At 40.0% G+C, this 57671-nt stretch carries 52 protein-coding genes and 1 pseudogene (2 of these 53 cut by a window edge); 5 read left to right on the top strand and 48 right to left on the bottom strand.

Going from position 1 to position 57671, the window contains the following annotated elements; all coding sequences use genetic code 11:
• Positions 1-684, top strand: the 3' portion of a protein-coding gene (locus T344_RS0104505) for a pyridoxal phosphate-dependent aminotransferase (protein ID WP_027627716.1). 495 nt of this gene lie to the left of the window's left edge; the window shows 684 of its 1179 coding nt (coding positions 496-1179); the start codon falls outside the window, past its left edge; the stop codon is at positions 682-684.
• A 406-nt stretch (positions 685-1090) separates the two neighbouring features.
• On the opposite strand, the gene T344_RS0104495 is transcribed toward T344_RS0104505, so the two are convergent.
• The 3 genes from T344_RS0104495 to T344_RS0104485 form a co-directional block, all read right to left on the bottom strand.
• Complete coding sequence (locus T344_RS0104495; protein WP_027627715.1) at positions 1091-1492, bottom strand: VOC family protein; 402 nt, start codon at positions 1490-1492, stop codon at positions 1091-1093.
• A gap of 108 nt (positions 1493-1600) precedes the next feature.
• Positions 1601-2500 carry a DUF362 domain-containing protein gene (locus tag T344_RS0104490; protein WP_027627714.1) on the bottom strand — a complete coding sequence of 300 codons (900 nt, stop codon included), beginning with the start codon at positions 2498-2500 and terminating at the stop codon, positions 1601-1603.
• A gap of 295 nt (positions 2501-2795) precedes the next feature.
• Positions 2796-5060 (bottom strand): AAA family ATPase, encoded by a 2265-nt coding sequence (locus tag T344_RS0104485; RefSeq protein WP_084331114.1) that lies wholly within the window; start codon positions 5058-5060, stop codon positions 2796-2798.
• A 237-nt stretch (positions 5061-5297) separates the two neighbouring features.
• Between T344_RS0104485 and T344_RS0104480 the strand changes: the two genes are divergently transcribed.
• Together T344_RS0104480 and T344_RS0104475 are read left to right on the top strand one after the other, a co-directional pair.
• Entirely contained in the window at positions 5298-6137 is an 840-nt protein-coding gene (locus T344_RS0104480) for a helix-turn-helix domain-containing protein (RefSeq protein ID WP_027627712.1), read from the top strand.
• Between the two features lie 62 nt (positions 6138-6199).
• Entirely contained in the window at positions 6200-7156 is a 957-nt protein-coding gene (locus T344_RS0104475; protein WP_027627711.1) for a hypothetical protein, read from the top strand.
• A 110-nt stretch (positions 7157-7266) separates the two neighbouring features.
• Here T344_RS0104475 and T344_RS0104470 read toward each other — a convergent pair whose 3' ends face one another.
• The 9 genes from T344_RS0104470 to T344_RS0104425 form a co-directional block, all read right to left on the bottom strand.
• A complete protein-coding gene (locus T344_RS0104470; protein ID WP_027627710.1) occupies positions 7267-9132 on the bottom strand; it encodes a heavy metal translocating P-type ATPase in 1866 nt (621 codons plus the stop codon).
• Between the two features lie 10 nt (positions 9133-9142).
• A complete protein-coding gene (locus T344_RS0104465) occupies positions 9143-9418 on the bottom strand; it encodes a metal-sensing transcriptional repressor (RefSeq protein ID WP_004623898.1) in 276 nt (91 codons plus the stop codon).
• A gap of 230 nt (positions 9419-9648) precedes the next feature.
• Positions 9649-10182, bottom strand: coding sequence for a rubrerythrin (rbr, locus tag T344_RS0104460; RefSeq protein ID WP_027627709.1), 534 nt, complete (start codon positions 10180-10182; stop codon positions 9649-9651).
• Positions 10183-10304: 122 nt separating this feature from the next.
• Positions 10305-10676 carry a Fur family transcriptional regulator gene (locus T344_RS0104455; protein ID WP_027627708.1) on the bottom strand — a complete coding sequence of 124 codons (372 nt, stop codon included), beginning with the start codon at positions 10674-10676 and terminating at the stop codon, positions 10305-10307.
• A 106-nt stretch (positions 10677-10782) separates the two neighbouring features.
• On the bottom strand, positions 10783-10935 hold the full coding sequence (locus T344_RS31350) for a hypothetical protein (RefSeq protein WP_207641820.1): 153 nt from the start codon (positions 10933-10935) through the stop codon (positions 10783-10785).
• Positions 10936-11119: 184 nt separating this feature from the next.
• The gene (locus tag T344_RS30930; protein WP_154669418.1) at positions 11120-11263 is read right to left on the bottom strand and encodes a hypothetical protein; all 144 of its coding nucleotides are present in this window, start codon (positions 11261-11263) and stop codon (positions 11120-11122) included.
• A gap of 173 nt (positions 11264-11436) precedes the next feature.
• A complete protein-coding gene (locus tag T344_RS0104440; RefSeq protein ID WP_027627707.1) occupies positions 11437-13134 on the bottom strand; it encodes a S8 family serine peptidase in 1698 nt (565 codons plus the stop codon).
• A gap of 475 nt (positions 13135-13609) precedes the next feature.
• Positions 13610-14797 carry an MFS transporter gene (locus T344_RS0104430; protein WP_207641819.1) on the bottom strand — a complete coding sequence of 396 codons (1188 nt, stop codon included), beginning with the start codon at positions 14795-14797 and terminating at the stop codon, positions 13610-13612.
• 49 nt (positions 14798-14846) lie between these two features.
• On the bottom strand, positions 14847-15266 hold the full coding sequence (locus tag T344_RS0104425) for a helix-turn-helix domain-containing protein (protein WP_027627705.1): 420 nt from the start codon (positions 15264-15266) through the stop codon (positions 14847-14849).
• 217 nt (positions 15267-15483) lie between these two features.
• On the opposite strand from T344_RS0104425, the pseudogene T344_RS31490 reads away from it, so the two are divergent.
• Together T344_RS31490 and T344_RS0104415 are read left to right on the top strand one after the other, a co-directional pair.
• Positions 15484-15763 (top strand): annotated as a pseudogene (locus T344_RS31490) (DUF2935 domain-containing protein).
• 82 nt (positions 15764-15845) lie between these two features.
• Complete coding sequence (locus tag T344_RS0104415; RefSeq protein WP_027627703.1) at positions 15846-16412, top strand: spore coat protein; 567 nt, start codon at positions 15846-15848, stop codon at positions 16410-16412.
• A 194-nt stretch (positions 16413-16606) separates the two neighbouring features.
• On the opposite strand, the gene T344_RS0104410 is transcribed toward T344_RS0104415, so the two are convergent.
• From T344_RS0104410 to T344_RS0104235, 36 genes are all read right to left on the bottom strand, one after another.
• On the bottom strand, positions 16607-18406 hold the full coding sequence (locus T344_RS0104410) for an ASKHA domain-containing protein (protein WP_027627702.1): 1800 nt from the start codon (positions 18404-18406) through the stop codon (positions 16607-16609).
• 78 nt (positions 18407-18484) lie between these two features.
• A complete protein-coding gene (locus tag T344_RS0104405; protein WP_027627701.1) occupies positions 18485-19222 on the bottom strand; it encodes a DUF1638 domain-containing protein in 738 nt (245 codons plus the stop codon).
• 185 nt (positions 19223-19407) lie between these two features.
• On the bottom strand, positions 19408-20307 hold the full coding sequence (locus T344_RS0104400) for an SDR family oxidoreductase (protein WP_027627700.1): 900 nt from the start codon (positions 20305-20307) through the stop codon (positions 19408-19410).
• Between the two features lie 240 nt (positions 20308-20547).
• Positions 20548-21711, bottom strand: coding sequence for an ABC transporter permease (locus T344_RS0104395; protein ID WP_027627699.1), 1164 nt, complete (start codon positions 21709-21711; stop codon positions 20548-20550).
• Between the two features lie 5 nt (positions 21712-21716).
• On the bottom strand, positions 21717-22388 hold the full coding sequence (locus tag T344_RS0104390) for an ABC transporter ATP-binding protein (protein WP_027627698.1): 672 nt from the start codon (positions 22386-22388) through the stop codon (positions 21717-21719).
• A gap of 61 nt (positions 22389-22449) precedes the next feature.
• On the bottom strand, positions 22450-23472 hold the full coding sequence (locus T344_RS0104385) for an efflux RND transporter periplasmic adaptor subunit (RefSeq protein ID WP_027627697.1): 1023 nt from the start codon (positions 23470-23472) through the stop codon (positions 22450-22452).
• Between the two features lie 224 nt (positions 23473-23696).
• Positions 23697-24992 carry a sensor histidine kinase gene (locus T344_RS0104380; RefSeq protein WP_027627696.1) on the bottom strand — a complete coding sequence of 432 codons (1296 nt, stop codon included), beginning with the start codon at positions 24990-24992 and terminating at the stop codon, positions 23697-23699.
• Positions 24985-25671, bottom strand: a complete 687-nt coding sequence (locus T344_RS0104375) for a response regulator transcription factor (RefSeq protein ID WP_027627695.1) — start codon at positions 25669-25671, stop codon at positions 24985-24987. The genes T344_RS0104380 and T344_RS0104375 overlap by 8 nt, the downstream gene beginning before the upstream one ends.
• 111 nt (positions 25672-25782) lie before the next feature.
• Positions 25783-26391, bottom strand: a complete 609-nt coding sequence (locus T344_RS0104370) for a KpsF/GutQ family sugar-phosphate isomerase (RefSeq protein WP_027627694.1) — start codon at positions 26389-26391, stop codon at positions 25783-25785.
• Between the two features lie 17 nt (positions 26392-26408).
• A complete protein-coding gene (locus tag T344_RS0104365) occupies positions 26409-27380 on the bottom strand; it encodes a ribokinase (protein ID WP_027627693.1) in 972 nt (323 codons plus the stop codon).
• A gap of 48 nt (positions 27381-27428) precedes the next feature.
• Entirely contained in the window at positions 27429-28556 is a 1128-nt protein-coding gene (locus T344_RS0104360) for a glycoside hydrolase family 172 protein (protein WP_027627692.1), read from the bottom strand.
• A 165-nt stretch (positions 28557-28721) separates the two neighbouring features.
• Positions 28722-29732, bottom strand: coding sequence for a LacI family DNA-binding transcriptional regulator (locus T344_RS0104355; RefSeq protein ID WP_027627691.1), 1011 nt, complete (start codon positions 29730-29732; stop codon positions 28722-28724).
• Between the two features lie 154 nt (positions 29733-29886).
• On the bottom strand, positions 29887-30717 hold the full coding sequence (locus T344_RS0104350) for a carbohydrate ABC transporter permease (protein WP_027627690.1): 831 nt from the start codon (positions 30715-30717) through the stop codon (positions 29887-29889).
• Complete coding sequence (locus T344_RS0104345) at positions 30710-31636, bottom strand: carbohydrate ABC transporter permease (RefSeq protein ID WP_027627689.1); 927 nt, start codon at positions 31634-31636, stop codon at positions 30710-30712. Before T344_RS0104345 ends, T344_RS0104350 begins: the two co-directional genes overlap by 8 nt.
• Positions 31637-31712: 76 nt before the next feature.
• Positions 31713-33059 (bottom strand): ABC transporter substrate-binding protein, encoded by a 1347-nt coding sequence (locus tag T344_RS27585; protein ID WP_051571579.1) that lies wholly within the window; start codon positions 33057-33059, stop codon positions 31713-31715.
• 237 nt (positions 33060-33296) lie between these two features.
• Positions 33297-34586: an ABC transporter substrate-binding protein gene (locus tag T344_RS0104335; protein WP_027627688.1), complete on the bottom strand. Its 1290-nt coding sequence runs from the start codon at positions 34584-34586 to the stop codon at positions 33297-33299.
• Positions 34579-36177 (bottom strand): helix-turn-helix domain-containing protein, encoded by a 1599-nt coding sequence (locus T344_RS0104330; protein WP_027627687.1) that lies wholly within the window; start codon positions 36175-36177, stop codon positions 34579-34581. Before T344_RS0104330 ends, T344_RS0104335 begins: the two co-directional genes overlap by 8 nt.
• A gap of 17 nt (positions 36178-36194) precedes the next feature.
• On the bottom strand, positions 36195-37955 hold the full coding sequence (locus T344_RS0104325) for a sensor histidine kinase (protein WP_027627686.1): 1761 nt from the start codon (positions 37953-37955) through the stop codon (positions 36195-36197).
• A 553-nt stretch (positions 37956-38508) separates the two neighbouring features.
• A complete protein-coding gene (locus tag T344_RS0104320) occupies positions 38509-40086 on the bottom strand; it encodes a hypothetical protein (protein WP_027627685.1) in 1578 nt (525 codons plus the stop codon).
• Positions 40087-40217: 131 nt separating this feature from the next.
• The gene (locus tag T344_RS0104315) at positions 40218-41801 is read right to left on the bottom strand and encodes a hypothetical protein (protein ID WP_027627684.1); all 1584 of its coding nucleotides are present in this window, start codon (positions 41799-41801) and stop codon (positions 40218-40220) included.
• Positions 41802-41890: 89 nt separating this feature from the next.
• Positions 41891-42136, bottom strand: coding sequence for a phosphopantetheine-binding protein (locus T344_RS0104310; RefSeq protein WP_034860608.1), 246 nt, complete (start codon positions 42134-42136; stop codon positions 41891-41893).
• Positions 42137-42232: 96 nt separating this feature from the next.
• On the bottom strand, positions 42233-43237 hold the full coding sequence (locus T344_RS0104305; RefSeq protein ID WP_027627682.1) for an ABC transporter ATP-binding protein: 1005 nt from the start codon (positions 43235-43237) through the stop codon (positions 42233-42235).
• Positions 43238-43260: 23 nt separating this feature from the next.
• Entirely contained in the window at positions 43261-44037 is a 777-nt protein-coding gene (locus T344_RS0104300) for an ABC transporter permease (protein WP_027627681.1), read from the bottom strand.
• 1 nt (position 44038) lies between these two features.
• Positions 44039-44836 (bottom strand): ABC transporter permease, encoded by a 798-nt coding sequence (locus T344_RS0104295; protein ID WP_027627680.1) that lies wholly within the window; start codon positions 44834-44836, stop codon positions 44039-44041.
• 124 nt (positions 44837-44960) lie between these two features.
• Entirely contained in the window at positions 44961-45704 is a 744-nt protein-coding gene (locus T344_RS0104290) for an ACP S-malonyltransferase (protein WP_162178022.1), read from the bottom strand.
• A gap of 202 nt (positions 45705-45906) precedes the next feature.
• On the bottom strand, positions 45907-47232 hold the full coding sequence (locus T344_RS0104285) for a B12-binding domain-containing radical SAM protein (RefSeq protein WP_027627678.1): 1326 nt from the start codon (positions 47230-47232) through the stop codon (positions 45907-45909).
• Positions 47198-47935 (bottom strand): alpha/beta hydrolase, encoded by a 738-nt coding sequence (locus T344_RS27580; protein ID WP_034860607.1) that lies wholly within the window; start codon positions 47933-47935, stop codon positions 47198-47200. The genes T344_RS0104285 and T344_RS27580 overlap by 35 nt, the downstream gene beginning before the upstream one ends.
• A gap of 287 nt (positions 47936-48222) precedes the next feature.
• Positions 48223-49770, bottom strand: coding sequence for an NHL domain-containing protein (locus T344_RS27575; protein ID WP_051571578.1), 1548 nt, complete (start codon positions 49768-49770; stop codon positions 48223-48225).
• Between the two features lie 2 nt (positions 49771-49772).
• Entirely contained in the window at positions 49773-50522 is a 750-nt protein-coding gene (fabG, locus tag T344_RS0104270) for a 3-oxoacyl-ACP reductase FabG (protein ID WP_027627676.1), read from the bottom strand.
• Between the two features lie 26 nt (positions 50523-50548).
• Positions 50549-51295, bottom strand: coding sequence for an enoyl-CoA hydratase/isomerase family protein (locus T344_RS0104265; RefSeq protein ID WP_027627675.1), 747 nt, complete (start codon positions 51293-51295; stop codon positions 50549-50551).
• A 1-nt stretch (position 51296) separates the two neighbouring features.
• Positions 51297-52484 (bottom strand): 2-hydroxyacyl-CoA dehydratase family protein, encoded by a 1188-nt coding sequence (locus T344_RS0104260; protein ID WP_027627674.1) that lies wholly within the window; start codon positions 52482-52484, stop codon positions 51297-51299.
• A gap of 34 nt (positions 52485-52518) precedes the next feature.
• Entirely contained in the window at positions 52519-53055 is a 537-nt protein-coding gene (locus tag T344_RS0104255) for a hypothetical protein (RefSeq protein ID WP_154669417.1), read from the bottom strand.
• 145 nt (positions 53056-53200) lie between these two features.
• Positions 53201-53998: an acyl-CoA dehydratase activase gene (locus T344_RS27570; protein ID WP_034860606.1), complete on the bottom strand. Its 798-nt coding sequence runs from the start codon at positions 53996-53998 to the stop codon at positions 53201-53203.
• The gene (locus tag T344_RS0104245) at positions 53982-56141 is read right to left on the bottom strand and encodes a 2-hydroxyacyl-CoA dehydratase family protein (protein WP_027627672.1); all 2160 of its coding nucleotides are present in this window, start codon (positions 56139-56141) and stop codon (positions 53982-53984) included. Before T344_RS0104245 ends, T344_RS27570 begins: the two co-directional genes overlap by 17 nt.
• Before the next feature lie 2 nt (positions 56142-56143).
• Positions 56144-57448, bottom strand: a complete 1305-nt coding sequence (locus tag T344_RS0104240; protein ID WP_027627671.1) for a B12-binding domain-containing radical SAM protein — start codon at positions 57446-57448, stop codon at positions 56144-56146.
• Between the two features lie 113 nt (positions 57449-57561).
• Positions 57562-57671, bottom strand: the 3' portion of a protein-coding gene (locus T344_RS0104235) for a B12-binding domain-containing radical SAM protein (protein WP_027627670.1). The gene runs 1192 nt beyond the window's last position; only the last 110 of its 1302 coding nucleotides appear in the window; its start codon lies beyond the right edge, outside the window; its stop codon occupies positions 57562-57564.

Here is a 57671-nt window from a genome sequence, read left to right as displayed (position 1 = left end):
ACACCCAATACGAAAGCTATTCTCATCAACACTCCAAACAATCCTACAGGGGTTGTTTACGGTGCTGATATTTTAAAGGCCATTGCAAATGTACTTGAGGAAAAAGGAAGAGAATACGGGCATACTATTTATATAATATCCGACGAACCCTACAGGAAGCTTGCCTATGACGTTGACGTACCAAATATATTGACCATATACAAAAACGCTGTCATGATTGACTGTTTCAGCAAATCACTTTCGCTTCCCGGGGAAAGAATGGGTTATATAGCTGCAAATCCGGAGGCAGAAGATATTGATACCCTTATGGGAGGACTTATATACTGCAACAGGGTTCTGGGATATGTCAATGCCCCCGCTCTTTTCCAGAAAGTCATAGCAAGGACTATTGATTCCACGGTTGACATCAATATATACAAAGAAAGAAGAGATTTGTTGTATAATGGGCTGACAAGCCTGGGCTACGAATGTGTGAAACCTGACGGAGCCTTTTATCTGTTCCCCAAATCATTTATTGCCGATGATGTGGAATTTAAAAACAGAGCAGTCAAGTACAACCTGCTCATAGTTCCGGGCTCAGGGTTCGGCTGTCCGGGCCATTTCAGACTGGCCTACTGTGTAAGTCTTGAAACTATAAAAAACTCCCTGCCTGCTTTTGAAGCCCTGGCCAAAGAGTTTAAATAATTTTTTATGGGTACTCCCTAAAGAACAGAATTCTTTTATAATTTTTGATTAGTCAATCCCCTTCACATGAGGGCCTATTTCGAATTAATGTTCTTTAGGGTCAAACCCAAAAAATTTGCAATAACAGACGAATTTTAAAATGCGCCGGTAATGTCAAGGAACCCGGAGTTTTAAACCGAATATGCAGATTAATTTATTGAAACATTGAAGAATGGATAATCAGCATATGTCCTTCCCAAGTTGTAAATAACCGCTGTATTTGTCCTGATTTGAAAAAGCAAATATCATTGATCTAATATTAGCATTTTTTGCCATGACTTGTAAATCGGCCAACAGCATCCCAGCAAAATTTTACACATTTTAACAATATATTCCACCTGCTGCTCAGGATAACATTTTATGATAATCAGCCCAGCTCAGTATAGTTTAAACCCCAGGTTACCGCATATTTGTCCTTCAGAACTGCGTGATGGGCTCCCCAGAAGGTCTTTTGCAGTTCAAATATAATGATTGCATCCTCTTTGGCCAGCTCAGCATATACTTTTTCTATCTGTTCCCTGGAATCCAACTCCAAAACCAGTTGTACATTCGTATGCTGGGCCCTTTCACCAAACAAATCAGTGAAGTACATTATACAGTTTGGAGCAATATGAAGCTCCGAATGCATTATCTTTCCCTCATGCCCTTTAAACATATCACTGTTATCGGCAGTTTTGACCATTTTTATTTCACCGCCGAATACCGATTTATAAAACTCCAGAGCATCCCTGCAATTTTCTACCGATATATTTGGAATTATACTTTTCATCAATATCCTCCTTTTTATAATCATCAGCAAATTAATATATATTATGGTATATATTTACCTTATATATTTCGTATTTCTTGATCTACATCATATCTTTTCTTTAGCCGTCTATTTCATATCCATAGCCAGTCCATCTCCATACGCAGCCTGACTGAAAATATTTTCGGCTTCCACCAGAGGTATACCCGCTATATTTATATTTTCAATAACGCTTTCTCCTATTTTCTTGTTACTGCACTCAAACAGATATCTCACAGCCTGTGGTTTGAAGCCTAAAAGCCTGGCTCCCACCGTATCTGCCGCAACCGGATCGCAGCCCGCCACAACCAGCCCCGTATGCCGGGCAATCCCCTTTGAAGGCCCAGTTCCTATCATTGCAGGACTTGCGCTGATAATGGACAAATCAATGGGAACCTGTTGGGCCATCGCCGATATGAAACCATGAAGCTCAGTGTGTATTCCAAGATTTTTCTTGGGCTGCCCGTGTTCATCAGCCGGAGGCCACCCCAGTGCAATGTTCTTTATTGCAGCAGACATTGTGGCCTCCTCATGCTGTTTTAACTGTGTAAATGAAATTAAAACAGTCACCTCTTCAAATAGTTTATTTAAATTGGTTGCAGTGACAATCGGGTGATTCAAATTAATTCGTACAAAAGGCCCGTGATTCAGATCGATAAACTCTACGCCCTCGTCTGAAATGACCTTTCCAAATCCGACAGAATCCATGACGTCCTTTGTTTCCCCGTCTGCTGTTCCTGTGGCAACTACTATTCTTTTCGGATTTCTGTCCTTAACTATCCTGATAATCTGTCTTAAACTCTCGGGCCCCACAACGGTTGCAGAATCAGGCTGTTTCTTATTCACCCAGTTGGGCGTTATAACCACTACGTCGCTGCTGTTTATGGATTCGGTTATTTTCAGCAGCTCAATTGCCTGTTTTATAGCTGCAGCCTCATCGCTGTTATGTGTAATGGCTACATTTGAATTATTCCATTTTCTCTGCCTCATACTGATTCCTTTCCATTTGCTTTTAGGCTTATTATTCCCAAAGTAGTCAAATAAATGAGAGGATACTGGAATAAATTAACCTGTTGTGCTAATTGAAATTTTGTTTTGCTTTACAGATTGATTTAATTATAATCAACTGGTACGCGAGTACAACTTCATGAAATAAGACGCACAGTTAAAAACAATTTACCGTAATTGTTTTGGGGGCATCCTTATTTCATGAAGTTACCATTTGATATAAAAAATTACACAGGTATTACACAGGTAAAGATGAATTAGGGATTACTATATAATTTTATAGATACCGTGCTATAATTCTGACCAGTCTTGCAGGAAATTCATTTAAATCTGTTATATCCAGAAATCTTTCTTTCCCATAAATCCGGCAGATAACATCTTTGTCCTGCCCGATTGCAGCAGCCAGAAATTTAACTCCCTTACGTTCATATTCGGCTATTGTCTGCTGCATGTCCATAACTGCATACTCTCCGGTATATTTGTCCATTGCTTTGGGCCGACCGTCACTGATGCTGATCAACAATCTGGTGTGTTGAGTTAACTTATTTAATTTTTCTGCAATTATTCTAAGGGCCATTCCGTCCCTGTTATTACTTCTGGCGCTGATCCCCATGAGCCTGAACCTGTCGGCAGAATCCACCCGGTCAATACCGGCATATGCAAAAACCGACATTTGCTCCAATTTGGATGCATCAGCCGTGTCACCGTAAATCAATATGGGAATACGGCATGCCTGACAAAATTCATATACGGCCAGCACTGCACGTTTTGCCGCTTCAAGTCTCCCAAAAGCCGACATGGATGCGGATTCATCAATTCTGAGTCCTACTGCCAGGGACGGAACTTCGGTGGGAGGACGCTTTTTGGCAAAATACTTTAAATCCCGGTAGGCCAGACTGCCGGCCTGAAATTTGCTGCCATAATAGTGACTTCCCGAAAATTCAGAGGTGATTTCATATTCCAGCAAGGGAAGTGTTTTTCTCACAATCTCCGAAACAACAGGCATAAGCTCCTTGCTCAATTTAAAGTATTCCTGCTGATTCTCCGGGGTATAATCCGGACGGTGGACAATCAATTTTACCCCTTTATGAATGGAATTGGAAACAATCTCCCTTGCATCCTGATTCAATTTTCTGCGTATCTCTTTCTTCTCTTTTTCTTTTGAAATTTTCAGCATTATGTCGGGGTCTGCGGGATGATATCCGGGTAAGCCCTCCTCGCCTAAATCCGTGCTTTCCTCACCGTCCGATTCATTTGGAAAATCATCCGGGGTTTCAAAAGAGCTTTTTTCACTGTCGGCTGACTTCTTTAATAATATCCCGGTTTCATCCTTGTCGCCGTCGCCATGGTCAGCCTGCTTATGGTCTATTTGGTCCCAGGTACGTATCTCAAGTGCTTCAGAATTCAGTTTTTTTTTTATGGATTTATCCGCTTCCTCCAAATCTTCAAACAAGCCATCACTTTTAAGTGCTTCCTCCAAAAGTTTTATTTCTTCCGAATCTGTTGTTATTTTATAAATTACTTTGTAATAAAGTGATTCTCTGGCCGAAGCACCTCCGGCAACCGCATCCACCCAGTAAAAAAATGAACGCATACCGGCAACCCCCTTGATGGCATTGGCACGGGCTGTCCTGTCAAGAAGAATGATCACATCTGCCAGCATGTCCAGTATCTTCTGATTTCTATAATTTGTTTTGGCAGCAGCACGTTCTATCATGACTTCCTTTGCAGGCAAATCCATCTTTTCGGTGTGCTGTACCCTGTCCCGCAGTGCTTCATTCAAGGGCCTGCATCCTGCATAACCGCGGTTGGTCGTAATTACAGCTATGAAATCAGGATGTCTGCGAATTATTTCTGTAGGAAGATTTATACTTCCATCTGGCTCCAGGGCCGAGTTAAGCGCCATTAAAACAGCGGCGTCCCGAATGACGGTAGGCTCTTGTATTTCAAGCAGATAGCCCTTTTGGTAGGCCCTTACAATTTCCGACGGATAAAAACGGTACTCAATAACATCTCCCTCTGAATTTTCAGCAGCCAGTTTCAGTAATTGCTTCATTTTTAAAACAGCCTGCTCCCGGGTAACACCCAGCACATCCATCAATATTTCGGTTGAACTTTTGAAACCGTCATTTTCATATAATGCCTTTAAGGCTGTTTTATCCTGAGACTCCAGTTTTTCCAGCCTTTCAGCTGAAATAACCGGCAGGATGGCTCCAATAATATCGGATTTATCCATATCGGCAAAACATGTGACTTTTGTATAAGGCAAACCAAAATCGGCCGAAAGGGCTTTGGCCAGCTGAGTTTTGCCGGAACCTGCATCACCTTCCAGCAGGATGTTGGCAATTTTCATTTCACCCCGGTCCCAGTTCCGTTTTATCTCCCTGCAAATACGGAGCTCTTCCTCACTGACCTTGTGAGACCGAGGCTTCTTCCAGATCAATTCTTTTTCAACCTGTGTCAATTGCCTTGACGGAGACAAATAATATTCCCGATCAATGTATTCATATTCATATTTACATTCACTTTCTCTTATATTCAAAACACTTCCCCTTTCCAACTGCCCGTACTATAACTTTATTGGCAGCAGTTTAATTGATAATTACTTATTTAGTAAATTAGTAAATTACTAAATAAGTATAATACGTTTAATAAAGATATGTCAATTATTTTGAGAAAATGTTTTTATTGAGGATTTAAAGCTTGACAATTGACTTTTCAAGGCTTAAGAGTGATAATGTCTTTATATTTGGGACAACTTTCAATAAGAGGAATATAAATGTTCAAACTAAATGGCATCTACCGCCCTGTTACAGCCCAGCCCTTCTTAAGTGACAAAACATATATTGAACTGCAGCCCTGCAAAGCATTAAGCCCTTATGTCTGCTGTTTTTGGGGTACGCCGGAGCACTCTCCTGAGACTGCTTCCGCAGGGGAAAGGGATATCCTTGTAATACCTGATACCTGTATGGATATAGTCTTTTATGTAAATATGGATAAAAGTGAGGTCAATGCTCTATTTGCAGGGATAAGTGACAATACCTTCCAGGATAGGACACAGGCCGGCACAGCCTCGATTTCCTGCTTTGCCATAAGGTTTTACTGCTGGGCCGTACCGCTGTTTTCCCATGAGCCCATGAAACATGCCTTTAACTCCTTTGTGGATACCGATGTATACTTTAAAAATTTTAAACGTGATCTGCAGGATATATTAATGGATAATACATTAATTACAGACAGGGCCGCAAAGGTTGAACAATATCTCATTAAAAAACTGGACTCGAACAAACAGAATAATAATGTAATGAACGCTGTTTATAAAATATTGGAAGCCAAGGGCACACCGACTTCTGCTGAAATTTCCGGCTACACTGCTGTGGGCCAGAGACAGCTGGAAAGACTGTTTTTGGAATACGTGGGTGTTTCTCCCCAAAAGCTTTCAAAACTTGTCCGTTTCCAATACCTCTGGCATGATATTTTATTTGACGGAAATTTCAATATGCACGACAGTGTCTGCAAATATACATATTCAGATCAGTCACATTTGCTGAACGATTTCAAAAGATACCACACTCTTTCTCCCGGTGACGCAAGAACATTTGCATATAAAACAAGGTAATGTCGGATTTTTTCAATACAGACTCCCTTATTTTCTGTAAAATATTTATGAGGTGATATTTTATGAAAAAACTTTTATTAAAAGACTATTTGGAAATCAGATCATGGATATACCGCAATGCAAGGCAGATCGATCTGGCTGTATGGCGGTATTACTTTGAAAAAGGCAGCAAGGATGCGGTGCTGTCCGCTTTATCATTTTATCAGAATGAGGATGGAGGATTTGGACATGCTCTTGAAGCAGACAGCTGGAACCCAAATTCCTCTCCGTATACAACATTTTACGCAATCAAAATTTTAAAAGGCATTGGCTTTGACGACCAGCAGCATCCTGTAATGCGTGGAATATTCAAATACCTGGAAAGCAATGCTCACTGCTCTGATGACGGCTGGTACTTCAGTATTCCGTCAAATAATGATTTTGCCCACGCGCCCTGGTGGACCTGGGATACGGAAGCCAATGCCACTGAAAGTATAGGCTTGACCGCTGAAATAGTCAGCTTCATATTAATAAATGCCCATAAAAATTCGGAACTGTTTAATAAGGCACTGACCCTTTCGGAAAAAATTATCAGCAAGCTCGACACAGCAGATCAATATGGTGAAATGGGTCTTGGCGGGTATTGTGCATTGCTTGATGCCATAGAGCGGACAGGGTTAACAAATCGTTTTAACCACAGCCTGCTGTCCGAAAGAATAAAAAAGCTTGTACATAATATCATTGAAAGGGATACGTCAAAATGGGAATATCACACCCGGAGACCCTCGGATTACATACATTCACCCGAGAGCGTCTTTTATAAGGAAAACGAAGACATCGTACAAACAGAGCTTGACTATCTTATTGATACAAGACCGCAGAATGGTGTCTGGGATATTACCTGGAGCTGGTTTGAAAATAATGAAAAATACGCAAGGGAATTTTCAATTAGTGAAAACTGGTGGAAAGCAAGTGTGGCTGTTGAAAAACTAAACCACTTGAGGAATTTCAACAGGCTGTCCCAGGAAATCAATAACTGACTGGAATAAATGAAGCCTTTGCTGCTCAAATCGGCAGGAAACCGGTTTGAGCAGCAACCCGAAACAGGATGTTGAGTGTTTTGAGACATACCTTCATTTTTATATCAGGCTTATATATCTTTTAGTTTCAGGAGAACTGCCGAATTGAGAATAACGGCTACCGAACCGGCATTATGTACCAACGCACCGACAACTGGGTTAAGAATTCCGGTTATTGCAAGTATTACCGCAATAAAATTCAAACCCATGGAAAATGCCACATTCAATTTAATAGTTTTCATAGTCTTTTTCGATAATTTCAGCAGGTAGGGTATTCTCTGTATATCATCGCTTACCAGAGCAACATCGGCTGCCTCGACGGCAATGTCGCTCCCTATCCCTCCCATTGCCACTCCGACATAAGCTGTTTTTAGTGCCGGGGCATCATTTACTCCGTCACCAACCATACACACATATTCATTTCTCTTTTGACAGCTGATGATAGCATTCATTTTATCTTCAGGCAATTGCTGTGATTTTACATCGTGTATTCCGGTAAGCTTTGCCATATGATTTGCAGCATGCGAATTATCTCCGGTAAGCAATAAGGTGTTTACACCCAAGGAATGTATCCGTTCAACCATATTGCGGGCATCAGCTCTTAGTGTATCCGACAATGCGATAAAGCCGGCAGCTTCATTTTCAACACCTATATAGATAATTGTACAGCCATCGTTAACATAATCCTGTGTTGATTTTAGAATTTCACTTGATATGGAAACAGCTTTTTCTTCAAACAACTCCCTGTTGCCGGCAATAACATGCTTATTGTCCACAGTAGCACTTACCCCTCTGCCGGGCAGCAGCACAAAGTTCTGAGGTACAGGCAGTTCAGTCTTGTTTTTTGCATGGTTCAAAACTGCACGTCCCAGAGGATGTTCTGAGTATTGTTCCGATGAGGCGGCAATTTTTAAAAGTTCATCTTCTGTAATATTTTGAGAAAAACTTCTAACTGCCACCACTTCCGGCTTTCCATGTGTTATGGTTCCGGTTTTGTCAAAGGCAATACGTTTTATACCTGAGAGGCGTTCCAGTGCATCGCCTGTCCGGATCAGAATGCCAAACCTGGTGGCATTGCCAATTCCGGCCATGATGGCGGTGGGAGTTGCCAGGACCAGGGCACAGGGACAGAATACTACCAGGATCGTCACTGCCCGTATTATTTCTCCTGTCACAAGCCAGGTAATTATTGCGGAGGTCAGAGCAATTACAACGATCCACGTGGCCCATCTGTCAGTTAATGTTACAATCGGAGCCTTGTTTGCATCCGCCTGCTCAACCAGCCTGATCATACGCTGCAATGAGCTGTCTTCTCCTACCCTGGTGGCTTTCATTTCAAAGGTACCGAATTGATTGATTGTTCCGCTGGAGACATCATCACCGATGCCTTTGTCCACAGGAAGGCTTTCCCCTGTCATAACGGACTGATTGATGGAGGTTTGTCCCGAGGTGATAATTCCATCCACCGCCACGGTTTCCCCTGCAAGCACTCTCAAGGTGTCGCCTGCCTTTACCTGTTCGGACGGAACGACAGTTTCAATTCCGTCCCGTATGACCCGTGCTGTCCGCGGAGTAATTGCAATCAGCTTTTCTATACCTTCACGGGCTTTGCGGACAGTCCTGTCTTCCAATAAAGCTCCTATTGTCATGATAAAGGCAACTTCACCGGCAGCAAAAATTTCACCTATAAAAACTGAAGCAATCAACGCCATGGCAACCAGCACATCGGCTTTAATATCCAGTTCATAAACCAACCCCAAAAAAGCTTCCTTGATAATCGGAAATCCGCAAAGAACAATAGCTATCCAGGCCAAGTCAACCGGAATACTGCTTGATCTCACATTCAGAAAACTTAAAATGAGAGCTATGCCTGAGATTACGATAAAAATACCCGTCCTGTTTTCTTCCTCGGAAAACCACCCTTTTATTTTATTCATAATTTACCCCTTAACTCATCCTTGCGAAGTGCTCAACTGCCTTTGCAAATTCAGCTATGGTTTTGTCGGCATCACCATGTTCAATTCCATCCTTGACACAGTGCTGCAGATGTCCTTCCAGAACTACCTGACCCACCTTGTGCAGCGCACCCTTTGCAGCACCAATTTGAATCAGGATGTCTTCACAGGGAACATCTTTCTCAATCATTTCACTTATTGCATTAAGCTGTCCCTGTATTTTTTTAATCCTTGTCTTAAGATTTGGAATATCCATACATGCACGCATTGAAATACCTCCCAAGAATATATAATATATGATGTATACGTATACCCGTATGGGTATTATTATATTGATTAATGTTCATATAGTCAAGTGTTCATATGAACAAATTTAAAAAAGCAAATATATGCTTGTTTGCATGTTCGGCTGGAAAACAGCAAAATAAAATCCCCAAAGTCATCTTGAAAGACTTCGGGGATTTTATCAGCAAATATTAAAATATTGTTATTGACGGCTTAGTAGTTCTCTTTTCTCACTTCGAAAAAGCTTTGTGGATGTGCGCAAACAGGACAAACCTGGGGTGCTTTTTTGCCCATTACAAGATGACCGCAGTTCCTGCATTCCCACATGGTTTCTTCCGATTTTTCAAACACCTTCTGCATTTCTACATTCTTAAGGAGTGCACGATATCTTTCTTCATGAGCCTTCTCAACTTTTGCAACCATTCTGAACTGAGCTGCAAGTGCGGTAAAGCCTTCTTCCTCAGCATCCTTTGCAAAGCCTTCATACATATCGGTCCATTCGTAGTTTTCTCCTTCTGCGGCATGAAGCAAATTAGCTGCAGTATCTCCAAGCTCACCCAGGGCTTTGAACCATAATTTTGCATGTTCCTTTTCATTGTTGGCAGTTGCTTCAAAAATAGCTGCTATCTGCTCGTAGCCCTCTTTTTTTGCAACCGATGCAAAATATGTATACTTGTTCCTTGCCTGTGATTCGCCCGCAAAAGCTGCAGCCAGATTTTTTTCGGTTTTAGTTCCTTTGATGTTCATAAATATACTCTCCTTATTTTTATTATTTAATTTAAGCTCTTTTTGAGCTGTTTATTAGCTTTAATAAATTTCCGCATATCTGCCAAATCTTAATTCAGCCTACAGACGAGCAATTGCTCCTTTTACTTTAACCTATCCATTTTACATTTATCGCAAATGTATCTCAAATTTAATTCATAACTCAAAATTTCAATACCTGTCTGCTTTTCCATATATTCTTTCAGGTCAGAAACCGTTATGTCGGTTAGCTCCCCGCAATCCTGACAAATAAGATGTTCATGCGGATGCAGTGATTTGTCATATCTGTCGGGCGCATTCAGAATGCTTATGCGTCTTATTTCACCTGCTTCGGTCATAAGGCCCAGATTCCGGTAAACAGTGCCTACCGCTATGGATGGCTGCAGCTGCTTTGCCTTCATATATATCTCTTCGGCCTTCATATGTCCCTCTGAAGATTTGATAATATCTAAAATTAACATTCTATGCTTTTTCAAACTACCACCTACTTTTATTAAGAATAGGAATTATTCTTAATAAAGAATATAATATTTTTATTGTTTTGTCAAGACTTATTTAATAATTTTTTTTATATACAATAAACTAAAAATTACCCGGTTTTATCTTACCGATATTCCGAACAAGCTTTTCAACCGCAAAAGGTTTGCCGTGGGCGGGAAATATCCGGCGTACCTTATGTGAAATCAGCTCCTTGCGGAATAAATCCCAATCATAATCATAGCCGGTATCCACCATGACATAATTCCTTTGGATTTTTTATGAGGAAACAATTTGTTACACTTAGCTTTATCTGTATTATCTCCATAAAATTTCTATCCTTTTCCCACAACTGTTATAAACGCTCTATTGCTTATACTATGCCAATTCTCAAATTTTAAGCCGCATTTGTACATGAGCTTTTTCATTTCCTCAAGAACAGCTAAAGGATGGGGATAATGGTGAAATGAGTCGGTACACTCCAAAAGAACATTGCCTGTTGACCATAATAAGTAGAATCATAATGATCTGCCTGTTTATCAAAGGCAATTTTTGATTTTTCCTTGCTTGTTATTGATTTATTCATATATTAATCCCCCTGACCAGATTATTTAATACCTTCAGCTATCTTTTTCATAAGGCTTAGAAATAACTCGACCTCCTCATCACTTTCCAAGGTGCCCAGTATTTTATTCCACAAGCAGCAAAAAACCCGTCCTTTCAAACGGGCTTTTTGCGTACGGCAATCATATGGAGCTGTTACTGGTTGGTTGTCTGAGTGACAGCGGATGCACCTGAGCTCACATCAATGGAGTAGGAACCGCTTCCTCTGTAGGAAAGTATCCTGATCTTGTATGTTCCTGCCGTAGTCGGAGTATATTTGATAGTTTCCTGTCTGGTTGCTCCTTCGGAACTTGCTACCTGTGTACCGCCGGGATTGTACAGGAATATATCGAAATCCTGGGAAGATGTCCAGTCGGGCTGTATTAATGTAATAGCTACCGGATACTTTGTGTCGGGTATGGCAATTGTAAATTCATCATATTTATTTGTACCTGCAAGAGAATCAGCTTTATACAGGTGTATAGGAACCTCTATTCCGGTACCCGTAAAGCTGCCTGCTGCCTTAATAGCTGCATAGCTGTCCAGTCTGCCATAGCCGTAATCCAAATCCTGTCCTGCCGTTCCCCAGTCCTGTGCCGTGCCTGTTATATAGGCTACAACCTGAGCGGGTGTCAGATCAGGGTTGGCATCAAGAATTAATGCCGCAGTTCCGGAGGTGAATGGTGTGGCCATGCTTGTCCCGCTGTATGCCACATACTGATTTGTTGAATTGGCCTTTGCCGAAGTGATATTGACACCCGGAGCACTTATATCGGGTTTAAGTCTGCCGTCGGCGGTAAGCCCTCTGCTGGAGAAATCAGCCAGGAAAAACCCTTTCTCACCCAAATCTCCGAATGCCGCAACTGTCAATGCCTTTGATGCCGCTCCCGGAGAACCGACGGTAGCCTTTCTCGGTCCGGAATTTCCAGCTGCGACTACAGGTACGATTCCTGCATTAAAGGCATTGTTAATTGCCAGGGATGTGGAATCGGTACCGTCGGAGCTTCCCGATGTCCCGAGACTTAAACTTATAATCCTTATGTTGTATGTAGCTTTATTGGCTACAGCCCAATCGATAGCTGCCGTAACATTGCTCATGGTTCCGTTTCCGCCTGAATCAAGGACCTTCAGCCCAATAAGAGCAGCCCCCGGAGCTACGCCCTTGTAATTGGCATTGCCGTCACCGGCGCCTGCAACTGTGGCCGCAACATGGCTTCCATGGCCGTTGTCGTCATAGGGGGTTGTTTTATTTCCGACCCAGTCCTTCCATGCTATAACCTTACCGCCATCCAGGTCTACATGGTTTCCATCAATACCTGTGTCGATGACTGCAACTACAATGTCATTCTTTGTATACGTTGTCGGAGCACCGTCATGATCTCCGTCTATGCCTGCAAAGTCTGCTCTTGCCTTGCTGACGCCAAACCAGTTGGAGGCTGTATCAATTGTGGCATGTACCTCTTCATCATATTCCACCTGCTTGACCAGGTCGGACTTTTCCAGCTTGCTGATTTGATTTTTGGTCAGGTTTAATGCAGCTCCGGGTATAATTTCAAATTTGTGTTTGATTTCCGGATTTCCAAGCAGCTTTTCTATAGATGCGAATTCATCATCAGTGAGTTTTTTATTGAATACGACTGTAACAGGAACTTCATCACTGTCTTTTGCTTCGTTAATCTTCTTTTCCAGATTTACGAACAGTTTACTGTTTGGACTTTTTGTGATTTCATAGGTTGGTTTCTCAACCTGGAAAACCTCTGTTGAAGGTTTGGCAAATACCAATGATTGTGTCCCTATTAATATAATTGTAAGTGAAAAAACAATAAAGGATTTTAAAATTCTGTTTTTCTTCATAGATATATCTCCTCTCGACTCTTATGTCTGGTTTTTTAAGTAATTTAACAAACTGTGAAATTAAAACTACAGTTTGGATACGTTTGGAGACCTGATTTTGTTCATAGTTTCACCCGCCTTTTTTTATCAGCATGCCAAAAGACACGCTGCCAATAATGCAATAATCCAATACATACTTGCATTTTTTGCATCATATATAAAAACAGGATGGTGTTTTGCCGGAATTCATTACTGACGAATAAGCTTATTCAGACCTGTCGGATAACTGCGTCCAAAAGATCTTTCCTTTGAAAACTCTACACAGCATTGTGTAAAGGATAGTCGTACTCAATTGAGTTTGACTGAGAGAGAAAATGAATGAGCATGCTTTATTATTCATTTTTAATAATATAACATATATGTAAATATATGTCAATAGTAAAAAGTAAATTTATGGAAAAGATTGATATGAAACAAAGATAACGTAAATAAAATGTTATTTGGAAAGAGCAGGTTTCTTATTTAATACGAAAAAAACAGCTATGCTTGCAAACAAGGCCAGACATCCGCCCAAGACAAATGGGGCGGCCTGACCTGCAGCATCCCACAAAAAACCCGCGATGAGAGAAGCCGGTAACAGCCCTATCCCCACAATTGCGGAATGAAGTCCCAATGCGCTGCCTTTCAATTGCGGAGGGGTCATTTCTGCAATCAACGCTCTTTCGCCCCCCGCAGTGAGCGCCGTATACACGCCATATATGGCAAATAGTCCCCAAAAAGCAAAATTCGAACTTGATAAACCGATTCCAAGATATACCACTGCATAAAAGAAATATCCCGCACACAAGGTATATTTGCGCCCGATTTTATCCGACAGCTTTCCAACAGGATATGATAAAAGTGACGCAATAAAATTATATAGAAAATACAAAAGAATGGCCTCACGTTCAGAAAATCCGGCATTATAAGCTCTGAGCAGGATGAAGGAGTTTGATGAATTTCCAAGGGTAAATATGAAAATAATGACTAAAAACATCTTTAATCTTGTATCAAGAGATTTCCACTTAAAATCCAGCTTTTTAACTTCCGTTGCTTTTTTGCCGTTTCTGACAAAAAGCACACATAAGGGCCCTATCAGAGCCGGAACCATTGAAATAATAAAAATATTGCGGAAATTACTTTCATCAGAAGATACCATCAAGAAAAATGCAAGCAGTATACCGACAGAAGCCCCTAACATATCAAAAGCCTTATGTAATCCGTATGCTTTGCCAAAGTTGCTGTTTTCGGCAGACTCGGCAATCAGCGCATCCCTGGGTGCTGTCCGTATTCCTTTTCCAAAGCGGTCTATAATGCGTGCGATAAAAATTCCGCCCCATGAGGCAGACATCAAAATAATGAATTTGTTGAAAAAAGAGGCCAGGTAACCCATAAAGGCTAATTGCTTCTTGTTATTGTACTTATCGGCAATCATCCCCGAAAACAGTTTCAATATGCTGGCCAGGCTTTCAGCAATACCCTCAATTACACCAATAATGGCAGGTGACGCACCCAGAACAGTACTTAAATACAATGGCAATATCGGATAAACCATTTCGGTGCTTATATCTGTAAAAAAACTGACCAGACCCAACAAAACAATATTTGATATAAAGAGCTTTTTCTGCGCCTTCTTCCGGGACATAATACTCACCCATTCTTCATTTACTATTTTTATCTACTATTTTCATATGCTATTTTTCATCAAGCCAAAAAATTTTGAAGGTCAATTTTTCAAGGCCGCGCTGACGCTTATAACTTACCCGTAAGTTTGCATCAGCAGGTAAAAAAATATCTTCCTCCAACTCAGGCAATAATTCGCGTATATTTGTACCATTGTCTTTCAGTTTCTCTATTGCCTGTCCTATCTGTAATAGAACTTCCGGAACTAGGGCTTTTGTGTCGGTTGCTACTCTAAATAGTTCCATCTGGTTTAAATAGTCAGTTGAAACGCCGGTGCCCAACCAGTCTAGTAATGCGCTTTTGCTGAATCTCCATTCACGGCCTATCTTTCTTGCCGGAATCCGTTCTTCCCGCAGCAACTTAATCATGGTTCGTTCGCTAACACCGAAGAGCTCCATTGCCTGTTCAAGATTTAGAATGTCATTTTCCATAAGCATCCTCCTTTACTATTACTTTTTTATTATTACACATAAGCGACATTTAATCAACCTATAATATAAATATAGTATTACTTTAACTGCAATAAACAACAATTCTCTTTTACAACAACAAACAAGGGTTTCATTTTATGTAAACCAATCATATCATGTAGTATATATCTTGCAATGAATCCAATATCTATAAATTGCATAAAACGGGAGGCATTTTATGTTGACTGAAATGGAGTATGTGAAACAGTCCATTGAAACAAATCTTTTCTTCCTGCGAATTATAAAAGAACATTTGATATTTGCAGGCGCAGCTTTTACATTAAAGGATGCAAACCTTGTACCGACTCTGATAGAAATGAAAAACAAGTTTGAAGGAGCAAGGGACACTGGGAATTTTGGAATGTAAGATCAGATCCATCATACTTCCTCTGCTCAGTGATCATGTATTAAGGGAAGCCAATCATTATTTAAGGGAGCTGCGAGAATTCAAAGTATAAACACAAATATGATTTTTATTGTATAAAAGTTCATGGTTTTACTAAACATAAACAATATAAAAAACTATTTGGAGGGAATCATATGCAATTAGCCGCACATGAGGCACACGACTTACATGAGCTTACTTTAAGCTGTGTGAACTCTATTACAAATATGGCACTTTTTATGAACCAGGTAAAAGATCCTCAGCTTAAATCACTGATACAAAAGCATTTTCCCTATCATGTGAAGGACTATAATACAAAAGTTGAGTATTTAAGCAGGACAAACGGCGCAAAAACAGGGCTCCCTGTGCCTGAGATAACAAATATCATCCAGAATTATACCCAGTCTGCTACCAATGCGAAATCCGTAACTCCAAGGACAGATGTACAGCAGCTGGATGATCGTGAGATTGCCACAGCATATCTTTTAACACTAAAGAGAGCTGGACGCGAATACGCATGGGCAGCTATGGAAGCCAGTAATCCTGAAATACGCACATTTCTTGAGGATGCTTTCAGAATGAGTTCACGCCATGCTTACGATGTCTGGCAATGGATGGTTACAAAAGGATATTATCCCTTGGAAGCTGCCCCGGCAGAGACCTTAGGCACTATTGCAAGTATGTACAAAACTGTACCCGAGTCGGGTGCAACCCTGCAATAGAGTACTCATCCTCTATTTCTCCTTATATGAACTAAAAAATCACCGGGAAGTCATTACCATCCGCTTTGTGTGAAAATTATAAAATGAAAGTAGACAAGGATTATAACCTTGCCTGCTTTTTTACTATGTTCTGCTCTCCTGCATATATTCTCATGGCTGATATCAGCACCGCTTGATTTTATTCATAGAAGCTCCTATAAAAACATCATACAGTCAACATAGCAGTCATTAAACTCCTTTGAAGCCGAAAGTTCTATATACCGTATTTTTTTGCTGATAATTACCGCGTCTGAAAGGCTTTCCGACGATAATAAAGCTTCAATTGCACCCTGTCCGGCGGCATTTCCAACCGATTGTATTTTTCCCTGCAGTTCTGCCGGAATAAGCCCTATTCGAATTGCACTGCCGGTATTTATATAAGTGCCGAAACCGCCGGCGAGGTAGACATTTTTAATATCCTCGAAGCTGATGCCCGCTTGCCTTACCAGTATATGAATTCCGGCAGCAATTGCCGCCTTTGCGTTTTGAAGCTCACGTATATCTTTTTGCGATATTGCGATATCCCCCTCAAGCACAAAAACATTCATACCCTCAATTGTCGTTATATTTTCAGCCAGACCTGCCAGCTGTTCCGAATCCGGTTCCCACCCGGTATCCAGCCTCCCTGTTTCATCTATTATGCCTGCTTTGAGCAATTGGGCAACGCCGTCAACTATACCGGTACCGCAAATTCCAACGGGCCTGGCATTCCCGATTGTGGTGTACCTTACCCCCGCTTCAAATGTAATGCTGTTAATTGCCCCGCTTACACTGCCCATGCCATTTCTGATATTGGCTCCTTCAAATGCAGGACCTGCCGCCGAAGCACAGGCGTAAAGTCCGTCCCTGTTTCCAAGTACTATTTCTCCGTTTGTACCTATATCAATCATAAGAGACATCTCCGCCTGCCGGTACATTCCGGTTGAAAGCACAGCTCCTACGGTATCCGCACCAATGTAGGCCGAAACCGAAGGAAGTATGCACGCAATTCCAAATGGATTGATATCAAAATTCAATTCTTTTGCATTTATTTTAAGAACTGAGGTTACGGCGGGTATGAATGGAGCGGCAGCAATATTTTTTGCCGGCACCTTGAGCAGAAAATGTATCATTGTGGTGTTTCCTGCAAAAGTTACCGCATATACATCCTTGTTTGATATGCCGGCTTCCTGGCACAACTCTTTTATACAGTCGTTCAGTTTTCCGGTAATTAGCAAGTGCAGTTCCTCCAGCCCTTTATCATTATCGTTGGTATGCTTGATTCTTGAAATAACATCTGCACCGAAGGTTTTTTGAGGATTCAGGAATGAACGTACGCCCACCCTTTTACTGCTGTTCATATCCAATAAATATACTGCTGCCGTGGTGGTCCCGATATCCACTGCCACACCATAGAGAGCTTTGGCCGTATTGCCCGCTTCAGCCCCCAGCAGCCGGTTTCCTGATTTTATTAGTGTTATCACGTAATTATTCTGCCTGATCAGACCCGGAAGAACTCTTATGAGTTCCAGACTTGAACCGTCTGCATCCAAGCCGCCCAAAATCCGTTCAAAATCGGCGGTCTGATCTGACAAAGAGGGCTTTTCAAGCGTTCGGACCTCTTTTGTTACCAAGGGCGATAATGTTATCTGCCGCTGCCTGCCCTCAACTACTATTTGTGCCTGAGCCCCGGTATCCCGGAGGATTATTTCCATATCTGCTCCAACCTTACAGCCGCAGGAAAACCTGTACCCCTCCTCCACGGCCTTAATTCCAAGTATTTTCATCTCATTTTGAGAGGCAGCGGGAAGAATTCCAGATGAAATTTTCACCTTGCATTTACCGCAGGTACCATTGCCATTGCAAGCAGAATCAACCTCTATATTTGACTTTCTAAGGAGTTCAAGCAAATTTTGATCGTTTTCTGCCGGTAGCTCATATGACTTTTTATCTGTTTTAATTATAACCTTTGGCATTTTTCCTCCTAGTATTATACTCGTATTTATTGTCCCTCCGCAGGCCTTCCGTTAAATACCTGTGACCTTGCACCGGCCTTACTTTATTATTCTGTCATCATAGGCCGGGCTTATGGATGAATTTGGCGGAACAACAAGCACTTCATCGCTGTTAAACTCACCGTTAATGATTCTTTCCATCAAAGAGGGGCTGCCGGCAATCTCTATAAAATCCCACTTGAAAAAATCTGCCGATTTTTTTGTAAAGTCTCTATAATAGTCGTTATTATTAAAACAGTCCCAGGAAATGAACCCGGCACTTTTGTACTCTTTCATCCAGTTTTGTTCCATTTTCATTAGAAACTCTGCATTATCCTCACCATATCTCTCGGTATAATCCTTTAAAATAGCATTATATTTAATTTCTCCGGGCTGCCAGCCCCTCTCGATCCAGCCTGAAGAAAACCAGTAGGTTCCGGGATATTTTTCAAAATAGCTTTTATATTTTTCCTTCGAGCCAATAAATAAGGTTATACAATCATGTGCTCTGGGTACCACAATGGGAATTTTACTGCTTGTAAGCCCCACTATCCCATTGCTGCATAAGCCATAGCCTAAAATAATGTAATCATAATGAGGACATGTATTGTAGTAATTATAAGGAAAGCCTTCATTGGCCCTGTCAATCTGAGCCTGAACCATTTCCCTCAGTCTGTCAGGAGTATCATGCAAACCCTGATGCAAAAAGGTTATATCTACATAATGTTTTGACTTGCCGGCCAGGTATGAAATTTCTCTATTTAATACGTCACAGGCTATTACTTTTAGCTTTAACATATTGTTTTTCACCTTTAAGTTATTTTTATATCTCAAATAATATCAAACTTTGACTTCATAGTGTAGGATTTATTTTTATAAAATTATAATTTAAGTATGAATATGATGCAAAAGTACAATACAATCCGTGAACCTGGCTATTATTTTCGGCAGAAGCGTTGTCCATCTTATTTTCCGACTCCGGTTTACGTTTCGGTCATTATGCCACCGTTGACGTGAAGTACCTGTCCTGTGACGAAGGAGGAATCCTCCGACGCCAGATAAACATAGGTCGGTGCAAGCTCAAAAGGCTGCCCGGCGCGTTTCATCGGCGTTTCCAAACCAAACGTTTTTACATATTCGGCAGAATAGCTGGATACAATAAATGGGGTCCAAATGGGTCCCGGTGCTACAGCATTGACCCGGATACCCTTTCCAACCAATTGGAGTGATAATGAACGGGTGAATGATACAATGGCACCTTTTGTTGATGAATAATCGACCAGCAAAGGGGCACCTGCATAAGCTGTTACCGATGCTGTGGATATAATGGAGCTCCCCGGCTTGAGGTAAGGAAGAGCAGCCTTGGTCATGTAGAAATGCGGAAAAATGTTGGTTCTGTATGTATTTTCGAGTTGTTCGTCAGATATGTCCAATATGCTTTCCTGAGGAAACTGGACACCCTGGTTCAATACAAGCACATCGAGCTTTCCATACATGGCCAGCGTCCTTGTTACCGCTTCTTTTGAAAAAGCGGGCTGGCGCAAATCGCCTTCAATAAGCAGGCAGCTTCGCCCGTAGTCCTCCACCATCTTCCTGGTGGCTTCGGCATCTGTGCGTTCATATAAATAAACAATTGCCAAATCCGCCCCTTCTTTGGCAAAACCGATTGCTGCGGCACGGCCAATACCGCTGTCGCCTCCGGTAATGATGGCGATTTTCCCTGCCAGTTTTCCGCTGCCCTTGTATTCAGGATTGTCGGATATTGGAACCGGATTCATCAAATACTCTAAACCGGGCTGGGTGTCCTGATGCTGAGGCGGAAAAGTGATGGGCACCTTTTTACAGCGCGTCTCATAACTATAATATGGATACATCGGGATCATGGTAAATCCTCCTTTTCAATTTTTATGACCTTGGAATGATCTTCTGTTCGGGAGTGGTTAAGACATTGTAAATTGCGAATTCTGATTTTAGCTCTCACACAAAAGTCTAAAGTATTTTATGCAAACTTTTGTTCTATTGTTACTTATTTATGCTATTTGGGAAAGTGAATTTGATAGCAAAAAACATCTTATCCGCAAAATCAGCGGAAAAGATGTTTTTTATCAATACACGGCTAAATCTTAATCCTGTCTCAATGCAATTATCGGATTTAGACGGGATGCCCTGTATGCCGGAAATATTCCAAATATTAATCCAACCAGTACAGCAAATCCAAAGGAAATACTCACTACATTAAATGAATATGCAAAGTTAAATCCCAGAAGACCTGCCGATTTTCCCAGTCCCAGACCGGCCGCAATCCCGATAAAGCCGCCCAGAAGGCTCAGTACAAGAGCTTCAATTAAAAATTGTATCAGTATATTTCCTTTTGTTGCTCCTAGAGACTTTCTAATACCTATTTCCTTTGTTCGTTCAGTAACTGATACGAGCATTACATTCATTACACCTATACCGCCTACTATAAGAGAAATACTTGCAATTCCGCCAAGAAGCAGTGTCAATGTATTCTGAATTGATGACAAACTGTCCAGCATGGATTGCTGTGTGGATACCTCGATGTCGTCACTTGCGGCATTCAAATTGGACTTAAGGTAATTCTCTATAGAAAACTGTGCCAAACTCACATTATTCTCATCAGCAGCTTTTATATAAAGTGAGGTTATATCATCTGTCCCAGTAATGTATTTTGAAGTGGTTATGGGCATCAACACCATATTATCCGCATTTGTGCCCATTGAAGAACCCTGGCTTTCCAGTTCACCGATTACTGTGTAATTGTCACCTGCTATTTTGACAGTTTTACCGACAGGACTTGAATATCCGAAAAATGTCTGGCTCAATTCAGACCCGATAACACATACTTTATTCTTATTATCCAGGTCTATAAAGGAAATTCCTCTGCCATAGGAAAGCTTGTAACTCCTTATTCCCAGATAATTTTCATCTACTCCCAGAACAGATACCATGCCTGCAGTCGTGGTTCCGCTGGAAACATTTCCGTTGACACTTGTATAAGGTGCTACGCTTTCAACACCGGAGAGCTTATTAATATCTCCAACCCTGTCATATTTAAGTTTATCCCCGGTATTAATTCTGACAGTAAGGACATTTGTACCCAGTGAGGATACCTGCGATGTAACATTTTGGGTTGATCCGGTTCCTATACCTACAAGAACAATAACGGAAGATATACCTATGATCAGTCCCAGCATTGTAAGAGCTGATCTTAATTTACTGCTCCTGATATTTTTAAAAGCCAGCTTGATTGTCCTAACAAACAACATATTTATCACCTCGTTTCATCTATAAGCTGACCATCAATAATACTTACGCTTCTCTTCACCTGTTTTGCGATTTTAGGGTCATGTGTTATGAGCACGATTGTCTGTCCGCGCCCATTCAGCTCATTTAATATTTCCATTATTTCCAGTCCGGTTTTCTGATCCAACGCTCCGGTCGGCTCATCGGCAAGTATTATCTGAGGTTCACAGACCAGAGCCCTGGCAATTGCAACACGCTGCTGCTGTCCTCCTGAAAGTTCCTTGGGAGTGTGCTTCTCTCTTCCCTTCAACCCTACCTTATCAAGATAGTTATATGCTATTTCCTTTGATTGCTTTGCCGAAAAACCCCTGTACATTAAAGGCACCTCTACATTTTCAACTGCATTTAATTTAGATAAAAGGTTGAAATTCTGAAAAACAAAACCTATTTTCTTATTTCTGATATGTGCCAGCTCTAAATCAGTTGAATTATTTATATCTATTCCATCAAGAAAATAATCACCGTCATCTGGTACATCCAGACAGCCTAATATATTCATTAATGTTGATTTTCCAGAACCCGAAGGCCCCACTATTGAAACGAATTCGCCTTTATCCATATTAAACGTTACCTTATTCAATGCCTTCACTTCTGTATCACCCATCTGGTAAGTTTTAGTTATTTCCTTCATTTTAATCATTCATGTTCACTCCTTAAGTTATCTGCATCTGAAGTACGGATAAAATTATTAATCAATTATCTTAATTTTGAGGCCTTGCCATATTGCCTCCGCTCATTGAACGGCTGCCGCTGCCATTCCCATTACGGCCCTGCATTCCTCCATTTGTGTTAAACATACCGCCTTCAATGCCACCGAAACCAGACATCATTCTGGTACTGCTGCTTGACTGAACTGTATATTGAATTACATCACCTTCAGATAATCCGCTTACTATTTGAACATAAGCCTGGTTGGCAAGTCCAAGCGTTACCGGGACGGATGAAGCACTTCCATCGCTGTTTACCAGCATTACAGACGCATTATCCCCTGACCCCCTTACTGCTTCTATTGGAACGGCAACCGCTCCTGTCACACTTTTAACCGTTATATCCACAGCAGCCGACATACCTATTTTAATGTTGGTTGTCTTATCAAGTTTTATTGATATCTGAAATTTTGAGCCGCCATTGTCATAGGTTCCTGTTTCAGAAATGCTTGTAACTTTTCCTGAATATTTTGTATCTGGAAATGCATTAATTGTAATATCTGCGCTCTGACCCACCTTAATATTATTCAAGTCAGTTTCGTCCACAGACAAGTTTGTTACGAGGTTGTCGGTACTCATAATGACAATGCTGTCAGTAGCTTTTGATGCATTCTGCTGATTGCTTTCGGTGTCATCGGCAATGGTAACTTTAACGATTACTCCATTAAAAGGTGCAGTTATGGCAGTTTCATCCGTATATGTTAAAAGTACTGCTCCCTTTTTTACAGCCTGTCCTTCAACAGCTTTAACTGTATCTACTGTCTTATCTGAATCGGCCTCCAATGTTTCCTCATCACCTGACACTATCTCACCCGAACCTGTAACAGATTGTTTAATATCCTGTGTATCAACCGTTAATGTCCTTGTTTGAGCCGAAGTTTGTCCGGCAGCTGTTTTGTTGTTTTTTGCGTTTACAATACCCGGAACCGTCAATACTCCCGCAATAATTACTGCTAATAAAACAGCAATGGAGATTAATACCTTTTTACCTTTTTTATTTCTTGATTTCACACTCATCATTTACTCCTTTCATGGCCTGCCGCTTCGATTGCGGACTTAATTCAAAGTTTAGTCCAGTTGTTTTTATCTTAACTACAAATGTAATTATAAGTGCAAAACCTTAATGAAACTTTAAATAAACCTTAAGCAAACAATAAAAATTGTTACAAATTTTTGAACATATTTGAACATAAAAATAACGTATAAAAATTTAAATACGTTATCTTTAATGCTGCTTATTTTTACCCTTTGGATAATTTTATAGTAAATATGCTCCCCCTGGGCTTATTATGTGTGACTTTTATTGTGCCTCCATGCCTGCCCACAATCCAGTCCGCAATCGACAGCCCCAGACCCATACCTCCCCTTTCCCTGCTGCGTGCCTTATCCTCTCTGAAAAAACGGTCAAATATTTTATCAATATTCTCATCGCTTATGCCCATACCCGTGTCTGAAACCGTTATTACGGCTTTATTGTCCTTGATATTGGTATCTACTGATATCTTGTCCTTTTCATCGGTATACTTGAGTGCATTGTCCAAAAGAATAACCAGAAGCTGGTGTATCCGGCTTTTATCTGCATTGATATTCATCGGACAATGTAGATTGACTTCCAAAACCTTATTCTGGCTTTCAGCCAAATCCCTATAGGGCTGACAGACTGTTTCAACCAGAGCATCCAGTGAAAACAGATCTTTGTGTATCTCGGTCATCGTAGAATCAGATCTTGCCAGTGTCAGCATATCTGTGATCAGCCTGGAAAGCCAGGAGGTTTCATCCAAAGCAATAGCTATACTCTCCGATCTGTCAATTATTTTATCCTCCGGTGAAGTCAGAAGTAATTCCAGTGAGTTCTGAATTATGGTAAGGGGTGTTCTTAATTCATGTGACACATTCTCAACAAACTCCACCTGCCTGCTCCAGGACTTTTTTACAGGTTTCATGGTTATTTGAGATAAAATCAGACTTGCCAAAATGGACATTATGCTGAAGATAATTACACCAACAATCAGAATAAACGAAGTATGCTGCAGCAAATTCCTCTCGCCATCTGAATTTATTACCAGCTGCATATACAGTTCTTCACCGGCATCGGTCCCGACATTGGTAGTAATACTTCTAAAATAGTATTGATCTCTTATACTTATGGAAACAATACGGTTCAGTTTTTCTTTATCAAATTCTATATACTTCAGGTATTGATCATAATATGAGTCGTTTACACTCCCGAAATTTATGATGCTGCCGTCCCTGGCTCTTAAAATAGGTATTATTCTGGGACTTCTTATGTTTATTGCCGCATTGCCCCTTGGTCTCAAGCCTTCGTCAGGTCTTTTCAAATTAAAATTCTGATCCAGTACAAAACTTTTTATGGTACCAAGTGAGTTGTATAATTCAGAATCCAGCTTTGTATAAACTGATTCCCTTATCTGGGTGAAAATGATCAATCCAAACGAAATAAAGATAATTGTAAAGGCAATTAAATTATATTTCATGTTTTGCAGCTGCTGCCTTCGGATTATATTGTGTTCATTCATTCTCTTCTCCGCTGTCAGTAATCATATAACCAATTCCCCGCACTGTTTTAATATATTTATCATACCCGCTGCTTTTCAAAATTCTGCGGATATTGCTGGTATACACATCAACAACGGTCATTGTCGTGTCTGAATCAAAGCCCCATATCCTGTCAAATATCTGTTTTTTAGTTAGAATAGTATTTTTATTGCTTACGAGATATTCCAGAACTTCAAACTGCTTTCCCTGAAAAGCCAGTTCTTCATTCCCGACCCGTGCAGTTCTGTTGCTGAGATTTAAAGTCAGTCCCTTAAAACTTAGAATATGTTCCTTCAATGCTCCTTTGGAGCGTCTCATTAATGACTCAATCCTTACTAAAAGTTCCTGCCGGTGAAAGGGTTTGACAAGATAATCATCAGCTCCCAGCTTGAAGCCTTTCACCTTGTCATCAATTCCATCCTTTGCAGTCAGCATGATAACAGGCGTTTTAATTCCCTTGTCCCTTAAGGCAGCCAGGACGTTGTAGCCATCCCTTTTGGGCATCATAACATCCAGAATCACCACATCATATATATTCTGTTCTGCCAGATACAGCCCCTCTTCACCGTCAAATGCCTGCTCATACTCAAAGGTACCGCCTATATTACTGCAAATTGCATTTGAAAGTAGCTTATCATCCTCAATCACAAGTGCACGCATAAATTATTCTCCAAATAAGTTTAGTATGCGTTTTTCAGAGGAAAACATTCATTTACTGCTATTAATGCCCTCCCGGGACTGAATGAAATCTACTCTATAACAAAGCACAGATTACTTTGCCTCGTCCTGCCTCAATTTCCCCAGAGCACCTCCGGGATGCCATTTGATATATTGCTTTGGTGTAATATTTTTTTTATTTTGCAGCATTATACTGAGGCCCTGCAGGACAATAATTTCAGCAATTATTGATGCTCTGGGGGCCCTGTTCAGGGAATCCCCCTCGTTAACAACCCCCGCAAACAGAAAAACATCCGAATTTTCAGCCAGCCAGGAATTTTTTTGTCCCGTTACACCTATAATCTTAGCTCCGTTGCTTTTTAGTGTCGAAACCGTCGCTTTCAGCTCTGCGGTTTCTCCGCTGTTTGATATGGCTATTACGACATCTCCGTCCATTACCTGGCCCGATGAGCCGTGAACGGCCTCAGTACCGTGCAGTTCGTAAGCAGGTGTTCCCGTGGAAGACAGCAGGGATGCAATGTAGCCGGCAACATGCCCTGGCTTGCCAATCCCGGTAATATGAACCCTTTTTCCCGCCTCTTCGGCAGCCCCTATCAAGCTGACGGCAGCCTCGTAAAAGTCATCGCCTATTTTATCTATTAAATCTTCCGTCTCGTTTATAACGGTCGATAAGAAATCCTTCAATACGTCCTTTTCATTCATAGCTGTTCCCGCCTTTGTTATAAATTATTTTTATGAGCTTCCATCAAAGCAAGCACTTCTGCCCTGAAGGGAAGTGACGGCTGTGCACCCATTCTGGATACGGTGATTGTTGCAGTATAGCTTGCAAACAAAATTGCTTCTTCCTCAACCATATCCGAGCATATTGCCGTACAGAACGCTCCGATAAATGAATCTCCCGCTGCAGTGGGATCCTTGACCTCCACAATATCAATACACGGCTGGTATATGAATTTTTCTGCATTTATCAGTGCCGCTCCGTTACTTCCCAGAGTGATGATTACATTTTTGACGCCTTTTTTTAAAAGTACTTCAGCAGCAGTCTTTATCGCTTCAGTATCCACACCGCTTTTCGAAGTGTTTACTTTAATTCCCGTAAGATCGGCGGCTTCATGTTCATTAGGGGATATATATGTCAATTTTTTCAGGAGGGAACCGCTTAATGGAGCCGAAGGAGCGGAGTTCAGCATGATGGGAACATTCTTTTCATAAGCCATATCCGCAACTGCCTCATTAACTTCCATAGGAATTTCCAGTTGAAGCATCACCATATCATAATTTCCTATCTCATCCCTCAGAAATTCCACGTCTTCTGTTGTAAGTGCCATATTGGCACCCGGTATCAGCAGAATCCTGTTTTTTGATTTCTGCCCCTCCTTCAATTCCAGCATTATATTTCCTACACCCGTCGGTGCGTTCGGGTCCCTGATAACATGTCTTATATCTATACCGGCTTTGCCGGCTGAACCAATCAGCATTTCACCGAAAATATCCTTCCCTACCTTTCCCACCATTGTTACATCTGCTCCCAGCAAAGCCGCCTGTACTGCCTGATTTGCTCCCTTTCCTCCGGGTGCTGTGCTAAAATCAATACCTATTGTGGTCTCTCCTTCATTGGGCAGCCTTCCGGTGGTTGAAATAAGATCCATAATAAAGCTCCCGACTATGAGCAGCTTGGGCTTGTTTTCCATAAATTTGCTCCTTTCTCCGTACAGTTTCTGCAATCGATTCTACAAGGATCAGACTTTTAACTGCCCAGGATTGTCATGGGCAAAAACCTTTTTAAAGCTTTTTTCATTGAAGCTGTTGATGTCGGGCAAAGGAAGCCTGTCTTTCACCTGGGGCACAGGTATCTGTTTTTTATGAGGCTCGGCCTGGTACCAGTATGCCGTTGATGATATGTCATCACTGCGGTGGTTGTTGTGTCCGTGTTCAATAGTCACTTTTATGCTTTTCCTGAATACGATGGGGTCCAGAATATGATACCTGTAAGTGGATATTTTTCCGCCCCAGTTTGGACCTCCTCCCATGATCAGCCCGTGATACGGGGTGCATATTTCCTGCTGGGGACACCATGCCGTGTTGAAATAGTCTTCTGTTCCTGTCCCGTGAAGTGACGGCGGCCATTTCTCCCCGTCAATGAAAATCATATCGTCTCCCTCGCCATACCAGTTCCACTCCTTTGTAAACCTCAGGTTATGCACATTAAAATTGCAGCCCACATAGTGTCCTTCTCCTTCTGCATCAAGAATTACATAGTTCCCTTCCCCGGTGGTATTTTTACCGCCGAATTCAAACTCCGCGTTATCCATATCCCTGTCCGTAACTCCGTCGGTGGGACATAGTCTTGACCAATGGGCGTGGAACCTCAAATCATTGGTTTTTATTTCACATTCCTCGTAATCCACATAGAAATAAAACTTTATGGCGTTATTTGCGTCACTTGTTATTTCTATTCTGGCCTCACTTTCAAAGGGCATGGGGAAAAAACAGTTAAAGGCTTTTCCGTCTTCCGGACTCATCATAAGATATTCGGAGGTAAAATTCCTTGTTATACCGTGCCCCATTCCGAAAAAGTCACCTATGGGAGCCTCTATACTTGGATTTTCCTCTTTGTCCCAGTATGCCCTGATCACAATTTTGCGCGGCAGGAACTCCTCTTCGGCCACTTCCATTCCGTCTGTAGCCATAGTCATCCAGATATGTCTTATATAACCCGAACCTTTTACATTAAATATTTCAGTTGACGTACCCGGCAGCAGAGTGTAGTAATCCTTGTTCCCGCCTGTTCTGTCATAGCTTGAAATTCTTCTGGTGGTACCGTTTTTCTTCTGACAAATACTTAAACTTCTGTTATCGTTAAGCATAGAATCCTCCATTATTTACTATTCAGTATATGAAATCGATTCCATATATATTTGAGATTATCCTGCCGAACTGCTGCTCTTTAATTTATTGCAGATAGCACTCAGAATTATTACAATTTATATGGCTGATTTCTTTTGAATTATTGTTAAGAAAATTATGAACTGTTAGCCTATCTGCACGCTTGAATCCCTGACTACCAGCCTGGGAAGCAATCTGACCCTTTTCTTTTCACTGTTTTCGTTCAGGATATTATCCATGAGTATCTGTGCAGCATTTCGCCCTATTTCCTCCTGCATCATTGCCACAGAAGACAGCTTTGGAGTCACCCTGATTGCTGATTGTGTATTATCCATACCCACTACTGCCATATCGTCGGGTATCCGCAGGCCCGACTCTTCCAAGGCACTCATGGCACCTATGGCCATAAGGTCATTTGCGGCGACTATGGCAGACGGAAGGCTTTCCCTCTTTAACAATTCCCTTGTGCACGTATAGCCTCCGCTTTCTGTGTAGTTTGATTGCAGGATGTATTTCTCATTGATCCTTAACCCTGCGTCAATAATAGCATCCCTGTATCCTAAAAAACGCTCGCGGCCGGTTTGTTCCTCCATATTTCCGCCCATAAAGGCAATTTTCTCATGCCCCTGCTTCAGTAAATGCTCAGTAGCCATTTTAATACCAAGATAGGTATCAACATAAACATAATCGAAGCTGTCATTTTTATGTGCTGATTCATACTTATTGGTAATGACCACCGGCACATTCAGAGAATTGATTGCCTTTATATTTTTTTCACAGAAATTGAAGGAAACCATTATCATGCCGTCTGCAATTTTTCCCTTAACATTTTGTATTGCCTTCAATTCCTCATCCAGACTGTGTTTTGTATAAATAAGTATCATGAGATAATCATATTTCTCAAGTATGCTGTTGACACCGTATATCATATCAAAATAAAAAGGATTGCATATGTCGGGAATTGCCAGAACTATTCTTTTTGTCCTTTTTGAGCGCAGCATCTTGGCTGAAGAATCCGGTATATAGTTCAGTTCCTGTGCAACTTTTTGGATCAGGCTTTTTGTTCTTTCATCACAATATCCACTGCCATTAAGGGCCCTTGATACCGTGGAAGCCGATACACCCGCTTTTTTTGCAATATCATATATTGTACTCATACATATTACTCCCGTATCATTATAATTTGTACTGGCTAGCATCACCTATATAATACTATACCTTGCCTCTTCACTACAACAATCCGGAAGGATATTTACGCCCGGTATCAGTCGGCAGGCAGACGGGCTCCATGTATAACCCAATCCTCCGTCTTTACTTTAGTCCGCTCATCTTTATCCCTTCTACCAGATGCTTCTGCAGTGCAAAAAATATTATGATGATTGGTATTACGGTGATGACTCCGGATGCCATGATCGCATTCCAGGGCGTATCCGAACGGCCTACAAAGTTTGCAAGGGCAACCTGGAGCACCCACATGCTTTGTTTTTGAGTTACAATTAAAGGCCAGAGATAATTATTCCAGTTTGCTATAAAGAATGCCACTCCCAGAGTCACGCTTATGGATTTTGACAAAGGCAAAAATATTTTTGTGAAAATGCCCAGGTATGAGCATCCATCTATCGTTGCAGCCTCTTCCAAATCATCGGGCATCGTTATGAAAAACTGTCTGTAAAGGAATATCCCGTATGCGTGCGGAATTGCCGGTATAATAATACCTTTGAATGAATTAAGCCAGTCGAACTGCTTCATTAATATGAACAGAGGTATGGTAATCACGGAAAAAGGTATCATTAAAGTACTTATGATCCAAAGAAACATACCCTTTTTGCCTACAAAATCGAGCCTGGCCAATGCATATCCCGACATGGCATGGAATACCAGGGCTACCAGTGTTACAACCGTCGAAACAAAAAGAGAGTTTGAAAAATATCTCCCAAAATTCTCATTTAATGCAGTTGTATAGCCATCCAGGGTAAATGTACCGGGTATGATTTTCATATCAAACACATCTGATTTGGGCTTTACGGATGATATGAACATCATGTAGATGGGAAAGACCACCATTATTCCTAAAATCGCCGCAATTACGACTTTTGTAATATATATCTTTCTATTTCTTTTTGCTTCCAGTGTTTTACTCATCTGAATTCCCCTTTGTTATCCTTAACTGGATTAAACTAAATACGAATATGATGGCAAACAATACAAATGCCAGAGCAGATGAATATCCGACCTTCATATATTCAAATGCATTTTTATATATATAATAAACTGATACGTTGGTTGCATCAGCAGGTCCTCCGTTTGTTAAAATCTTGATTTGGTCAAAGACCTGAAATGAAGCTATGGTAGTAACTATGAGTACAAAAGTATTTACCTCCTTCAGCAAGGGAAAAGTAATACTCTTGAAAACATGGAAAAAATTTGCCCCATCCAGGTATGCCGCTTCGTAATAGCTGACAGGAATGTCCTTCAATGCCGCCAGAAAAATTATCGAATAGTATCCTATAAGCATCCATGCCGAAATAAATGCGATACAAAAGAGCGCCTGTCTCGGGTTTCCCAAAAAATCCTGGGCGGGAAGCCCGATTGCCCTCAAAATATCATTGATGAAACCCCTCTGAGGATCCATCATAAATCTCCATATAAGGGAGGCCACAACAGTAGATATTGAATATGGGATAAAATAAAGAGTTCTGAAAAATTCCTGTGCCGAGCCCGGAATTGAATTCACAAATACCGCCAGTAAAAGTGAGATGCAAAATACCATGGGCACAAACATTAATGTATAGAGAAGGGTAGTCCATACCGAATGCCACCATTGTCCATCCGAAAGCAGGTTTTTATAGTTTCCCAATCCGATATATTTCATTGGCTCCAGAACATTCCAATCATGAAAACTGACATAAAGAGCTATTAATATAGGGACAAATATAAACAGGGCTATACCGATGACATCAGGTGCAAGCATAAAATATGCGAACAGGTTCTCTTTTACCTTTTTGCTTTTTATACCATATTTTTTTCTTGTGGTCATTGTTGAAATTGATAAATTGTTCATGGTAATCTCCTCTGGACTGTTTTATACCGCCCCGGCCCCAACTGAACCGGGGCGGCATAAAATTACGTTTTCCTTATTACATGGCACCATTGTAAGTCTTCAGGAAATCAGCAATCTTATCATTTGCCTTTTTGGCTTCCGACTTTGGATCTCCGTTATTGAACATAACATTCTGAAGTGCATCACCTACGGCATTTACGATTTCAGAAGGATATCTGGGCTCGCCCACTGCCGAATCATATATTTGATTGGTAAATACCTCTCTCAGACCTTTTGTGTAAACATCCTTACCGGCTTCAATAACTGATTTTCTCGGGGAGTAAGCGAATTTGACCTTTGTACACCATTCCAGAGGGATACTGGTATCCTCGGCAAATGCCCACATTGCAAATTTTGCAGCTGCATCGCTATTCTCACTTTTACCGTTCACCATAAGTTTCCATCCGCCGGCAGCTGTGGCAGCTTTGCCGCCTTCCGGAACCGGCAGCGGAACAAGACCTATATTGGTGTCCTGGTAATTGTTTTCGAGACTGGCTATAGCCCATGTGCCGCATACCTGCATGGCAGCCTTGCCGCTTCCAAGGAGTGCAATTTCATTGGTCAATGGAATGGAAAGCTTTGAAGGTGCACCAGCCTTTATAAGATCCCCCCAAAGTTTCAATGACTTTTCAACACCTTCACCTTCAAAGGTAGCTGTTTTTGTGCTTGAATCTATGACATTGGCACCTGTCTGCCAGAGGAAGGGATACCATGTAAAATTCTGATAATAGCCTTTGCTCGGTTCAACTATCAAGCTTGCAATATCGCCCTTCTTCAGCTTTTTAGTCGCATTTACAAGTTCGTCCCATGTTTTTGGAGCCTCAAGCCCTGCGGCCTTGAACATGTCCTTGTTGTAATACAGGCCCAATAATTCTATTTCAAATGGAATTGCAACAATTTTTCCATCTACGGTTACTGCATCAATGGCACTCGGCAAAAAGTCCTGTTTCATTTCATCAGTAAAGTATGATGTCAAATCCTTTGCTACGCCGCTGTTTGCATATTTCAGGAAATCACCCGGACTCATTACAAATACATCCGGACCTGCATTGGCCGCAAAAGCAGTTGTCAGCTTTGTGCCCATGTAATCAGATTCGGGGAAATTTTCATAGGTGACCTCAACGTTTGGATTTACAGCCTTGTATTTCTCAGGCAGCGATGCCATAAATTCTTTTTCTGCGTTTGTATGGAAAGTCCAAAATGAGATTTTTGATTTTCCCGCAGAGCTTTCGGTTGAATTTACAGCGGTATTTGTGGTGTTTGAGGTATTTGTGGCCTTTGATGAATCATTTGGAGCACTTTGACCTGAGCCGCAGGCAGCCATACCCAATACCAGGCCTGCCGCAACTGCCAGGCTTGCCAATCTTTGCATGTTCCTTTTCATTTATTAAATCCTCCTTTAAAGAAATATAATTTGTTTCATCCAAATTATATTGCCTTTGGCAAAAAATCGTAATGTAACGTTTCTTGGATTATGTAATCTATTTTTGGTAAGAATAAATGCTGCCTGATAAACCGAAAAATATTTTTTGAAAATCATCAAAAAAAAAGGTACAAAATCCAAGACTTGTACCTTTTTTATATTTATATATATAATATTTATAAAGTTTTTTCTTTCATATCAGAATATCTGACTTTCGCCTCCAATATACCCGTGAATTTGGTCTTCGGCAAATTTGGCGATATCATCTATTTTCTTGTCCGAATACATGGCATCCTGCAGAGCCTTGCTGATAGTGCTCGATATCTCCACCGGATATCTGGGCTCCGGTATGGATCTGGACATGACTTCCTGCATAAAAAATGTATTTTTACCCTTGTAGAAAATGTCCCTGTTGTTATCAATGACAGACTTTCTGGCAGGAACCTTTGAACTGGCCTCGGTACACCATTCCAAAGGCCTTGATGTATCCTCCCCCCACATCCATAAGGTAAACTTGACGGCATCTTGAGCAAACCTGCTATTTGAATTGACAGCCTGGTACCAGCCTCCGTATACGCTGACACTACTGCCCCCGTCGGGATGCGGAACCGGAACTATACCATATTCAAGATCAGGATAATATTTTTCCAGCATGCGTACAGCCCAGAATCCGCATATCTGCATTGCCGACTTTTCGGTAGCAAAGGGATAAATATCGGAGGGTATCTGCACGCTGGTTTCCTGGGTATAATTATATTTGGCCAGGTTCCTCCATAGGCTTAATGCCTTCGCTCCCTTTGTTCCGAATTGTGTTGCAGCCATATAGCTGTCAGTTGAACCGGTGGTCTGCATAAGAAAAGTGTAAAAGATGAAATTCTGATAATCATTGATTTGAGTTGGCAGACAAATGCCGGATATATCATCGGATTGCACTGTTTTCGCACAGCTTTCCAACTCGCTCCAGGTAGTGGGCGGCTTCAGGTGCTGCCTTTCGAAAACCTTTTTATTGTAATAAAGTGCCACAGGTTCCCTTTCTATAGGTATTCCCAGTACTTTTTTATTATATGTGGCAATCTCCAGGCTCTGAGGATTTAGATCCTTTCTCAGTCCGTCGCTTATGAAATCATCCAGAGGCAGCATATACCCCGCCTTGGCATATTTGAGAAAGCTCCCTGCCGAAATCATGTAAATATCAGGTGCACTGTTGGTGGCAAATGCGGTAGGCAGCCTGTTGGTCAGATAATCGTTATACGGGATTACCTCGAAGTTTACCTGAATACCTGGATTTTCTTCATTCCACTGCTTGACCCACCTGCTGATTACATAATCCTCTTTATTTGATCTGAATTTCCACATCTCCAGATTTTTCACATTCTCGGTATGATCTGCCTGGGATATCTCACTCCTGGGTGAGCAGCCGGTAATATTGATAAGCAGCAATATAGCCGTCAGACAGGCGATACACCTTGATATTACGTGTTTAACCATTGTTAAGTATCCTTTCTCTGTATTCCGAGGGTGACATGCCAGTCAGTTTCCTGAAAACCTTTATAAAATATCTGGAGTTTGCATATCCCACCATTTCGGCAATGTCCTGGGTTTTAAGATCCACCTGCATCAGCAGGACTTTTGACTGATCTATCCTCACGGTGCTGAGATACATGGAAAAAGACTCTCCTGTTTCCTTTTTAAAAAGATCGCTCAGGTAGGATTCGTTCATATAGAATTCCCGCGCAATCTGTCTTAAGGTTATGTCATTAAAATAATTTGTATTGATATAGCTCTTTATATCACTGATAACCTTTCTGCAAGCTGTTTTATTCTTTTCATTAAAATATTCCGATATTTCCCTTGTATAAGTAATAAGCATGTCCTGGATATCATTTTTGTTATCAAGCCTGCTCAGCATTTTATACATCTCGTTTGTCGTGGGGAATTTCATTTTTTCAATAAAACGGTCTTTAAAAAGGTTATGCATGACTACTATGACAAATTCCATGATATGGCTTTTAAACTTAATGGGGTCCATATTTGAAATTTCAGCAACCTTGTCAACAAGCTCGGTCAAAATACCCACCGCCTTGTCAAAATCGGCAAATTGTAAGGCCTCAATATATTTGTGTTCGGTATCCAGGGGATACTCTGCCGAGCTTTTTTCAACATTCAGTTCATCAAAGAGTATTATGCTGTTTTTTTCATAAAACACCTTGTTTCTTAAGATATACAGGCATTCCTTAAAGGCTGCATTGATCCTGTCAGGGCTGCTGTAGCATTTGCTTATTCCGATTGTGATACTGTCGAGACCGCTTTCAAGCAGTTCTCTATGTATTTCGCCTGCAACTGTCTTAATGTAAGCCGGGCTTTCATGGTTTTGGTTCAACAGGCAGCAAAAGCTTCCGTCGAATAAATCAACTATGCAGCCTCCTCTTTTATAAATGGAAGCCTGTACTTTCTGCCTGTTTGCAGACAGCATATCCATTTCCTCTTCTGTTTCATGAAAAACTGAAATGGAAAAGTTGTCAAGCCTTATGATAAACAAAGCAAAGGTTTTGTAAAAGCATTCATTTTCCGGAACCTTTCTCGTTGAATGTCCGGGAGCTGTTTCATACAGCATGTCCATGAAAAATTTATCCTTAAGCTGCAGCAACGCTTTTTCTTTAAAAAGCTTAAGCTCGCCTTCCTCTTTGATTTTGCTGTCTCTTTCCATCAGCATCTGCTCAATTTTTTTCAGGCTGCTTATAATGTCCCTGTAGTCAGGTGGCTTTAGAATGTAATCCACCGTTTCAAGCCTGATTGCTTTTTGTGCATAGGAAAAATCAGGGAATCCGCTCAATATGATAAACTTTATATCAGGCGTAATTTCCCTGGCCCTTTGAACCAGCTCCAGACCATCCATGCATGGCATTTTTATATCTGTGATAATAACATCCGGTTTCTGATTAATAACCGCAGCCAAGGCCTCAACACCGTTTTTATATTCACCCGCTATATACCAGTCCCCGCCCGACCTCTCAATCATGGAACGCAATCCTCGCAGTACTTTTGGTTCATCGTCCACAAGCATGATATTAAGATTCATAAATGCCTCCTTGAAACTTAATGCATCATTGTTAAAGATATTTCTACAATTACTTTTGTTCCGAAACCTTTCCGGCTTTCAATTTTTACTCCGTATTTCCCGCCGTAATAATATTTTATTCTCTCATGTACATTGAGAACCCCAATACCCCCATGGCTTTCCTTGACATCCTTCTTTTTTCTGAACAGTTCTTCTATTTCCTTCTCCGTCATTCCAGACCCATCATCTATAATTTCAAAAATCAAATTTTCTCCGTCTCTGAACCCGTTTATTGTAATATTGCCATAACCCTTGTCCTGCATAAGCCCATGATTAATTGAATTTTCCACAAAGGGCTGGATTATAAAACTCAGCATTTCACATTCCATTATGGATTCATCAATGTTTATCTCATAGTTCAGACAATCCTCAAAACGTGCCTTTTGCAAAAACAGGTAGTTTTTGATTTGCTGGACCTCCTCCCTGACGAATACGTTCGTACTGCCCTTTTTTATACTATACCTGAGGATTTCCCCCAGTTTGGTTACTATGTCGGCAATTTCATAATCATTTTTATCTATCAGCATCCAATAAACGGTATCAAGGGTATTATACAAAAAATGGGGCTGAATCTGGGCCTTTAACGCTCTGAGCTCCGCATCCTTTTCCTTCAGTCCCTCATTGTAAACCTCTTCCAGCAGGCTCTGAAGCTGCATGGTCATATGGTTGAAAACTTCGCTGAGTTCTCTTACTTCCTCTGTTGCACCTTTTGTCAGGGACAGGTCTGTTTGAGCATTCAAATCCCCATCGGAAACCTTTCTCATGGTAAAAATCATGTCCCTTATGGGCCTTGTGACATTGCTGGATATCAGCACCGATATATAAACGGCTACCACAATTGCTGCTATTCCTATTATTAAGATAAATTTCTGAATATAGTAAAAATTTGCATTAATCTCATGGATGGCCACAGCATTCATCAATACCCAGCCTGTCTGCTGGTTATACAGGGTATTAACAACAAGATCATTTGTGATAAAATGCCCTTTTGAAGATTTAAGCTTCTCTGAAGCAATGGAACTGCCCAGCTCTGCCGTCACGTTTATGCCTATGCGGTCCTTGTCCTTGCTGGATATGATCTTCCCGGCACTGTTTGCAATATAAAAATCTCCTTTTTCGCCCTCCATATAAGTGTCTTTCCATAAAAGCGATTCCCTGACAGCCATAATCATTATACCCAGATCCTCAAACGTATCAATACTCCTGAGCTTCCTGGCAACAAAAAACATGTAGTCGCCGTGATTATCTGCGGCATAATGAATGAACCTGCTGTCCAGGAAAACCATTTCTCCGTTTGTATCAGCTATTTCAGATTTAATCTTTTCAATATTCCTGGAAAAATATTCTCTCAATTCATTGTCCGATTCGCTGAAGGTATTCCCCGCATTAGAGAAAAGGAATACTGCATCAATATCATTTGACAGCACATACTGCATATCCCGTGATATTTCGTCTTTGGATACTTCGGTATTGCTGTTTTTGAAAAGCAGATCCAGGGTCTCTCTGTCTGAAATTATGGTTTTGGAAAAATTATCAATCTCTTTTACAAAATTATTCAGTTTCTCATTTTTCTGCCTTAACTCCACCTGAATAAAATTATTGTTTATTTCATTTATAGTAGTTTGCATTATATAATATGTTGCGGCTTCCATAAATATTAAAAGCACGAGAATTAGCAATAAAAAATTAGTAAAAATTCTTTTACTTAAGCCTTTGAATTCTATATTGAATTTTTTCATAATATCTTCTTTCAATTCATGTTTATAAATATAATATGAGATATTAAACCATAGATTAATACTTCGCAACTGCACGCAAACTGCCGCTTGTATTATGTGGCTCTTCCATATTGCATAATACAAATACATATGACACTCATAGCCATACCTGTACTGTAATGATATATGTGTAATCGATATCACATTTTAATTATATTTATAAGTATTGATTATGTCAAACTGTTTTGTCTATGTGTTAGTCTATGCAATCCAGGTCGGCAAGGTCAATTATGTAAATTATATGCCGAACGGCAGGCGGCATATAATTTACCGACTGCCATCTGTTTATTGATATGAAAAGACAGGGGCATCTTGGACGGGTTCCACTCCATGCCGATTACTCCATGTTACAGGAACACAATGGGTTATAAAGCCATATATGAATATGAAACCTTTCAAAATTATAACACAAAAGCCCTTGGGCAAACTCCAAAACGAAGAGAATTAGATATACCCATATGCTTTTTTTCACCACATTCATGATCATCCCAAAAAGCTCTAAATTATTTATTTGCTAATTGTGAACACATGTTAACACCTCGTTAGTAAGGGTCAATGCAAATATATGAACATTTCTTCTTTGTGGTAAAGTCAGCAAAACAACACAACCGGGTTTAATGGGATATCTTTTTGCAAAAAGCCTTGCATTAAAGTTGTGATAATTTGTCTTGCCGTCTTTTCTTTCGGCAGCTGCTCCAATCCAATATATTGTTTCTTCAAAAATGGCAGATTGATAAAAATCACTAAAATCGGTTGTGATCCTTTGTTTAGTTCCGTCTGAAAGCTCAATTTCTATGTCCTCCCTATAGTTTCCAAACTCAGCACAACCCAGTATACTAATGTATCTGGCATCAATACCCGGAATCCAAACTGTCTGACCTTCGCAGCTGATATTGTCAACCTGTCCGGTATAATACCGGTATATAAAACTATATCCGCCTTTCTTCCACTCCTCATTTATCACAACATCCTGCATTATGTAATGAGTTCCTTGACCGGTAATGTCAGCAGTAGAATTGTCATTTAGGGTTGCTTCAAAGGCCTGATTATTATAATATCTTGTTAAATCCACATAATAGTTTATCTCTTTTTTCTTTCTTTCATTAACAAATAGACTCTGAATCAGATTAGTGAGCCTTTCATCACCGTCTAGAACCATATTACACAATATCTCTTGCTTTTCTCTAGTAATTTTCGCACCTGTAATGCTGGCCGTATATAAAAAATCAAGTATGTATCCTCGAATCTTTTCTATATTTTTTTCAGTATTTTCTGTCAAAGCCATATCCAGATTTCTTTGCTTGCAATGGTCATACAAAAGGTAAAATATAGGCTTTATACTGCCATAAAACCGGCGTCTTGTAAATTCTATGTAATAATTAAATTTTTCAATTTGTTCATTATAGGAATTAATGACATTTATCAAGTCATTTTTATAGTCCCGAAACAACATCAATGAAACATTTATAACATCATTCGTATCAATATTGTTTTCCTCAGTCTTATGCATAGAATATATGCTGTTTGCAAATACTGGGGTTTCCTTAATATACTGCTTATTTGATTCATCATATATATCCTTCAACATATCAAAGGTTAATTGTAGTGAAAAAAATATATCGGAATTCTCATAAGCATCAACTATATCTCTTAATAAGGATCCTTCTTTAATACTGAATGTATTGTTATTTTCTCCGTACTCATTCACAATAATGGCATGATCCAGAGTAAATGTGCTGTCTTTATAGTATTTATTGTAGAACAGCGAGTTGTATTTTACGATCAGAATAACAGGCCGCCCTTCAAGGATTTCCTGGGCAATCCTGTTCACGGTTTCTTCCGGAGAGTCCCCGGAGCAATCTATTTTCTGTAACTCCAAACCCATGCAACTCAATATCCTGTTTGCAGTGCCTACAAAATCTGATTCAAAATAATTTTTGGTATTACTCAAAATGGCATGCAAATAACAAAAATAAAAATAGTTATTATAACTGAAGTACCCTGCGGCGGCAGCGATCGGTCCGCGTATACAGTCAACTTGTTGATAGCCAAAACCATTTTTGTACAAATCAATATCCAGGGTCTTTCTCATTATACCTCCTTTTCCCCTTGATTCTGGTGCAAATACTTCAAAACCAATATACTCATCACCAGAAAGCCAGGATAAGCCAGTCAAATGACAGTATTAAAAACCGTTATTTAATGATCTCCGAATAGCTGGACTCATTCCAAGGTTATTGCAAAAATATGTACATTTTTACAAACAGGTAATTCTATTTTTCGGACTCTCTTTTTTCTAAATTCATATGTCTTTGCTAACAAGCGTCCATTGAATTGAAATTTATGTGTTTTCCCATCAACCCTACGTGCTGCTATTCCGGACCAAAAGATTTTTTCCCCATATTTCGGTGGGATATAAAAATCAGAAAAATCAGCTTGTATATGAATCTTTTCTTCATTTTCAAATTCAATATTTATAGGAAGCTGAAAGTCTCCATGTTCAGCACACGCAAGTAAGGATATCTTTGATGCCTCTACGCCATTGATAGCAATTGTTTGTCCGTCGCAAGCAATATTATCGTATTGTTCAGGCTTATACTCGTAGATAAAGCTAAAATTCCCCTGATTCCAGACTGTGTTGCAGCAAACATTATTATCAATAATGTAATGCAATCCATCATGAGTAAGAGAAGCTACACTGTCATCGGATATACAGTTGGCAAATGCCTGATTATTATACATTTTCGAAATATCAATATAGTGATAATCTACTCCCGCTCCGCCATCATCTACTATAAATGAATTAATCAGGCTAATCATTTCATTATCTGTATCAATAACATCGGCCTTTAATTTTTGCCTTTTATCTTCAGGCAGTATCCTTTTTTTTAACATGGCTTTGTGTAAAGTAGTTAACACCACGGTTCTTAAATTAAATTGCCGGTCTTCTACTTCTGATATCTTTCTATAGCCGGCCGAATCCTCATCACAACAAGAGTACAATAAGTTGTAAATTGGCTTTAGAGTTCCGCAGTATCTTTTCCTAAAATATTCGATTAAACCATCGATTTCAGTAGTTGATTTATTAAAATTCCCGTCTTTATCATAATTATCGATAAAATTTATTAACTCATTGTTCCAATTATCAAAAATCTTCATCGCATGCATTAGAATAAAATTAGTGTTTATTACTTTATGTGTTTTCTTTTCCAAACTGTAAAATTTTTTATAAAAAGCTGAATTTTCAAGAATAAATTGTTCGTTTGCTATCTTCCAGATATCGCTTAGCATCGCTTCTGTAATGTGTAAAGGGAAAAATATATCAGTATTTTTATATGCATCTATAATGTTTCTGAGAAGGGTACTTTCTTTAATTCCAAATACATTTTTATCATCCAGATACTCGTTTATTATAAACGCATGATTCATTTTAAATGTATCACTTTTGTAATAAGTATTATAAAACAATGAATTATATTTTGTAACAAGTACAACGGGCATCCCGTCCATAATAACTTTTGAAATATTTGAAATTACCTCTATATCACTCATATCTGTACAATCAATTTTTCTCAAAGCCAACCCCATATTCTCTAGAATTAAGGTTGCATATTCATCTAAATTCAGTTCATTATACAGCTTATCACAAATTGATGTTTGAATATAAATACAATGTAAAAAACAATAATAGAAATAAAATTCATATGAGTAGTATCCGGCAGCAGCAGCAACCGGCCCATTAATACAGTCAACACTATCCGCGGAAAATCCATTTTTATATATGTCAATATCTAAGACTCTTCCCATATTACTCTCCATTCCACCGCAAATTTCGGTTTTCATACTTGTGTTTTAACATAGCAGACTTTTCAAATTCTGCAGAATGTCCCTTTAATTTAAGGCTTTTGAAGTCTATCTTCAACATATTTCGCCAGTGTACTGACTGTTTTGAAATTCTCAAAATTCAAATCATCATCATCAAATTCAAAATCATATTCATTTTCAATAGCAATTAATATTTTGACAAAGGTTATGGAATTGATACCTAAATCTGTAAGATTTGCCAAAATATCCATTTTTTCATTAGCTATATTTTTTTTGATTAATTCAAATATTTTTTGCTCAATTTCACAAATTAACATATAAATTCACCACCCTACGCAAAGTAACTTTTTTTATTTAACTGCCTAATTAATAAGCACAAAATAATAATTTAAGTTTAACTTATTATTGTTTTCCTATTTATGTATCGGCTCCCCTACCTCTTTTGAACCATATATCACTTTTATTGTATCTTCCAAGCATGGTTCGTTAAGCGTAAAATCAACTACTTTTATTCCTCGTTCAAGAAGCCTGTTAAGGATAACCGGTGGTGTGGCAGAATTACGGTTAAATTTTAATTTGAGTTTGTTCAAATTTCTTTCTATGTCACATCCATCTATTTCAAAATCTTCCGTATCATCTTCAACTGTAATGCACAAGGTACATATCTCGTTTCCGTATTGGCTCATTAAATGCTTAATATCACCGGAATATACGAGTTTTCCATTATCTATAACTATTACCCGGTTGCACAGGCGCTCGATATCTTCAAGGTCATGAGAAGTTAATATTATAGTTGTATTCTTTTGCTCATTTATTGCTTTAAAAAAGTTTCTCACACTGTCTTTCGCCACAACATCAAGTCCTATTGTGGGCTCATCCAAGTAAACGATATCCGGATCGTGGAGCATGACGGCAACGATATCGGCACGCATACGCTGCCCCAGGCTCAACTGCCTCGCTGGTGTATTTATAAATTCCCCTACTCCGATTATATCCGTCAGCATATCCAGGTTTTTCTTAAATTTATCCTGCGGTATCTTATAAACTCGTTTCATAAGATTGAATGTATCAATAATCGGCAGATCCCAGAATAAATTTGTTCTTTGTCCGGTTACCAATGCAATTCTCCTTGCATTTTTAATTCTTTCCTTGTAAGGAACAATTCCATTTACCAAAACCTGTCCAACCGAGGGGTGTAAAATTCCTGCAAGAATTTTTATCGTGGTAGATTTACCTGCTCCGTTAGGTCCGATATACCCCACAATATCGCCTTTATTTATCGTAAAATTTATATTATCCAAAGCAACCTTTTGTTCCCACTCTTTCTTAATCAAGCTTGTAAATGATTTAATAAAACCCTGGTTATTTTTCTGAATCTTATACGTCTTTCCAAGATTCTCAACCCGAATAATCTCCATAGAACTTTCCTCCCACCAATGATTTAGTTACCAGCACTTTGATAACGTTTCAAACCAAACCACCAAAACCTGTATGAAATGCAAAAAAGCAAGAAACCAACCAAAAATATCAATGTCATGGATAAACTGTTAATATTCCCCTTATTCAGTATGAAAACAGTAGGAAAATAGTTTGCCAATGCAATAGGTATTACATAGGACAAAATATATTGTATTGCTTTCGGATATATGGATACAGGGTAATTGATAAGCGATATTGTGTCGACAAACATCCATATAAGTACCTGTGACTTGATTATCCAAAATGCAAGTGCTCCGCCTAAAATAATAAATGCTGTATAAATAAATGCACCACCGATTGCTGCTAAGGATACCCAGAATATATTTGCGGCCGTCCAGGTAACACCTATACTGCCTCCTGCGAAAATTGTCACAATAAGTGAAAAAAAGACGTGAGCCAACGGCCACACAGAAAAATCAGTACCTATTAAATATACAAATGTATTTACAGGTGCGGTTAGGAACTTGTCCAGTGTTCCTTCTTTAACATAATCGCTCATTTTTAACATAGGATCCCAAACGAAAGCACATTCCACCGCTCTTGCAAAATATCCCAAACCAAACAGAAATAAAACCTCATTGAAACCCCAGCCGCCAGGAAGTTCAAACCGACTCAAAAGTATCCATACGATTAATATCTCAAATACGTAAACCATGATCTGGGTAAACATATCATATATAAAAGATCTTCCGTACTGCATACGGGCTTTTATGTTCAGTACCATCAAATGTAAAAACATGTCAACCTCCTTGTATCACAATTCTGCGTGCCGCAAAGAACCAACAAATATAGCTTATTGCCAGTAACGCGGCAATCCAGATAATCTGAATAAGTATTCCGGATAGTATTGCTGTTCCGTTTATTCTTCCGAAATAAATGGATAGCGGCAAGTCAAATCCCAGACGTACAGGCAAAGTATTTGCAATATTTCTTAGCCATTCCGGAAAATACCACAAAGGTATTACGGCGCCTGATAAAACTTTTGAAAAATTACCAAGAACCAATGGTACTGCACCATGCATATCCATATACCAGAATGTAGTAAGTCCGAATATAAAATACATTGAAAAGAAGATTACAAAGGAGCTGATTGAAGTAAAAATAGCCAAAAGCAGTACAGGTACATTTTGGGGTAGTGAAAAGCCAAACAGAATACTTGCAACTATGACACACGGTATTGCTGTAAAAATGAACTTATACGCGGATCTGCCGATTGCAAACGCCATCTTGTTCATCATATAGCTGTAAGGTCTTGAAAAATGGGTAACGATATTCCCAGACCTTACATCGTTTCTAATATCCCATAAAGGTGCCTGATCCAACAAGGCAGTTGACAAAGCAGCACTTATAATCAGGTATGTCACCATATCCTGAAATGGAAGTCCTGCCTGTTCAGAGTTTATTGAATATATAGCTTTCCATAAAAATACCTGTATGGACAAAGATAAGAGTGCTCTTAATATACTAAGCCATATATCTGCTCTATATGTAGCCGCTGTCTTAAACGATATTTTGCTTACAAAAGAAAAACATCCCATAAACTCCCTCCGCTTACATAAATTAACAATAGACACCTTATTTAATAACGACACAATTATACAATATTTGGCATCTCTTATCAATCATTTTTTTTCATAAATGTTATATATTTACACTTGAATTTTATTTCCCAATGCACTTTAAAATACTCTCTAAATCCTGTATATTGTTAACCCAATTACATTTAACCGCCGGCTCGACTATTCTTGTATTTCCTGAAATACTACATCCCGGTCCCAGTTCTATAATAGTATCGATTCCCTGCTCCGTCAGATTATGAATTAAACAGTCCCAGACAATGGAGCCCGCTATTTGATTTGACAGCTTTTTTCTGATTACTGTTCCCACTCTTGATCCGCACCCGTCTATGCAGGAGTATACCGGTATTTCAGTATCCCTAAAATCATATTCTTCAAAAATCGGTGTTGACTGGTTTAAGATTTCCTTACATAAAGGACTGTGAAAAGCACCGCCATTCCCCAAGGATAATACCCACCTGGCACCATTTTGCTTTGCAAGCCTGCCAACTCTCTCAACCGCCCCCGATGACCCTGAAACAACATTCTGATCCTTTGAAAACAGGATTGCAACCGATAGTTCCTTTCGGCCCGGATCAGCCTCTTCACAGCATTTCAGCAATATCTCCCTGTCCAGCTCAACAACCCGTGCCATTCTTCCGTCTGTGACTTTCGGACTATTTACAATTATTTTCTCAAGGCGGTAAACCAACTGCAATATACTTAAAAAATCAAGACTTTCTGCAACCGCTGCTGCGGTAAATTCTCCCTGGCTGAAGCCAATGGCTGCATCCGGCTTTTTAATATTTGACCGAAACAGTTGATACAGTGCATAACAATGTGTAATCAAACAGACGGTATGTAGCTCCGGTTTTACTGTATTATTCCGATACGAGATTTCGTGTAGGTCTTCTCCAATGCATTGACTTGCAGCATTATAAATTTCCCGAAACTGTATATACTCATCATAAAAAGATGAGCTTAACCCTTGGCTGAATGTATCTCTTGCCGGAAAAGCAACTGCATATGAAAACAAGTTCCTCCCCCTTTCCTCATATTATGTATTCATTAATAAGCTCTTTACGCCTTTTTGCGATTTTTTTTAGGGTAATAAGTCTTTTATCTGCTGCTGAACTGTCACATATCCTTTGATATATGTAAAGCACTCCGTCCTGTAACTCGTCAGCAGTCAGGTTGGCCGGCTTTATTGTTACATCCCAGAATGTATAGTATGACCAATCACTTGTCAAAATGCGGTTTTGCAATTCCAACTCAGTCCTGAGCCTTGTACCGGGCAATGGTGTGGGTATCGTTATATTGGCACCGTAAATATAATTTTCTATGATGAAATCGGCTGTATCCTTGAAGACATTACTGCTATCCTGATCCAGTCCTACAATAAATGTTCCGTAGACCCCAACACCATAATCCTGTATTTTTCTTATGGACTCTGCATAATGAGGCAATTGGTTTAATTTCCAGTTATTTTTGTCCAACCCGTAAAGACTGCTATAGGAAACGCTTTCAAATCCTATTACCACCCATTGACAGCCTGACAGTACCATCAGCTTCAACAGCTCAGAATCCTTGGCAATAGAGATATCAGTCTGTGCGATCCACCGTATATCGATTTTAATCATTTCTTTCAGCAGCTCCTTGGACTCATCTCTTTTTACAAACATGTTGTCATCGGCAAACAGGATCAAAGAATCCGGATACAGCTTCTTTATTTCCATCAATTCCTTAAAAATATTTTCGTTCTGTTTTCTTCTGTATTTGGCTCCGAATACCTTGGATGCAGCACAAAAAGAGCAGTCATGAGGACAGCCGCGTGTTGTCTGTATGGTTATTACAGGGTAGTTATAGCCCTTGAGCAGGTCGTACCGTGGCATTATCGGATCAGTCAAAGGATACTGCCCTACGCACTCCTCACTGTATATTTTTTTAATACTGCCGCTTTCATAATCTTCAAGAAACTGCGGCCAGATAACCTCCGCTTCACCTGCCATAACCACATCTACAAACTGCGAAGCTTCCTCAGGGAGTACTGTTGCGTGTATACCTCCTATTACCGTGAGTACTCCCTTTTTACGGAATTCCTCAGCAATCCTATATCCGTTCAGTACCTGCTGAGACATAGCACTTATACATACAAGATCATAGTTTTTATCAAAGTCTATTACTTTATAATTTTCGTCAATATATTCACATTCCCAGTCGGAAGGCAGCAGACTTGCTACTGTAAGTAATCCCAAGCTGGGGCCCGACCACAATAACCGAAAGCTGTCCATATACCGGGAACCGTTCAGAAATGAAATCATTTTCTCATTTTTCCCGAATATATTACCTTTGGGAGAGATCAACGCAACTTGCTTCATAATTAATAGCTTCCTCCTTTAAGTTTTTTATAAAAAAATCAGTAATCTTCTCGCAATACTCCTTCTTTTGAAGAAAATAGTTGGTTAAATGTCTTGAACCCGGTATACTCCACCACTCAGTCAGTTCTGATTTTATTATGTCATATACAACTCTGGAATTCTCAATAGGAATAATATTGTCCTTTTCACCATGAATAAACATAACAGGTTTCCCCTTTACCTTGTACATTGATCTTATAACTTTATCTGCCATTTGGTTAAACCCGGCAAATTTAAGATAAATTATGTAAAAAAATATCTTACATACAGGATTTTTTACTCCTCTGTCCTTTAAAACATAAGTAAAATAATTCTTTACAAATATAAGAGGTCCGCTATCAACTACTGCTGCTTTTATATCCTTGTGGTTTGCCAAGGACAGGAGTGCAGGTGTAGCTCCCATGGAAAAGCCAATTACCCCGAAAGGACCTTTAATCCCCATGCTTTTTACAGCATCATAAAACAGCTCAAAATCCTTTTCCAAGGTCATTGCCACAATGGGATTATGTTTACTCTCACCATGGTTATGAAAATCAAAGCTCAATATCCGAAAACCCTTTTGTAACAAGGGTTCTATAAATGGAAAAATCATTTCTTTTGAGCCTCCCAGGTAATGGCAGGCCAATATTGTCCCGATTTGTTTTCCACTCGGTGTAATTTCCATACCACACAGACACCTGACGTTTTTATTTCCTATGTCGAATTTTCGCTGCTCATAATCTTCAAAATTATACGGGCATAAAGATCTTTTCGGGTGACTCAGTTCATAGGCTATTTTGTATGCCTTAAAAAAACTGAAGAGAATAAAACCCAATACGAACAAAATTATTGTAAATAGTACATAAATCAAAATATCCCACACCCTTTTTAAAATCCTGGTTTTGTAAATTATCCGGAAATTTTAATATTTATTGACATACACAAGACAAACCGGTGTGCCAAATTTTGCATTCAGCATGGTAGCTGCTCCACCCTGATTTTTCTTACTGCATTGTTCCCGTAATCAGCCACATAAACAAGCCTCCTCCTGGCATCTGCAACAACTCCCGCAGGAAGATTGAATTCTATTTCCCGGTTTAAGACTGCACCATCCTTGTAGCCCGGATTTCCATTACCGGCCAAAGTCGCAATTTTATTTGTTTTTGTATTTACAACCCGGATACAGTTATTCTCTCCGTCTGCTATCAGTAAATAATCCGGCGGCCATATTCCCACCCAGAAAGGTTTGCTGATCTGAGATTTATCGGCGTCTGAGTTATCACCTGTATATCCCTCTTTTCCGTTACCACATACCGTAGATATTATGTTCTTTTTCCTGTCGACTTTCCGTATACAATTATTTCCATAGTCTGCAATATACAGAGTATTCCCGTCTCCTGTAACAGCCAGTCCATATGGCTTGTTGAGACCTGCTTTTAAAGGATCTCCACCATCGCCCGTATAGTCGAACTGACCTGAACCAGCAATTGTGTGAATTATACCTTCGGGGGTAATCATCCGTATTACATTGTTCCCGTAATCATTTGTAAACACATATCCTTTGTCATCCACAGCAACACCGCCCGGGCGGCTCATGGTCGCCCGGGTTGCCATTCCGCCATCTCCTGTGTAGCCTTCTTCACCACAGCCTGCTATAGTATAAATATTTCCACTGTTATCGATTTTTCTGATACAGTGGTTTCCTGTATCCGCTATGTATATTTTATTGAATTTATCTATTGCAACACCGTTCGGCTTGTTTATCATTGCTTTAACCGCCTGGCCTCCATCTCCGCCGTAGCCATAGAAGCCTCTACCTGCCACCGTACTGATAATTCCCTTATGATCCACCTTACGTATGCAGTGGTTTCCTCTGTCAACAACATATAGCTCGCCTTCACTGTTTATTTCAACACCGTAAGGTTCCGCAAAACCCGCTTCAAATGCATTTCCTCCATCACCGCCATATCCTTTCAATCCGCCTGATATCGTCATTACAGCATCCTGCAGGTTATTTGAAACTGATATGTTTTGCTCAGGAGTAATTATTACTCTGTTTCTCCCCATTTTTTTAGCCATAGCCAGACCGATTTCCGCAGATTTAAGCAATATCCATGTATCACTACTGTTTCCACCGCTTTTTGTAATACTGATACTGACAGTAATGGGAACCTTTCCATAAATTGAATCCGTGCTGATAAATCTTTCTCTGCGAAAATCCTTTCTCAAAGCCTCTAATTCAAATTTAAGCTCTTCTGCCGTCTTTCCCTTATATACAGCCAGGAATTCGTCGCCGCCATATCTTGTAAACTCAGTGTTTACAGAATCCGCCAGGAACCTTGAAATCCTTTCCAGAATCCTGTCACCTTCCGGCTTTCCAACTCTTGCATCTACATTAATAAAAAAATCAATGTCAAACATGGCCAGAATCAGAGTATTCCCTTTTTCAAGGTTCTCACTGATATGTGCTATAGCCTGTTCACGGCTTAATATCTTTGAAGCTTTTAATCCGTTATTCATGTTTACAGCCCGTACCCCCCATCAAGAGGAATCATAGCCCCGGTCAGGTAGGCAGGACATAACTCATCATCCGCAAGGTACAATACTACCTGCGCAACCTCAGAGGGGCTGCACATACGCCCCATTGGCACACCCTTTACCAGCTTTTCCCTATCCTTTGGTGCGAGATCCTTTGTCATATCCGTTTCTACTCCACCGGGTGCAACAATATTTACACTGATCCCATAGGGAGCTACCTCCTTTGCAAGGGATTTTGTAAATCCCATAAGTGCAGCCTTTGTACTGGAGTAGTTTGTCTGTCCTGCAATTCCATAGAGGCCGCTTATTGAACCAATATTGATAATTCTTCCTTTTTTCTTTTTAACCATATCAAAAACAATTGCCTTGGTCATGTTAAAAGTCCCCGAGAGGTTTGTCTGAAGGACATCCTCCCACTCCTCATCCGACATAAAGGCAAGGGTCTTGTCTCTACGGACACCTGCATTATTTACGAGAATATCTATTTTTCCCCATTCCCTGATAACGTCTGCTACCATACTCTTGACTTCCTGCCGGTTTTTTATATCTGTCTTATAGCCCCTAACCATCCCCGGCAGGCCCTTTGCCTTATTAAGCAACTCATCGGCTGCATCTGTGCTTTTGATATATGTGAATGCAACCTTGACACCCTTGCCTGCCATAGATAATACAATTTCACTTCCGATACCTCTTGACCCACCTGTCACAATCGCAACCTTTTCATTCATACTCATTTGCTATTTTCTCTCCCTTCACTTATCTACTTGACAGAAGTATAATCAGAAAGCCTTTTTATCATATCTTCCGACACCAGAACCTGTTTGAGCATTTTGTCCTCAAACGACTCAAGTACATTTTTATTAATAATTTTTTTGGATAAAGAAAGTGTATTTTTAGAATACTCTGAAATACGCTTTGCAAGCTTCACTGCCTCCTGCTGCAAGTTTTCCCTGTTGAAAAGCCTGTAAAGCAAGCCCATTGAAAATGCCCTGTCGGCATTTATCCTGTCATTAGTCAAAGCAAGTGTGCAGGCCCTTGAATTTCCAATATGCCTTGTCAGCATTTCAAGGCCTCCGTCGGCCAGCAAACCGCCGTATTGGGGATCGGGAAGCCAGAACCAGGCTCCGCTGTCAGCAATTCTTATATCGCAGCTAAATGCTATGGATGCGGCTGATCCTATGACAGGCCCTGAAAGTACTGCTATTAATATCTTATCCGAGGAAACTATTTTCCTATTTATTTGAAAAGTCAGATATACAGCCTTGTACACATTACTTCCCGTCAATTCATGCTCTCCGGATACATAAAAGCTCCCTAAGTCCAGTCCCCCGGAAAATCCGAATGGAAGCCTGCTGGAGAGAACAACTGCCGTTATTTCATTCTCTGCGTCAAACGCAGTCACAGCCTCCAGCAGTTCTTCAAGTAAAGTATGACTCAGACTGTTTGTCCTGGGGCGGTTCAGCCATATATATCCTATGCTGTCTTTTATCTCTTTGTCTACATACATTTTACTTTACTCCCCTGCATATAATTTCAAAAAAAGTATCAAGATAATTAAAGAACTCATTTTCATTAAAGCACTCTGGTTCAACAGCATCACCGCGCACTTCCACAAAAGGTATTCCCAGTTCAGATAACTTTCTCTGGAGGAGGGGTACCTGTGGAGGAAGAAATCTGCAATTATTTTGAGAAAAGTGTATGATACCGTCAATTTCCAATTTATCTATTAAACTGATAATTGCTTCCATCCGTTTTTCGGGCGTATAGAATAAATTTTTCTCTATACGTTTGGCCAAATCATTAAAAAAGCTTTTAACACTGAGCTGTTCGTGAGGAAAGCTATAAAGCTCTTCATAGACAATCCTGCATTTATATTTTTTTTCTATTTCTTGAATTATACTGTTTTTGTATAATGGAAGGATACCAAGCCATAAAACCCTTGGTTCATTATTATATGCATATGTAACTACCTTCTGCTGCAAGTCGTCCAGAGTCTGATTTAATACGCTGACAGCCTCTTTTCTTCCCAGGTCATTGTATATGGTAAACATCTTAAATGCCTGAGTACTGTTCATAATACCGGGATACTTGAATCGTAATTCATCAATCCTGCTTTTAGATGAAATGGCCTTATTGGATGCATCTACAACCTCTTCAACAGATAATACCTGAGGAAAAACCGATTGCAGCTCTGTATAAAGCTCTTTCAGCTGTGCAGCCAGATATTCGGAAGAATTTACGTCGCAGCCATTTAGGACATCCATAAAGTAAAACGGTATTCCATACTTGCCAGATGCATATCTGCAATATGACCACGCATCATCGCAGGCAAAGCTGGCAGCAACAAAACCGTATGGCTTCGGAAGGATCCCCGAATTAATCATATAATCGAACAGCAGCTGGTAGGAACAGCCGTAATATGGAAACCCGGTCATTCCCCTGTATGTCTCCAGCGAAGTGCAGATTCGGTTTGCAGCCCCAAAGCCTGCTATTCTTTCCATATAAAGTGCGGTTACATCAAACAAAGCCAAAAGTTCTCCGGGAACATAAAAGGTCACGGCAAGGTACGGCTTTCCCAGCAATATATCATCAAGAACCGATAATTGCTCCTTTAAATATGCTGCAATGTCCAATTCCTTTCTGGACACCATAAACCGTATAGATAAATCCATCTTATGCCTGAAGCTATTATTCATTCGCTCTTTCCTCAACATATTGCTTATTTGTATACTAAAGCTCTCCTTTTACCTGCTTCGCAGATAAATAGCTTTTTATTAAACAGAACTTATCCGGTTCCATCCCATTACAAGCTAAAAGGCTATTTCCAGTACCTTCCGGACATTTGCGGTAATCTTCCGATATTAAACGCGGACATATATTTTCTTTCAATAAATTACTCAACATTCGGTCAGCAGGAAGAGCCTCATTAAAGTCATAAGGCAGGCAGCACCAGTCCGACTTTTGCTCCGCAATCCTACTTAAGCTCTCATTATTATTCAAAAGCATATTGTAATTATTTTCGGAAATGCTTTTATTCCCCATAAAGCGACTTGTGTTATTCAAATTTAAAAGCCATTCTTCCAAAAGTACATATTGTCTTAATATAATTTTTTTGCAGCTCTCATCATTTTTTCTAGGTATTTCAAGCAAAAACACAGGTAACTGCTCATACTCCTTAACAAACAAGTCATACATATGCCATGCAAGATTGCAGCAATTTACCATAATAATCCCATCAAGGGCTCCGTTTGTTATTTCCTTCTTCACAGCCGAAAGCTTTCTGCATAGCTTAGTAGATGCGAAACTGATATTTTGCTCCTGTCCGAAGGAAATTTGTTTCAGGTCGATATGAGGGGCATTAGTAATTGCAGGATATACAAATGGACAATACCACCCTATGCATACTTTTCTGCTATCCATTACATACCTCAAGACTGCTGTTAATATTATTCATTGCATAGATAGCTGCACCCAACGCTCCGATTATCTGAGGTTCATCAGGAACAAGAGGAATACCTCCCACAAAGCTTGAAATTGCTTTTACCACACCTGAATTTTTCGCTACGCCTCCCGTAATTGCAATGGGAGTCCTTATACCGATTGTGGACACCATTCCCATTAGCCTCTCGCCAATCGCCCGGTGTATTCCCGCAATAATATCCTCTTTTTTGCTGCCCTCAGCAACCCTAGAAATTACTTCCGATTCCGCAAATACGGTACATATACTGCTGATTGGCTGCACTTTCTTTGATTTTTTAGACAGCATCCCCAATTCATCTACCCCGATACCCATTGCTTGTGCCATAACCTCCAGGAACCTTCCTGTTCCAGCTGCACATTTGTCATTCATAACAAATGTATCTACAAAACCATTATCCGTTATGCGAATAACTTTACTGTCCTGTCCGCCTATATCAATGACTGTACGCACCTCCGGAAATATACTGTGTATTCCCATCGCATGGCATGAAATTTCGGTTATAGCCTTTAGAGCATCCGGAACATTGCGTCTTCCATAGCCTGTACCTACAATTCCCTTCACATCTTCCCTTTGTATGCCTGATTTATGGCATACTTCCTCAATTGCCTGGTTAATGGCATACTTATGATCAAATCCGCTTTTTACAATGGAGTATGCACAAAGTTCTCCCCGTTCGCCTATTAATACCGCATCAGTGCTCACTGAGCCTACATCAACTCCCAGATACAAATAAATCCCTCCCCAGTGTCTCTTTAAAAGCTTCCATCCTTAATTTCATCTGCTCCTCTGAAAATCCCCGTGGATCAATACAATCTCCTGTCAATTCCAGTACAGGCATATCAAGCTCGGCGGCCAGTTCCCTTACCTGCCATGCTGCTCCCGGAATTGCTCTGCAGCCGTTGTGCATAAAGTGAACTATCCCGTCGACGGTATATTTTTTTGCAAGCCTTCGATATAGCTCTTTGCGTTCCATAGGATTCCCCAGATAAAAGTGTGATAATGACCGTTTTACAAGACTGTCTATGGGATGCTCCAGGTCATATTCCTCCCAGTAGATATATCCTGTGATGTCCATAACAATCCAACAATCCAGTTCCTTTTCAAGATATTCCATAATGCTGTTGTTATATAATGGTGCAAAGTGTATCCATAAAAGCCTCTTTTTTGTACTCTTATGGCCGTTGTTCTCCTCTGACTTCTGCAGCAGTTGTTGGTAATAAGCCCTGGCGACATCCACTCCCAACTGGGAACCAAAAAGGAACGTTGCGCCAAACAAATTTCTCAGAGAAAGGTGTCCGTAGAATAAAGGATCTCCCTTTCTCAATTCAAAAGCTTTTATCCAGTAATCTCTTGCCTGATTTGTAAGCCGCATTGAATCCTTTAATTTTTCCATGTCCGTTTTATTGCCTGTATAACGCTCAACCCAGTCTATTAGCATTTCAAACTGTTTTTTTACATACGAAAAATTTATTTGATTTGTATTAAACGGAACATTCAGAATAAAGCTCTCCGTTTTGTAGATATCACGTAAATAATTAGCAATTCCCGGTCCCCCGTCGCATATATGAGATGATATTGCAATTCCTTTTGGTACCGGCAGACAATTTTCCAAAATCAGTCCCATCGTTGCCTTGTGATAGGAACACAGGCTTGAGCTGAACCCAACTCCTTCGCTTTTTGATATAAAATGCTTTGAAAGCTGCAGGGACGCTGTCCAGCCTGCCACAAGCTCCATATTTACAGGTATCAGTCCTGATGAATAAAATATTTCAACGGGCATGACCATATTTGTCCAAATTATTTTTTCAGGAGTACTCCATATTTTATTTGTAAACAATTCAACCTGGTTATTTACTACCATTTTAATTGCTTCCATAGGCAGCTTCTGAACAATTGCTCTGACCAGGTTCATCCTTTGCTGAAATACATTTCTGCCATCAAGACCGTTATTCTTGATATCCATATCTGCCGTACGGCTGCCGGAACTGATTTCTTCGGAGTTTCCCCTGTAACCCGCTTTACTTTTGAAATCCACGCTTTCTAAAAATGCCTCCAAGCGGGTCGAAATTTGTCCAAAACCTGTATGCTTATAACCTTCCTCAATTTCAAGCAGAGGGATATTATATTTTATACATAACCTGCGAACTGAAGGATAACTGAAAAGAAAGCTGTCACAGTGCTGGCATGGCATATATATAATACCTTTCAGCTTTGTTCTGTTTTCAGCTAAAAAGGAATCAAACCACCCGGTAAACCATTCCATTCTGGCACAAGGCTCCTGTATGCGGAAATTACCGTCTGCTGCTCTTATATTTCTTGAGGAACAAATATTCATATACACTTTATTTGGCTTCGTATATTCTTCGATTTTATCCTTGAGAATAGGTGAAACAGCACTTCCAATCACATATATGGTATCATCCTCAATATGCGGCACGAAAATGTCGTTCTCCAAAGAAAGAGCTTCTTTAGGCGGAATGAACTGAAAATAATTGCATATATCTTTAAAAAGGATGTCTATATTTTTCTGAAGATAGCTTTGATTCAGGGCAGAATCATTTCTAGGTAATTCCACCATATGGCAGAATAAGTCCGGCCTATGTGATTTCACCCAGTCATATAAACGCTGCATGGCATTACAGCAGTTAAAAAGTACAATTCCGTCCAGTTTGGTATACTCCAATATTCCTTGACAATACCTTACATAGCTGCAAATATTGACAGGAAGGTCACCTTTTCTATGGGAAGTATTGCTGGTTATTTCACTGAATGCAATGGTTTCAAATCCTAAATTCTCTATAGCCTTTTTAGGAAAATAAGAACATAGATATCCAATTATCGGTTTTTCATCTTCATATTGATAACCACACATATTTATCCTTTCCTCTGAATCATCTGACTCTTCATATATTTCAGTCTTTCATATACCGATTTTTGAGAAATAAAGTTATTCATCAGGTTTATATACCCAGCATTCAATTCCTCTTGCGTCATTTTTCCAAACCTCATTACCGGTTGAAAAATGGTATATTCATCCCAATTATAAGAGAGAATTCTGTTTTCCTCCTTCAATTTGTTAAATGAATATGTTCCCGGATATGGTGTATTAACTGTAATACTTGCACCATATATTTTTGTTTCCGAAATAAATTCACCCAGCTGATTAAAGACTTCTATTCCATCTTCCTCCAACCCGACAATAAAGCTTCCTACTACACCTATTCCATGTGACTGTATTCTCTTTATGACATTTTTGTATTCTGCGAAATTTTTGCTTTTAAAATTATTTTCGTCAATCCCAGCTAAATTAGCGGGATTTACACTTTCAAAGCCGATAAGTACCTGTCTGCAGCCACTTTTATAAGCCAATTCCATTAAATCTTCATCCTGACCCAGTGAAAGATCAGTATGTGTATACCAATAAATGCCACAGTTTTTAAACTCATTCATTAGTTCCCGCGACCTTATCTTATTGCAGAAGAAATTGTCGTCAGTGAAATAAATTGTAGCTCTGGGATTTACACCGAGTAATGCGTATATTTCCTTCATTACATTTGCTATGGTCTTAGTACGGTAGCCACCGCCATATATACTCCGGATATTGCAGAACTTGCAGCCATGAGGACATCCGCGAGCTGTCTGTACAGGTATAATTTTTCTTCCATTCCCTGGTAAGAGTTCAAATGCGGGAACAGGAGATTCATTAATGTTTACCTGTCCCAGCTTCTGAGTATAGATTTTTCTAGGTTTTCCCTGCTCAAATTCACTCAAAAATTCCGGCCAGATTAATTCCGCTTCTCCCAAAAGAAGCGTATCTGCATGATGTACGGCCTCATCCGGACACATAGCGGCGTGTACTCCTCCCAAAACCACGTAAGCACCCCTTACTCGGAATTCATCTGCAAGAGAATAGGCACGGTTGGCATTTGGGGTAACAGTATAAATCGCAACAATATCATAAGTACTATCAGGATCTATATGTCCGAATTCTTCATCCAGCAGACAGACCTCATAGTCGTCCCTGTTTACCATTGCAGCCAGCACAAGAGGTCCTGGAGTAACCACTTTCCATAAGTTGTCGCTTACGATTTTTTCAATATTTTGAGGCCAACTTCTATTCCATTTCTTACCTTGGCCTGCTCCATTTCCTTTAGGTATCAATAGTAAAATTCTTTTCAAATCATACCTCCGTTAGTCCTGCTCATTAAGACTCAAATATTCTTTTTGAAAATCTGCGAATATAAAATATCGGTTTTCAAAGAGTGTATTTTCGCCTCCATCTGGCCCCTATACTACTTTCGCATATTTGTATAAACATTTTTGAAGTATTCCATTCTTTTAGCTACTGCCTCTTTTGAATAAATTTGCTCCAAGGTATATTTAAAGCCTTCACGTAATTCTT

The sequence above is a fragment of the Ruminiclostridium cellobioparum DSM 1351 = ATCC 15832 genome (genome assembly GCF_000621505.1).
GTDB classification, from domain to species: Bacteria; Bacillota; Clostridia; order Acetivibrionales; family DSM-1351; genus Ruminiclostridium; species Ruminiclostridium cellobioparum.
The sequence above is the reverse complement of the archived record's forward strand: the minus strand, read 5'-3'. Positions and strand labels throughout refer to the sequence as shown.

Bases quoted from the DNA above. Each gene is read 5' to 3' on its own strand.
- T344_RS0104495 (WP_027627715.1), bottom strand. From the start codon at position 1,492: ATGAAAAGTATAATTCCAAATATATCGGTAGAAAATTGCAGGGATGCT.
- T344_RS0104490 (WP_027627714.1), bottom strand. From the start codon at position 2,500: ATGAGGCAGAGAAAATGGAATAATTCAAATGTAGCCATTACACATAAC.
- T344_RS0104480 (WP_027627712.1), top strand. From the start codon at position 5,298: ATGTTCAAACTAAATGGCATCTACCGCCCTGTTACAGCCCAGCCCTTC.
- T344_RS0104475 (WP_027627711.1), top strand. From the start codon at position 6,200: ATGAAAAAACTTTTATTAAAAGACTATTTGGAAATCAGATCATGGATA.
- T344_RS0104470 (WP_027627710.1), bottom strand. From the start codon at position 9,132: ATGAATAAAATAAAAGGGTGGTTTTCCGAGGAAGAAAACAGGACGGGT.
- T344_RS0104465 (WP_004623898.1), bottom strand. From the start codon at position 9,418: ATGCGTGCATGTATGGATATTCCAAATCTTAAGACAAGGATTAAAAAA.
- rbr (WP_027627709.1), bottom strand. From the start codon at position 10,182: ATGAACATCAAAGGAACTAAAACCGAAAAAAATCTGGCTGCAGCTTTT.
- T344_RS31350 (WP_207641820.1), bottom strand. From the start codon at position 10,935: ATGGTGGATACCGGCTATGATTATGATTGGGATTTATTCCGCAAGGAG.
- T344_RS30930 (WP_154669418.1), bottom strand. From the start codon at position 11,263: ATGAATAAATCAATAACAAGCAAGGAAAAATCAAAAATTGCCTTTGAT.
- T344_RS0104440 (WP_027627707.1), bottom strand. From the start codon at position 13,134: ATGAAGAAAAACAGAATTTTAAAATCCTTTATTGTTTTTTCACTTACA.
- T344_RS0104430 (WP_207641819.1), bottom strand. From the start codon at position 14,797: ATGTCCCGGAAGAAGGCGCAGAAAAAGCTCTTTATATCAAATATTGTT.
- T344_RS0104425 (WP_027627705.1), bottom strand. From the start codon at position 15,266: ATGGAAAATGACATTCTAAATCTTGAACAGGCAATGGAGCTCTTCGGT.
- T344_RS0104415 (WP_027627703.1), top strand. From the start codon at position 15,846: ATGCAATTAGCCGCACATGAGGCACACGACTTACATGAGCTTACTTTA.
- T344_RS0104410 (WP_027627702.1), bottom strand. From the start codon at position 18,406: ATGCCAAAGGTTATAATTAAAACAGATAAAAAGTCATATGAGCTACCG.
- T344_RS0104405 (WP_027627701.1), bottom strand. From the start codon at position 19,222: ATGTTAAAGCTAAAAGTAATAGCCTGTGACGTATTAAATAGAGAAATT.
- T344_RS0104400 (WP_027627700.1), bottom strand. From the start codon at position 20,307: ATGATCCCGATGTATCCATATTATAGTTATGAGACGCGCTGTAAAAAG.
- T344_RS0104395 (WP_027627699.1), bottom strand. From the start codon at position 21,711: ATGTTGTTTGTTAGGACAATCAAGCTGGCTTTTAAAAATATCAGGAGC.
- T344_RS0104390 (WP_027627698.1), bottom strand. From the start codon at position 22,388: ATGATTAAAATGAAGGAAATAACTAAAACTTACCAGATGGGTGATACA.
- T344_RS0104385 (WP_027627697.1), bottom strand. From the start codon at position 23,472: ATGAGTGTGAAATCAAGAAATAAAAAAGGTAAAAAGGTATTAATCTCC.
- T344_RS0104380 (WP_027627696.1), bottom strand. From the start codon at position 24,992: ATGAATGAACACAATATAATCCGAAGGCAGCAGCTGCAAAACATGAAA.
- T344_RS0104375 (WP_027627695.1), bottom strand. From the start codon at position 25,671: ATGCGTGCACTTGTGATTGAGGATGATAAGCTACTTTCAAATGCAATT.
- T344_RS0104370 (WP_027627694.1), bottom strand. From the start codon at position 26,391: ATGAATGAAAAGGACGTATTGAAGGATTTCTTATCGACCGTTATAAAC.
- T344_RS0104365 (WP_027627693.1), bottom strand. From the start codon at position 27,380: ATGGAAAACAAGCCCAAGCTGCTCATAGTCGGGAGCTTTATTATGGAT.
- T344_RS0104360 (WP_027627692.1), bottom strand. From the start codon at position 28,556: ATGCTTAACGATAACAGAAGTTTAAGTATTTGTCAGAAGAAAAACGGT.
- T344_RS0104355 (WP_027627691.1), bottom strand. From the start codon at position 29,732: ATGAGTACAATATATGATATTGCAAAAAAAGCGGGTGTATCGGCTTCC.
- T344_RS0104350 (WP_027627690.1), bottom strand. From the start codon at position 30,717: ATGAGTAAAACACTGGAAGCAAAAAGAAATAGAAAGATATATATTACA.
- T344_RS0104345 (WP_027627689.1), bottom strand. From the start codon at position 31,636: ATGAACAATTTATCAATTTCAACAATGACCACAAGAAAAAAATATGGT.
- T344_RS27585 (WP_051571579.1), bottom strand. From the start codon at position 33,059: ATGAAAAGGAACATGCAAAGATTGGCAAGCCTGGCAGTTGCGGCAGGC.
- T344_RS0104335 (WP_027627688.1), bottom strand. From the start codon at position 34,586: ATGGTTAAACACGTAATATCAAGGTGTATCGCCTGTCTGACGGCTATA.
- T344_RS0104330 (WP_027627687.1), bottom strand. From the start codon at position 36,177: ATGAATCTTAATATCATGCTTGTGGACGATGAACCAAAAGTACTGCGA.
- T344_RS0104325 (WP_027627686.1), bottom strand. From the start codon at position 37,955: ATGAAAAAATTCAATATAGAATTCAAAGGCTTAAGTAAAAGAATTTTT.
- T344_RS0104320 (WP_027627685.1), bottom strand. From the start codon at position 40,086: ATGAGAAAGACCCTGGATATTGATTTGTACAAAAATGGTTTTGGCTAT.
- T344_RS0104315 (WP_027627684.1), bottom strand. From the start codon at position 41,801: ATGGGAAGAGTCTTAGATATTGACATATATAAAAATGGATTTTCCGCG.
- T344_RS0104310 (WP_034860608.1), bottom strand. From the start codon at position 42,136: ATGTTAATTTGTGAAATTGAGCAAAAAATATTTGAATTAATCAAAAAA.
- T344_RS0104305 (WP_027627682.1), bottom strand. From the start codon at position 43,237: ATGGAGATTATTCGGGTTGAGAATCTTGGAAAGACGTATAAGATTCAG.
- T344_RS0104300 (WP_027627681.1), bottom strand. From the start codon at position 44,037: ATGTTTTTACATTTGATGGTACTGAACATAAAAGCCCGTATGCAGTAC.
- T344_RS0104295 (WP_027627680.1), bottom strand. From the start codon at position 44,836: ATGGGATGTTTTTCTTTTGTAAGCAAAATATCGTTTAAGACAGCGGCT.
- T344_RS0104285 (WP_027627678.1), bottom strand. From the start codon at position 47,232: ATGAAGCAAGTTGCGTTGATCTCTCCCAAAGGTAATATATTCGGGAAA.
- T344_RS27580 (WP_034860607.1), bottom strand. From the start codon at position 47,935: ATGGAAATTACACCGAGTGGAAAACAAATCGGGACAATATTGGCCTGC.
- T344_RS27575 (WP_051571578.1), bottom strand. From the start codon at position 49,770: ATGAATAACGGATTAAAAGCTTCAAAGATATTAAGCCGTGAACAGGCT.
- fabG (WP_027627676.1), bottom strand. From the start codon at position 50,522: ATGAGTATGAATGAAAAGGTTGCGATTGTGACAGGTGGGTCAAGAGGT.
- T344_RS0104265 (WP_027627675.1), bottom strand. From the start codon at position 51,295: ATGTATGTAGACAAAGAGATAAAAGACAGCATAGGATATATATGGCTG.
- T344_RS0104260 (WP_027627674.1), bottom strand. From the start codon at position 52,484: ATGAATAATAGCTTCAGGCATAAGATGGATTTATCTATACGGTTTATG.
- T344_RS0104245 (WP_027627672.1), bottom strand. From the start codon at position 56,141: ATGTGTGGTTATCAATATGAAGATGAAAAACCGATAATTGGATATCTA.